At 50.5% G+C, this 40,868-nt stretch carries 37 protein-coding genes and 1 pseudogene; 11 read left to right on the top strand and 27 right to left on the bottom strand.

Translation table 11 applies throughout. The features are described from left to right. Positions 1-158 precede the first annotated feature (158 nt). A pseudogene (locus H6F76_RS05785) lies at positions 159-1,406 on the top strand (IS110 family transposase). Between the two features lie 280 nt (positions 1,407-1,686). Here H6F76_RS05785 and H6F76_RS05780 read toward each other — a convergent pair. Next, a complete protein-coding gene (locus H6F76_RS05780; protein ID WP_190506672.1) occupies positions 1,687-2,661 on the bottom strand; it encodes a quinone oxidoreductase in 975 nt (324 codons plus the stop codon). A 13-nt stretch (positions 2,662-2,674) separates the two neighbouring features. Then, positions 2,675-3,433, bottom strand: coding sequence for an SDR family oxidoreductase (locus tag H6F76_RS05775; protein ID WP_190506670.1), 759 nt, complete (start codon positions 3,431-3,433; stop codon positions 2,675-2,677). Positions 3,434-3,547: 114 nt separating this feature from the next. On the opposite strand from H6F76_RS05775, the gene H6F76_RS05770 reads away from it, so the two are divergent. Next, positions 3,548-3,934, top strand: a complete 387-nt coding sequence (locus tag H6F76_RS05770; RefSeq protein WP_190506686.1) for a winged helix-turn-helix transcriptional regulator — start codon at positions 3,548-3,550, stop codon at positions 3,932-3,934. A 626-nt stretch (positions 3,935-4,560) separates the two neighbouring features. Here H6F76_RS05770 and H6F76_RS05765 read toward each other — a convergent pair. From H6F76_RS05765 to H6F76_RS05755, 3 genes are all read right to left on the bottom strand, one after another. Beyond that, complete coding sequence (locus H6F76_RS05765) at positions 4,561-5,529, bottom strand: zinc-dependent alcohol dehydrogenase family protein (protein ID WP_190506668.1); 969 nt, start codon at positions 5,527-5,529, stop codon at positions 4,561-4,563. Positions 5,530-5,738: 209 nt separating this feature from the next. Then, positions 5,739-6,704: an MBL fold metallo-hydrolase gene (locus H6F76_RS05760; RefSeq protein ID WP_190506666.1), complete on the bottom strand. Its 966-nt coding sequence runs from the start codon at positions 6,702-6,704 to the stop codon at positions 5,739-5,741. A gap of 38 nt (positions 6,705-6,742) precedes the next feature. Next, positions 6,743-7,576: an alpha/beta hydrolase gene (locus H6F76_RS05755; RefSeq protein WP_190506664.1), complete on the bottom strand. Its 834-nt coding sequence runs from the start codon at positions 7,574-7,576 to the stop codon at positions 6,743-6,745. Between the two features lie 11 nt (positions 7,577-7,587). Here H6F76_RS05755 and H6F76_RS05750 point away from each other — a divergent pair, with 11 nt between their 5' ends. Beyond that, on the top strand, positions 7,588-7,875 hold the full coding sequence (locus H6F76_RS05750; RefSeq protein ID WP_190506662.1) for a hypothetical protein: 288 nt from the start codon (positions 7,588-7,590) through the stop codon (positions 7,873-7,875). A gap of 131 nt (positions 7,876-8,006) precedes the next feature. Here H6F76_RS05750 and H6F76_RS05745 read toward each other — a convergent pair whose 3' ends face one another. From H6F76_RS05745 to rd, 5 genes are all read right to left on the bottom strand, one after another. Further along, positions 8,007-8,465 carry a VOC family protein gene (locus H6F76_RS05745; protein WP_190506660.1) on the bottom strand — a complete coding sequence of 153 codons (459 nt, stop codon included), beginning with the start codon at positions 8,463-8,465 and terminating at the stop codon, positions 8,007-8,009. 60 nt (positions 8,466-8,525) lie between these two features. After that, positions 8,526-9,788, bottom strand: coding sequence for a condensation domain-containing protein (locus tag H6F76_RS05740; protein WP_190506658.1), 1,263 nt, complete (start codon positions 9,786-9,788; stop codon positions 8,526-8,528). A gap of 67 nt (positions 9,789-9,855) precedes the next feature. Beyond that, entirely contained in the window at positions 9,856-10,584 is a 729-nt protein-coding gene (locus H6F76_RS05735) for an alpha/beta hydrolase (protein WP_190506656.1), read from the bottom strand. A gap of 47 nt (positions 10,585-10,631) precedes the next feature. Beyond that, positions 10,632-11,360, bottom strand: coding sequence for an alpha/beta hydrolase (locus tag H6F76_RS05730; RefSeq protein ID WP_242036545.1), 729 nt, complete (start codon positions 11,358-11,360; stop codon positions 10,632-10,634). 290 nt (positions 11,361-11,650) lie between these two features. Beyond that, entirely contained in the window at positions 11,651-11,824 is a 174-nt protein-coding gene (gene rd, locus H6F76_RS05725; protein WP_190506651.1) for a rubredoxin, read from the bottom strand. A gap of 507 nt (positions 11,825-12,331) precedes the next feature. Here rd and H6F76_RS05720 point away from each other — a divergent pair. Next, positions 12,332-16,069, top strand: a complete 3,738-nt coding sequence (locus H6F76_RS05720) for an NB-ARC domain-containing protein (RefSeq protein WP_199321945.1) — start codon at positions 12,332-12,334, stop codon at positions 16,067-16,069. Between the two features lie 485 nt (positions 16,070-16,554). On the opposite strand, the gene H6F76_RS05715 is transcribed toward H6F76_RS05720, so the two are convergent. Beyond that, complete coding sequence (locus H6F76_RS05715) at positions 16,555-17,658, bottom strand: catalase family protein (protein WP_190506650.1); 1,104 nt, start codon at positions 17,656-17,658, stop codon at positions 16,555-16,557. A 129-nt stretch (positions 17,659-17,787) separates the two neighbouring features. Here H6F76_RS05715 and H6F76_RS05710 point away from each other — a divergent pair, with 129 nt between their 5' ends. Then, on the top strand, positions 17,788-17,961 hold the full coding sequence (locus tag H6F76_RS05710; protein WP_190506648.1) for a hypothetical protein: 174 nt from the start codon (positions 17,788-17,790) through the stop codon (positions 17,959-17,961). 801 nt (positions 17,962-18,762) lie between these two features. Here the strand turns inward: H6F76_RS05710 and H6F76_RS05705 are convergent. Continuing rightward, positions 18,763-19,812, bottom strand: a complete 1,050-nt coding sequence (locus H6F76_RS05705) for an alpha/beta hydrolase (protein ID WP_242036544.1) — start codon at positions 19,810-19,812, stop codon at positions 18,763-18,765. Between the two features lie 102 nt (positions 19,813-19,914). Here H6F76_RS05705 and H6F76_RS05700 point away from each other — a divergent pair, with 102 nt between their 5' ends. Beyond that, positions 19,915-20,499 carry a protein-S-isoprenylcysteine O-methyltransferase gene (locus H6F76_RS05700; RefSeq protein ID WP_190506646.1) on the top strand — a complete coding sequence of 195 codons (585 nt, stop codon included), beginning with the start codon at positions 19,915-19,917 and terminating at the stop codon, positions 20,497-20,499. A gap of 217 nt (positions 20,500-20,716) precedes the next feature. Here H6F76_RS05700 and H6F76_RS05695 read toward each other — a convergent pair whose 3' ends face one another. Further along, positions 20,717-21,304, bottom strand: a complete 588-nt coding sequence (locus tag H6F76_RS05695) for a TetR/AcrR family transcriptional regulator (protein WP_190506644.1) — start codon at positions 21,302-21,304, stop codon at positions 20,717-20,719. Positions 21,305-21,425: 121 nt separating this feature from the next. Here H6F76_RS05695 and H6F76_RS05690 point away from each other — a divergent pair, with 121 nt between their 5' ends. The 3 genes from H6F76_RS05690 to H6F76_RS05680 all read left to right on the top strand — a co-directional run bounded on the left by H6F76_RS05690 (position 21,426) and on the right by H6F76_RS05680 (position 23,642). After that, the gene (locus H6F76_RS05690) at positions 21,426-22,100 is read left to right on the top strand and encodes a GNAT family N-acetyltransferase (RefSeq protein ID WP_190506642.1); all 675 of its coding nucleotides are present in this window, start codon (positions 21,426-21,428) and stop codon (positions 22,098-22,100) included. Positions 22,101-22,114: 14 nt separating this feature from the next. Beyond that, positions 22,115-22,810, top strand: coding sequence for an SDR family NAD(P)-dependent oxidoreductase (locus tag H6F76_RS05685; protein ID WP_190506640.1), 696 nt, complete (start codon positions 22,115-22,117; stop codon positions 22,808-22,810). 286 nt (positions 22,811-23,096) lie between these two features. Continuing rightward, positions 23,097-23,642, top strand: a complete 546-nt coding sequence (locus H6F76_RS05680) for a DUF2867 domain-containing protein (protein WP_190506638.1) — start codon at positions 23,097-23,099, stop codon at positions 23,640-23,642. Between the two features lie 264 nt (positions 23,643-23,906). Here the strand turns inward: H6F76_RS05680 and H6F76_RS05675 are convergent, their stop codons facing one another. After that, a complete protein-coding gene (locus H6F76_RS05675) occupies positions 23,907-24,788 on the bottom strand; it encodes a bile acid:sodium symporter family protein (protein ID WP_190506636.1) in 882 nt (293 codons plus the stop codon). A 246-nt stretch (positions 24,789-25,034) separates the two neighbouring features. On the opposite strand from H6F76_RS05675, the gene H6F76_RS05670 reads away from it, so the two are divergent. Then, a complete protein-coding gene (locus H6F76_RS05670) occupies positions 25,035-25,532 on the top strand; it encodes a GNAT family N-acetyltransferase (RefSeq protein WP_190506634.1) in 498 nt (165 codons plus the stop codon). Positions 25,533-25,776: 244 nt separating this feature from the next. On the opposite strand, the gene H6F76_RS05665 is transcribed toward H6F76_RS05670, so the two are convergent. From H6F76_RS05665 to H6F76_RS05645, 5 genes are all read right to left on the bottom strand, one after another. Then, positions 25,777-25,953 (bottom strand): hypothetical protein, encoded by a 177-nt coding sequence (locus H6F76_RS05665; protein ID WP_190506632.1) that lies wholly within the window; start codon positions 25,951-25,953, stop codon positions 25,777-25,779. 31 nt (positions 25,954-25,984) lie between these two features. After that, positions 25,985-26,215 (bottom strand): hypothetical protein, encoded by a 231-nt coding sequence (locus H6F76_RS05660; protein ID WP_190506629.1) that lies wholly within the window; start codon positions 26,213-26,215, stop codon positions 25,985-25,987. Positions 26,216-26,243: 28 nt separating this feature from the next. Further along, entirely contained in the window at positions 26,244-26,510 is a 267-nt protein-coding gene (locus H6F76_RS05655) for a helix-turn-helix transcriptional regulator (RefSeq protein WP_190506628.1), read from the bottom strand. Positions 26,511-26,666: 156 nt separating this feature from the next. Continuing rightward, complete coding sequence (locus H6F76_RS05650) at positions 26,667-26,990, bottom strand: hypothetical protein (protein WP_190506626.1); 324 nt, start codon at positions 26,988-26,990, stop codon at positions 26,667-26,669. Between the two features lie 109 nt (positions 26,991-27,099). After that, positions 27,100-28,392, bottom strand: a complete 1,293-nt coding sequence (locus H6F76_RS05645; RefSeq protein WP_190506680.1) for an RNA-guided endonuclease TnpB family protein — start codon at positions 28,390-28,392, stop codon at positions 27,100-27,102. 27 nt (positions 28,393-28,419) lie between these two features. Here H6F76_RS05645 and tnpA point away from each other — a divergent pair, with 27 nt between their 5' ends. Further along, positions 28,420-28,836 carry an IS200/IS605 family transposase gene (tnpA, locus tag H6F76_RS05640; protein WP_190506623.1) on the top strand — a complete coding sequence of 139 codons (417 nt, stop codon included), beginning with the start codon at positions 28,420-28,422 and terminating at the stop codon, positions 28,834-28,836. A gap of 191 nt (positions 28,837-29,027) precedes the next feature. Here tnpA and H6F76_RS05635 read toward each other — a convergent pair whose 3' ends face one another. From H6F76_RS05635 to H6F76_RS05600, 8 genes are all read right to left on the bottom strand, one after another. After that, positions 29,028-30,092 carry a bifunctional DNA primase/polymerase gene (locus tag H6F76_RS05635; protein WP_190506620.1) on the bottom strand — a complete coding sequence of 355 codons (1,065 nt, stop codon included), beginning with the start codon at positions 30,090-30,092 and terminating at the stop codon, positions 29,028-29,030. Between the two features lie 87 nt (positions 30,093-30,179). After that, on the bottom strand, positions 30,180-35,138 hold the full coding sequence (locus tag H6F76_RS05630; RefSeq protein WP_190506619.1) for a DNA methylase: 4,959 nt from the start codon (positions 35,136-35,138) through the stop codon (positions 30,180-30,182). Positions 35,139-35,392: 254 nt separating this feature from the next. Then, a complete protein-coding gene (locus tag H6F76_RS05625; RefSeq protein WP_190506617.1) occupies positions 35,393-36,541 on the bottom strand; it encodes a hypothetical protein in 1,149 nt (382 codons plus the stop codon). 260 nt (positions 36,542-36,801) lie between these two features. Then, complete coding sequence (locus H6F76_RS05620; protein WP_190506615.1) at positions 36,802-37,458, bottom strand: siphovirus Gp157 family protein; 657 nt, start codon at positions 37,456-37,458, stop codon at positions 36,802-36,804. A gap of 75 nt (positions 37,459-37,533) precedes the next feature. After that, the gene (locus H6F76_RS05615) at positions 37,534-38,121 is read right to left on the bottom strand and encodes a hypothetical protein (protein WP_190506614.1); all 588 of its coding nucleotides are present in this window, start codon (positions 38,119-38,121) and stop codon (positions 37,534-37,536) included. Between the two features lie 65 nt (positions 38,122-38,186). After that, positions 38,187-38,618 (bottom strand): hypothetical protein, encoded by a 432-nt coding sequence (locus tag H6F76_RS05610; protein WP_190506613.1) that lies wholly within the window; start codon positions 38,616-38,618, stop codon positions 38,187-38,189. A 195-nt stretch (positions 38,619-38,813) separates the two neighbouring features. Continuing rightward, positions 38,814-39,086, bottom strand: a complete 273-nt coding sequence (locus H6F76_RS05605) for a hypothetical protein (protein ID WP_190506612.1) — start codon at positions 39,084-39,086, stop codon at positions 38,814-38,816. 147 nt (positions 39,087-39,233) lie between these two features. Then, positions 39,234-40,742: a putative molybdenum carrier protein gene (locus H6F76_RS05600; RefSeq protein WP_190506611.1), complete on the bottom strand. Its 1,509-nt coding sequence runs from the start codon at positions 40,740-40,742 to the stop codon at positions 39,234-39,236. Positions 40,743-40,868: the final 126 nt, after the last annotated feature.

Here is a 40,868-nt window from a genome sequence, read left to right as displayed (position 1 = left end):
GACGACATCAATTTGTCACTACCACTTAAAAGACACTAATTTGTCTCGACGACAAGAGTTAGTCACTAACGACACTAGTCTGTCACCGATGACATTTAATTAGTCACTGTACATCAGAGTGCCCACTGGCGCTTCTGTTCACATCAGTGAGGTGTTCTATGCAAGTCCTCTATCACCACTGTTGCGGCTTAGATGTTCATAAGAAAAGTGTGACCGCTTGTTTAATCACTCCTGGTGCTCAAGGGTCGCCTGATAAACAGATTCGTACTTTTGGCACGACCACGGCGCAGTTACTAGAGTTGGTGGATTGGCTCGTGCAAAGTCACTGCACCATTGCCGTGATGGAAAGTACAGGGTCTTATTGGAAACCCGTGTATAACCTTCTGGATGGCGCGCTGGAAGTGTGGGTTGTTAACGCTCAACACGTCAAAGCGTTGCCTGGACGCAAGACCGATGTCAAAGATGCGGAGTGGCTGGCTGAGTGATTGCAGTATGGATTGGTACGCCGTAGCTATATCCCGTCTGAAGCCCAACGGGAGTTGAGAGAATTAGTGCGCTACCGTAAGAGCCTAGTGCAGGAGCGCGCAGCGGAAGTCAACCGGATTGGGAAGGTGTTAGAGGGCGGTAACATCAAGTTAGCGTCGGTTGCCAGAGATATTATGGGCGTCTCAGGTCGCGCGATGTTGGATGCCATTGTGGCTGGACAAACTGACGCGCAAGCGATGGCAGCATTAGCAAAGGGGCGGTTACGAGCGAAACTCCCTCAACTCCAGCAAGCACTTAGTGGACGGATTCAGTCCCATCAGCGCTTCCTGTTAGCCCAAATGTTAGCTCATGTTGACTTTCTGGATGAAGCCTTAGAACGGTGCAGTCATGAAATCGGGCAACGCCTTGAGCCTGTGGCAGCAGAGATCGAGCGATTGTGTACCATTCCGGGAGTGAAACGCAAAACGGCAGAGCTGATCCTGGCGGAAGTTGGAACAGACATGAGTCGCTTTCCCACGCATCAGCACTTAGCTGCTTGGGCTGGCTTAGCGCCGAGTAACTATGAAAGTGCTGGAAAACGCAAAGCGGGTACAACTCGCAAGGGCAGCCCATGGCTACGCACAGGCTTGGTGGAAGCCGCACAAGCGGCAGGACGGGCACAGCAAACTTACTTGGGAGCCCAATTCAATCGCTTCAAGGTTCGCAAAGGAACGAAGCGAGCGGCCGTTGCGGTTGCCCATACGATCCTGGTGATTGCTTATCACTTGCTCAAGGAGCAAACGACTTACCGGGAACTGGGCAGCAACTACTTTGACCAACAAGACAAGGAACGTGTTTCACGCCGATTAGTGCAACGGCTCGAACGGCTAGGCTACAAAATTTCAATCGAGGCAGCCCCCTCAACTGAATCTACTGCTTAAACCCTATTTTCATAGGAGCATTCGCTGCTATACAAAGGCGATTGACCCCGTTCGAGCGGCTGAAACCCTTGCTCCACGTGGCACTTCTGCTCCCCGTCGGCAAGAGCCCAACGTAAGCCCTGCTGCGAAAGCCTTTGAAGCTCATCGTGATACCAAATTACCCGAATGGGTTTCCGACCCGTAAGTTAGGTGTTTTGAGATGCTAATACGGTAGTACCTCAGAGCTTGTAAAACGACCGCCACTATTCAGTTTGGCAAGTTGTGGTCGCCTGTCAAATCGTCAAGGGATTAGCGCAATCGAACCTGTTGTCTTACGACCTTCTAAATCGTGATGAGCTTGAATTGCTTGTTCGAGCGCATAAGCGTGGTTGACCTCAATCTTCACTATCCCCTGACTAACTACATCAAATAACGCTGCTGCTGAATTCAAAAGCGCTTGTCGTGTCGCTGTGTAATGCTGCAAGCCAGGATTTGTCACACTCAACGACTTAGCATTGAGGCTGTGAAGATCAAAAGGTGGCACTTTTCCTGAACTCCAGCCGAAAAGTACCATCTGTCCTCCCATCTGCAAGCAATCTAGAGACTTTAGAAAAGTAGCTTGACCGACACCGTCATAGACAACGGGGACTCCTGCCCCATCAGTAATTAACTTGACTCGTTCAGCAAAATCTTCTTTGGTGTAGACGATCGGATAATCACAGCCATACCCTTTCACAAAATCGGCTTTCACTTCACTGCTAACGGTTCTAATGACAGTTGCACCCAAATGTTTTGCCCATTGGGACAGGATTAGCCCCACTCCTCCCGCTACTGCATGAATCAAGATGGTATCACCAGGTTTGACAGGATACGTCTGACGCACGAGATACTCTGCCGTCATGCCCTTAAGCATCATGGCAGAGGCTTGAACCTCGTCAATCTCAGCGGGTAAAGGGACTAGCCGCTCGGCATGAATATTACGATGGTGAGTATAGCTACCGCTAACTAATTGATAAGCAACGCGATCGCCAACCTGAACGGCTGTTACGCCTTCTCCGATTGCTTCAACAACACCTACTCCTTCATGACCTGGAGTGAAGGGAAGTGGTATACCTGAGAAATCGCCTTTGCGAAAATAAACATCCAAAAAATTTACACCGATAGCGGTTTGAAGCAGGCGTACTTCACCAGAACCAGGTTCTGGAAGCTCAACTTCTTCATAGCGTAAAACTTCTGGAGCACCAAACTCATGAATTTGAACAGCGTGAGTCTTCATCTTGTTGTCTCCGTTATTGCGCTGTAAAGCCACCGTCTACCATCAAAGCCTGCCCAGTGACAAACGAAGCACCCTCCGAGCAAAGCCAGATTACCGCCTGAGCGATTTCAGCGGCTTTACCCACTCGTCCTATCGGATGCAGACCTGCCATCTGAGTTTTGGCATCTACTTGCCCACCGGTTGCCTGTTCAAACATATCGGTGTCAATAGCACCGGGAGCAACGGCATTGATACGAATTCCGGTTTTTGCATACTGAAGTGCTGCACCTCTCGTTAGTCCAAGCACTGCATGCTTACTAGCAATGTAGAGCGGTACATAGGAATTTCCAATGACTCCAAGCACCGATGAATTATTGACGATCGCCCCACTTCCCTGCTTCAGCATTTGGGCGATTTCATATTTCATCGAGAGCCAAACACTTTTCACATTTGCATTCATCACGTGCTCATACTCTTCCTGTGTTTGGTCAATCAGTGAAGGCGTTTCACCAAAGATCCCAGCATTATTAAAGGCATAATTAATCTGTCCAAACTGCAAGGTTGTCTTCTCAATCATTGCCTTAACGTCTACTTCACTCGTAACATCAGTCTGGATAAAAAAGCCTTCTCCACCTGATGCTTCAAGGAGTTCTACTGTTTTCTCTCCTTCCTCAACCCGTCGCCCTGCGACTACAACCTTTGCACCCTGTTGAGCAAAAGCGATCGCAGTAGCCCGACCAATTCCAGAGGTTCCACCCGTAACGAGAGCAACTTTCCCAGTCAAATCGAGCATTGCAAAAACTCCAAATAGCAAAGACTGTTTGCACTTTCAATTATGGGAAAGATACAATCTGATTAACAAGTACGTACAACAAAGTGCAGTACATACCTAAAGGTGCGTGTCATGATGATTCAACAACAAAGCTGCGCCTTCGATCAAACCTCCGGTGTTCGCAAAGCCCTTGACCTGGTCGCTGATAAATGGACAGCGTTAATCATCATGGCGCTAGCACAAGACACCAAACGTTATGGTGAACTCCATCGAAAAATTGATGGCATATCACAAAAAATGCTGACGCAGACTCTACGACAGCTAGAAGGTAGTGGGCTAATTCACCGCAAAGTCCATCCTGTTGTTCCGCCGATGGTAGAGTATTCCCTAACGTTGCTTGGCGAAACCCTGGTTGAACCACTAAAAGCCTTGTGTAGCTGGGCTGCGGAGCATTTTCATGAGGTGGAAGCCGCAAGAGAGCAAGCAAGTACTGAGAAGACAAATCCTAATGAGGCAGCTTAAATTCACCATTAGACCGCAAGACCTCGATTAGGACAGTGTTGCTCGTAATGCTCACACTGGAGAAGCTTATCCAAACTTCCAAAAGACGTTCATAACCCAACGGCAGACAACATTACCTGAATGGGCAGAGCGATCGCAATTTAACCACTTCTACCGATTAGCAGTTAACACGCGGTTGCCTTTAACTGAAGCAGGAAAAACAATTTGTATTGGCGACGAACTCAGGCTTCACTTCTCTTGCCGCTAAGGTTACGGTTGCTTAATCTCAAAGCATCAATAGGTAATCTCTTAACAAACCTGAGTTCGGGATAAGCCGAAGGCTAGAATCCCTACTGTGACTAGCTTGAGCCAAACAACCAGTCGATCAGCTTTTCTCAATAAGACCTGTTACTGCAAGTATTTGCAACTGTGGAGCTTATTGACAAGAAATTAATCTAGAGCGTGGTAACAAGTCACAGAAAATCAGGACTTCTGACGATTCCTTATCCCGAACTGACGTTAATTTGCAGAAATTTTTCTGAAATCCTTACAAAGCAGAGCTGTCAGAAGTTGCGTGGCACTTCGTTAAAGCTTCACTATCTCTACCCCTAAATCGATTTAGCAATTACCAACGCCGTGAAGCTGGTCTAATCTTCTGTGAATTTCAGCACGATCTTGCCCCGTGTTCCTCCCTGCTCTAGACGCTGATGTGCCTGAACAACCTGATCCCAAGACAAGACTGAATCAATCACTGGGCGAAGCTGATGACGCTCGATGAGTTTTGTCAAAGCCTCTAATTTTGCTCGGTACTGGGGGGACAAAACAAAATGAATCGTCAGATTCTTACCCCATGCTTCAAGAAGCGATTGCGGTATTGCAATGTCTACGATGCTTGTAAGCCTACCAAAGGGACGAATGATTTCTAGACTACGCTGAATGGTTTCGCCGCCGATCGTATCTAAAACTAAATCCACACCCAATCCATTTGTTGCTTGACGAATGACTTCTACGTAATCTTCATTCTTGTAATCAATCACCCGATCGGCGCCTAGTTTTGTCACAAAATCCCGGTTTCTAGCACTACACGTCGCAAAAACGTATGCCCCGATTGCTTTGGCGAGTTGAACGGCGATCGAACCCACTCCACCCGCACCCGCATGAATGAGCACTGTTTCCCCAACTTGTAGCTTGCCCCTAGTCACTAGACAATCCCAAGCCGTGCCGCCTGCAAGCGGCAAAGAAGCGGCTTCAATGTGCGATAGATTGGCAGGCTTCAAGGCAACAATCGCGGCATCAGCCACATGATACTGAGCGTAGCTACCGCATTCTCCAAAAATTTGCGGCGAGTAATACACGTTGTCTCCCACCTTGAAATCAGTCACAGCTTCTCCAACTGCCTCAATCACCCCTGAAACATCAACTCCAAGGATGGCGGGTAATCGAACCAGTTCCTTGTAATCACCACGACGAGTTTGGTAATCGACCGGATTAATCGAGGTTGCACAAACTCTGACTAACACCTGATGCGCCTTCAGTGTTGGTATGGGAACCGTTTGAATCTCAAACTTCTCAGCATCACCAAACGCAGTTAATACGGCTGCTCTCATAGATTCCATCTGTGCCAACTCTCCTTGATTTAGAATGAATGTGACGGAATTTCGATACCACTGAGCGGAGGTAACTTCCTAACTTCGCAATAGCCTGTTGCCGCTTGTGCAAAACTCACGGAACAATTTCTCTACTAACGCTTTGATATCTGCTTCACTACTGACCACTGAAGGGGCGTATAAACATTCAGCGCCCATTTCACATTGCTATGAATCCTTTAGGGTTCACGCCAGCGGTAATCCACTGGCACCCAGGCATAACCTTGATCTGCTGCCCGAAGGTGCCCAACGCCGGGAAAGGGCAAATGTGCGCCTGCTATCAAAATTCGGGATGCTTCCGCTCTCGCAAACTGTTTTTTGCGTTGTGCCGCAGCAGCATTGGCATCGACATCATAAGCAACTGTAATTTCTGGCTTGGGAAATTGCACCGAAGCAAAGTGAACAATATCGCCCCAAAACTCGATGCTCTCGCCCTTGCTTGCCACCACATAGCAGCTATGACCAGGAGTGTGTCCGGGTGTGGGATGCGCGGTGATTCCCGGTAGCAGGGCTGTCTTGCCAGAAAACGATTTCACCTTGTCTGCATCTAAATAAGGTTTGACAGTTTTCGCGGCTTCGTCAAAGTACTTTTCAGCAACGTTGAATCGTTTGGCATTCGCTCGATCAAACCAGAAATCGACATCTGGCTTGCCGACATAGAGCGTGGCGGCAGGAAACACTCGTTTCCCCTGTTCGACTAGCCCCCCACTATGATCGGTATGAATATGAGTCAGAAGAATTGCATCAATCTCGTTAGGCGTGTAGCCTGCTGCCTTTAACGATGTTTGAAGCTTGCCACCCAATTTTGAACCAAAAAAGGTTCCGGCTCCCGTGTCCACGAGTACTTGTTGCTCTCCCGTGTCGATCAGGAAAGCATTAATCGATGTCTCGACAGGATTAGTCAGAAAGTTTTTCTGAAGCAGGCGATCGGTTTCTGTTGGGTTCGTATTCGACAGCAGCGTATGTAAATCTTGGGGGAGTGTGCCGTCGCTCAGGACTGTAATTGTGAAATCACCTAACTTGAATGGATAGACACCTGGCACTTGAGCAATCGCACTTTTGCTTAGTGATACTGCTGGAAAAAGACAAGAGGTCACAATCGTTAGCACTGTGGTTGCAACCGCTATCATCAGTCTAGAAAACATATTAGAACCCTTTTAGCGATAAAGGACTCGATCGATAATTACCCCTGAAGAAAGTCCAACAACAAGGGATTGACCTGATCGGCATGTGTCCAGTTAATGGCGTGCGGTCCGCCAGGGATGACAACCAGTTGACTGTTTTTGATCAGCTTCGGGAGTCTTGCTGCGGTGGACTCAAGCGGCAAAATGCGATCGGCATCGCCATGAATGATCAGGGTTGGCACGTCAATGTGGGGCAGATCATCACGAAAATCAGTCAGCCAGGAAGGTACACAATCCAACGTTCCCTTGGCAGATGCACCTACGGCAACATTCCAACTTGCCTGAATTGCTTCATTGCTGATGCGATCTCCCAACAACACATCCACATTGAAGAATTCTCTAAAAAATGCAGAAAAGTAAGCTGGACGGTCTTCAACGATCGCTTTCATAATGCCATCGAAAACACTTTGGTCAACGCCCTCTGGATTGTCGTTCGTCTTTAACAAAAATGGTGGGACAGGAGCCATCAGCACGGCTTTCTGCACCCGCTCTGAGCCATATTTGCCGAGATAGCGGGTAACTTCGCCTGTTCCCATTGAGAAGCCAACTAACACAGCATCCTGCAAGTCAAGTTTGGTCATCAGCGCGTTCAAATCTACTGCAAAGGTATCGTAGTCATAGCCAACTGAGGGTTGGCTGGAAGCACCAAATCCTCGGCGATCGTAGGTAATAACTCGATATCCCGCATTGAGCAGCACTAAGACTTGCTTTTCCCAGGAATGACCGTTGAGGGGAAATCCATGAATGAGAACAATTGGTTGACCTGTCCCCAGATCTTCGTAGTAGAGATCAATGATTGCAGAATTTTCTTGACCAACAGTAACGTAAGGCATTGCAATCTCCTATGAATGTTGAATTTGAATGGTTAGCTGGCTGTGGACACAGTACCCATTTAAATTTGTGCCATGCCGCCATCCACATTTTGAGACTCGTATCCGTGACGAAGGCGGCTTCAGGACTGGTGAGAGAGACCATGCCAGCCACCTCGCTGTCCATAGCGACTAAGGGCAGTCATCTTGGTCATCCCTACGGCAACGTCTCTATCTGCGGGATTCATATTGGGGTCGATCGCTACTTGGTCGCAACGTTTCGCACTACCGATCAACTACTACGCTACATACCCATCCTCTAACATCAATGTTTCACCTGTATTAATGATGAACGACGATGATTTCTCGAACGTAGATGAAAAAATTCTCACCTGTCCGCCCTAATCAGTTTGTGATGCAGCGGCAACTGTTGGGATCTATTTCATTAATGAATTCATAATGGGGTGACAAACTCGATCAGATTGCCGTTATTGTCTTGAACCATACAGAGCCGAATACCCGGATCAGGATAGCTTCCGAGTTCGAGAAATGTTTTCACACCACGTCGATTTAATTCAGCAAGAACTGCATCGACATCTCGAACTCGAAAACAAAAATGTCCGATGCCTGTTGTCCTTAATCCCTCACCAAGATTAGTCGCGATCGGCATTCCTGATTGTGACTGAGTAGAGCCAATAATTTCGATGCGAAAGCCATATACCCTGAGATAAGCCAATTTCAGATCTGGGAAAACGCCTACTGTCCATTCATGTTCGAGCGTCGCATCTAGCTTTTCTTGATACCACTGAAGCGTTTCCTCATAGTTCGGTACATTCAAGCAAACATGATCGATTTGCATCGAACTCAGAGGATTTGAGTCTAGGGTTGAAGCTGTTTGAGTTGAAATTGTCATTTGAATCTCCTGTAATTGTGAATGTTCTAGATATCTCAGAGTCTTACCGTGTGATATGCGTCAAGCAGCTTCAGAGGCAACTTCCTGTACTACTGCACACTCTAAATGCTTCACTCCTGACAATAGAAAAGCAGTTGCAGATCGATCGCTCTCAGCCCGATCCACATCCATCAGGGGTGTAGATGAAATCGTGAGGGCGAGGCGATCGCTCAAGGTCGCAACTTCAACGTTCCGCCCTGCCACACCTGAAGCAACAACAGGTGCATGGAGTGCTTTAATCCGAAGATTGCCGTATTGTTGAGCCATATCGATGCGACCGAGATTTGTGACGTTCAGTTGACAGAAATATTGCGATTTCGCTGCTTCAACAAGGGCGGTGGCATCGGTGAGATTTGCCATTGTGGGTTGTCGAAGTTGGCGCTCCTCGACTATCTGCTGGGCAATGTCAATTTGTGAGAGTTGAGATTTGACCGATCGTGCCACGTCCCAAAACGCGGAATCCGCCCGAAGGGAATGAGTCGTCGTACAATTGCAAATATAAAGCCCAACTCCCTCTGGCATCGGCAAAGATAGCTGCGATCGCATGTTGACTGGGTGTAAACATCGCAACACATCGCTGGGTTTAACGTCTTGCTGAGTGAGCGCAAGCAAGAATGCTGCGCTGATTGCACCGTGTACGGTTGTGTGTTCAGATCGACTGCGTTGGATCAGTTGCTGGGTAAATTCGGGAGAGAGGAGAACAGTGTGAATGTGAGGTCGGGAACGACGAGACAGGGCTGGTGGATAGTCCGTGGGCTTAGCGGTCGCTTCTGGAGACGGTGCAATGCCAGGAAGCGCTGATTCGAGCGATAATGCCGCAGAAAGCTCCGATCGCTCAAATATTTTGCCTCCTAACCCTTGGAGAATATCTCGCATCAGATAAACGCCAGATAGCCCATCTGCGATCGCATGATGGCAAATAATCATTAGTTCGGATTCAGCCTCCGATTGCAGCAGTATAACTCGCAGTAAAGGTGCAACCTGCCAATTCAATGAGCGAGCCAGTTCGACTTCGAGTTCTGCTTGCCAGTGCCGATCGTTCGTTCTCGCGACCAGCCGCAGCGGAATCTCGTCGTCGGTTTCGACAAATTTAGGCTGTCCGATCGCGTCAGTGGCGATGCGGACTCGGAGCAGAGGATGGTGTTGCTGAACTTGCCTAAGCACCGTCGAAAGTTGCTCGGAACTAAACTGCCCCTGAAGTTTCGCAACGGTGGCAAAATCTAGCGGATAACACTGGTTGTAGAGCCAACATAAATGTTCAAATGCGCCTAAATACCGTTCCATAAGGACTCCTATTGCTATCCTCGGTTTGTTGGATCGAGAGACAGATGAGTGATAAGTAATGATGTTGCTAGTCACGTCCTGCCACAATAATCTTTTCTGCTAAACCGATCGGGTTAGAAAACATGACCTCGTGACTACCGGGCATTTGTACAAGCCGAAATAGCCCCAAGCGGTTAGACATTCTCGGATGCCAACCCCACTGTTCGCCTTGAGGGAGGACATTATCTTCTGTACAGTAGAGGTAACTTTTAGGAATGGGCAGCGAGTAAAACTGCTTCAAGTCCAACTTGTCAATCCACGGTTGATACGGTTCAGGTGATAATCGTGCGTAACTGGATCGAGCTAGTTCGAGGTCAGCATCATTGAGAAGCACTTCTCGCCAAAGCTCAAACGGCATCATCAGCGTATGATCGTCCGATTCTCTAGCTAGGGAGTCAAATAACGCTTGATAGTGCGGCGGAAGGCTATCTCTGAGGCTCTCTTCATCGTTGAGGACAAAGGCATCTAAGAAGATGAGTCGTCGAATGCGATCTGGAATCGCTTCAGCAACTTTCGCAATGATTGTTCCGGCAAAACTATGACCTAAGAGAACAATATCGGTTAAGTCTTTGCCAACAATGTAATCGACGATCGATTGTGTACATTGAGCATGGTTAACATTCTTATTCACGCTTTTACCATGTCCGGCGATCGTGGGAGCAAACGCGTGATGTCCTTTCGCTTCTAGCTGTTTGATCACTTCGTTCCAAGCAGAACCCTCGTGCCATGCGCCGTGAACCAAGACAAAAGTTGACATAGGATTGCTCCTTAAAGAGATTCAGCGTTCTAATGTTTACGCCTCGTCTATGGCGCGGTTGCAGCACGATCGATGAGATCGGCAACGGCATCTGAATGGGAAACCATCACGACATGGGACGCGCCATTCACAACAACGGTCTCCTTTGAGTTAGCGCGGTTTGCCATGAAAGACAGTGCCGCTGGAGGAATGTTCAAGTCGCGATCGCCATAAATAAACCAGGAAGGGGTAGATTTCCATGCGGACGTACCGGAGGCTTCGTTCAGCGCGGCTTCCGTAATCGGGCGCTGGGTGCTAGCCATCAGTTGCGCGTCGTTAGCGGGCACATCCGCAGCAAACTGGGCGTGGAACTTGTCCTGCTGAATGTAGAGGTCTTTACCACCATCGGGCAGTTCAACGGGTGGCGCGAGTGTTGGTCCGAGTGTGCTGCCCGGATAACGTCCTGAGAGTTCAATAGCAGTTTCGCCCAACTCAGGAGCGAAGCCAGCAACGTAGACCAGTGCTTTCACGTTCCTGTTACCATTGACGGCATTGGTAATTACTGCGCCTCCGTAAGAATGCCCAACCAGTACGATGGGTCCGTTGATGTCTTTAAGGGCGCTGGCAATATAATCTGCGTCGCTCTTAACGCCGCGCAGAGGATTAGCCACAGCAACCGTCGGATAACCTTTCGTGATTAGCTTCGTCAATACACCGTTCCAACTAGAAGACTCGGCGAATGCACCATGAACGAACACGATTGTGGGCTTGTTGACTTGTGCATTTGCAGTACTCATGATGGCTCCTAGAGAAGTGAAGGTAAGAGTTCCTAAAAAGAGAGTGATAATCAGAAGCAGGCGGATGCTGTTCCTGAAGTTGAGCATGTTCATAGTGTGATTTTCATTTGAATTTGGGTAGTGCTTTCCTTATGTTTCAACGAGCATTGACTGAAAATGTAAAATGCTTAAATCACTACATGAGAGGGCTTTGACTAGAGTGCTTCCTGGTTGTTGACTCCAGATAATCAGTGTCATCAGCAATTTATACTTCACGGTTTAGAACGCATTACCTTTTGGGATACAACTAGCTAAACTCCCCCTGGTAGTACTGGTTGAAATTTTGCCTTCTTCGCGCCACAGATTGGACATACCCAATCTTCCGGCAGATCTTCAAAAGCTGTTCCCGGAGCAATTCCAGCCTTCGGGTCACCCTCCGCCGGCTCATAAATGTGACCACAGACCTTACAGCTATATCGTTCCATCAATACCTCCTGTGTAGTATTAGAAAAGCTTGGAAGATCTGTCAGTTGTCAACTGCGTCACTACACCAACTTGATAGCGAATCCGTTGCAGCAGAAACTTAGCCTGTTGACTGTCTTTCGACCTGAGCTCAAGCCAAAGGTTCGGGGTCGTGAGACTGGATTACTGCTAGAAATCGGGGAATTGTGAAAGTTATTAAGCGGTTAGTGATTAGGAGATAGTGGTTGCTAATTCCTTTGCCTTATGCCTTTGAACCTGATGTCTTTACTGTAGGAGAGTTTTTTTGGTTTGTCGTTACAGGAGAATTAAGGACTTTAGTTCCTTAGAATTGAGTTATTACTAAGTCTAAATACTCAGTTCCACCTTAACTTTTGATCTGATTTTGGTGAGCCTGGAGAAGCTGTAGCCTTCACTAGAAGTCGATTGTGGACAATGTGATGCAGTGATCTAAAAGTTAAGGTCAGTCGCGGTAAAATCGGGTGATACTAGCTGATTAAGCTTGAGCAGTAATGGACGTTGAGCAGATACTACGGATTGCCAATTCAGCCATGTTTGCTCACAATGGCAGACGACTCAGCGAAGTAGAAGCCTCAATCCTGCTCGGCTCAATACAGCGACAGTCCTACGAGCAGATAGCTGAAACCTCTGGGTATGCTGTCAGCTATCTCAAGCATGATGTGGGTCCCAAGTTCTGGAAACTGTTAGGACAGGCCCTTGGAGAAACCGTCAGCAAGACCAACTTTCAAGCAGCTTTAGCAGCTTATTGGCACAGGTCATTGTTTGTCGCCACACAAACCCAAACATTGGCAGTGGATGGGTCAACCGATGCGATAGCGGCTGCACTAGATGAGGTATCAGTGAATCCCACCAACCTCCCCTCTGGTTTATCTGCGCCGGCATCGGTTGCCCCTCACGCAGACTGGGGAGAAGCGATGGATGTCACCCAGTTCTATGGGCGAACTGGGGAACTGCAAGCCCTGGAGCAATGGATTGTGACGGAGCGTTGTCGAGTCGTGGCACTGCTGGGAATTGGTGGCATTGGCAAAAGTGCCTTGGCCGCCAAACTGGGGCAGCAGATTCAAACTCAGTTTGAGGTGGTGGTGTGGCGATCGCTGCAAAATGCCCCGCCATTTGAAGAGTGGTTAGAGATGGTGCTGCCTATTCTACTGCGGGCGCAGGGAGAGGACATCGCTGTACCGAGCAGCCTGGATGGGAAACTATTGAAGCTAATACAGGGGTTGCGTCAAAAGCGCTGCTTACTGGTTCTGGACAATGCTGAGACGATTTTGAGTGCCGGACAAACCGGACAGTATCGAGCGGGCTACGAGGGATATGGTCAACTGTTCAAAGAGATTGGGGCGGTGTCCCATCAGAGTTGTTTGCTGCTCACCAGCCGCGAAAAGCCCAGAGAGGTTGTGCCACTGGAAGGTCAGGAACAATCAGTACGAACGCTGCTACTGCAGGGACTGCAACCCGAAGCCGGACGAGAACTCTTTCGCTCCAAAGGAATCTTTGCAGGTACAGCATCGGAATGGGAGAGATTAGTGACGCACTATCGCGGCAACCCCCTGGCGCTGAAGCTGGTGGCAGCCGCGACTCAAGAACTGTTTAATGGCAGAATTGTCGAGGTATTGAACTATGTGCAGCAGGGCTTAATCGTCTTTGATGACATTCGAGACTTGCTCCAGCGACAGTTTGACCGCCTGTCTGAGATTGAGCTGGAAATGATCGTTTGGTTAGCCATTAACCGAGAACCGATCTTGCTGGTTGAGTTGAGTCGGGATATTATCACCACGGTTTCCAGGCGCAGGCTGCCGCATGCAATTCAGTCCTTATTGCGGCGATCGCTGATTGAGAAGGAGGGAGAACGGTTCTTTCTCCAGCCAGTGGTACTGGAGTATGTGACTGACCAGTTCGTGCAGTATGTCTCTAGGGAAATTGCGACCCAAACACCAGAGCGACTCAAAACTCATGCCTTGATCAAAGCCCAGACAAAAGACTATGTCCGAGAGATGCAAAAGCGTTTGATCGTTGAGCCGATCTCTGAACAATTGCTGATTCAGTTTGGCAATTCACAAGCCCTGGAACACCACTTGAAAACCATGCTGGAGCAGCAACAGCAGCAAGCGCCACTTCAGCCAAACTATATTGCGGGTAACCTGCTCAACCTGCTGGTGCATCTGCAAAGCGATTTGCGCGGCTGCGACTTTTCGGAGCTAAGCGTATGGCAAGCCGACTTGCGGCAGTCCAACCTGTCAGGGGTCAATTTTCGCAACGCTGATTTGGCAACGTCTGTGTTTGCCGAGACCTTAAGTAGCGTTGTGTCAGTCAGCTTTAATCCAGATGGCAGCTTGCTGGCAACAGGCGATGTGGATGGTAAGATTTGCCTCTGGCGAGTGGTCGATGGTCAACAAGTTGTGACATTGAAGGGACATACCGGTTGGATCTGGACAGTTGCCTTCAGTCCCGACGGCAAAACGCTAGCCAGTTGCAGTGATGACCCATTAATTCGGTTGTGGGATGTGCAGAACCTCGATTTTGAGCAGTCCAACACTGCAAACCTGGCTGAAGTAAGTGATTCCAGCCATCTCTCAGTCACCTGTCTCAACATACTGCGGGGTCATTCCGGTCGGGTTTGGACGATCGCATTCAGCCCCGATGGTCAAATGCTGGCGAGTGGCAGTGAAGATCAAACAATTCGGCTCTGGAATGCCCGCGACGGCACCTGCCTAACGGTTTTGCAGGGTCATACCGGTGGGGTCACTTCAGTCAACTTTAGTCCCAATGGACAGATTCTGTCCAGTGCCAGCGACAACTCCTCAATCCGATTGTGGAGTGTTGCTCACTGCACCACCCTCAAAACATTGTCAGGACATACCCGTTGGGTTTGGGCAGTTGCCTTCAGCCCGGACGGTCAAACCCTCGCCAGCGCTAGTGATGATCGCACGATTCGACTATGGGACGTGCAGACCGGCATTTGCCGCAAAACACTGCAAGGGCATACTAGTTGGGTCACCTCACTCAGCTTCAGTCCCAATGGTCAAACCCTTGCCAGTGGTAGTGACGACGCCTCAGTACGGTTGTGGAGCGTGCAGGACGGAACGTGCTTTAAACGATTGCCAGGTCACAGCAGTTGTGTTTGGTCTGTCGCGTTCAGTCCCGATGGTCAAATCTTAGCGAGCAATAGCGAGAATGCCTCATTTCGGCTGTGGGATGTCCAAAATGGCACCTGCCTCAAGACGTTTCAGGGGCAAACCAGTGGGGTCACTTCAGTCAGCTTTAGTCCGGATGGCTCCACTTTAGCCAGTGGTAGTTATGATGCCCTCGTGCGGCTCTGGGATTGGCAGCAAGAAACTTGCAAGGCTTTGCCAGGACATACCAATTGGAGCTGGGCAGTGGCATTTCACCCCAATAGTCAAATGGTTGCAAGTGGCAGCATTGATCAAACCGTGCGGCTATGGGATGTGCGAGATGGCTCCTGCCTCAGAACCCTACACGGACATACGGGTTGGGTTTGCTCAGTCAGTTTCAGCCCCAATGGACAAATGTTAGCGAGTGGCAGCCATGACAATTCAGTGCGGTTATGGGATGTGCGAGATGGCTCCTGCCTCAGAACCCTACACGGACATACGGGTTGGGTTTGGGCAGTCGCCTTCAGCCTAGATGGTCACATCCTTGCGAGTGGCAGCAACGATCAAACCGTGCGGCTATGGGATGTGCGAGATGGCTCCTGCCTCAGAACCCTACACGGACATACGGGTTGGGTTATATGTGTTGCCTTCAGCCCAGATGGTCAGACTCTAGCAACTGGCAGCTCAGATTTATCAGTTCGACTTTGGAATGTGCAAGACGGAGCGTGCTTGGCAACGTTACACGACCATACTAGTGAAGTTGGCTCAGTGGCCTTCAGCCCTAATGGTCGTCTCCTAGCCAGTGGCAGTGAAGACCAAACTATCCGGCTGTGGAATGTCCAAGGTGGCACCTGTCAGAAAGTCCTGCAAGGGCACACCAGTCGGGTCAGAGTTCAGTTTAGTCCGGTGGACGTTAACCTGCCATCCGGTACAGGTCCGATTTTGGTCAGTGGGAGTCAGGATGAAACCATTAAGCTGTGGAATCCTACAACAGGTGAGTGCCTCAAAACCCTGAGAGCCGATCGCCTGTACGAAGGTATGAACATCCGGGGCGCTCAAGGATTAACAGCCGCGCAGCAAGCTACGCTAAAAGCATTAGGGGCAGTCGAAATCTAAAAAGCAGATATGGACTGTGGAGTGTCTCACAAAATTCTTGGGAAGCAACACACTTGATTTACTAACTTGAGTGTACTGAGTTCTAATTCATGGTTTCTTTCAGATTCTCTGCTACGACCCTTCCAGTAATAAGCCGCCGACTGTGGCACCCTCCTCTGCCAGCAACCGTCACCCCCAATCGCTTCATCATGGGCTTTACGAGCCTCAGCAGCGGTCAACAAACTGCACGCCCAGCACTTTTCATTAAGCGATCGCCCCATACCTTGTGCTCCTGAAAGCACCCCTATCATGCCTGAACCGCTTGTACATCTAGAAATCAGCGAAAATAATCTTAGAATAATCAGATAGAGATGATTAAACTTATCTCTATCTGAAATCCACTCAACTTTGGCGATCAACGCTGTCTGACGCCTCTACTGACTCTGTTTTGCCGATCGTGATCGCGCCCATTGAGGGCAGCACGAACTCCGGTTCAGAGCCGCTTCCTAGTCCGGCATTTCCTCGATGCTTCGCGGTTCCCTCTTGGGCTGCTGGTTCATCTGATGACGGTAACGACTGGACGCCTCATAGACTTCCTTGCGTAAACGCTGAATCGATCCCAGCGGCTGATGCTCTGCAAGACAATGCCAGGCGTTGAACGACAAAACGTCGTCCACGTACACCTGCCGGGCAGGACTGTATGCCTCCTGCATCCCAATTGTGAGTTTGGCGATCGCCTGGTAAGGACTTTCCCCTTCTGACCACTCAATCGACGCATCCTCAATCGACATGGTCTCCAGATTGGTGCAAAGCTGGACACGTAGTTCATACTCGGCAGACTGTTGTCGGAAGAACTCAACGATTAGATCTCGCAGTACAGAAGCGTTCTGTGTATCAATGCGTTTGCCAATGAGCGGCTGAAGGCTGGCAGAGACGGGAGTGACACTCAATTTAGCAATGTAGTCGCCATAGCGCAGGGCAGCAGAGGTATAGTAGGTTTCCCCCAGAATGTGAGTTTCGGGTTGGGTGAGACCTAACGCGCTTGGATAGAGGTTGATCCCGACTTTCTGAGTCATCGCATTGGTCATGCGAGCAACCGTTCCGAATAGCTGTTGTGCCTCCTCTGGAGCACGGACCACAACCTTTTCCTGAAGCAACTGTTCTGGGAGAAAGCGAGCAATCGTGCCCGATGGAAAAACCGGACTGTTGATCATCAAAAAGTCTTGAGTTACGGCATCAGGTTCCGTCTCCAGGCGCTTTGGTCCTGCCACGTCAATGACCTTGATGGCGATGCCGCGAAAGCAAGATAGACCATCCGGCATGATATCACCGGGAACGGTTGAGAAGCGAATCATCACCGGGTAAGTGCGGGGTTGGCAAAACAATCCCTGTGCAAGATGGTCAGGCAAATCGTCGTAAATTCTTAGTTCCCCCTTCAGTCCGCCATGACTCTTGGCATGAGCCCCACGCATGGCATGGCGATGCTTGTCAAACACCTTTTGCCCCTGCCGGGCAACGGAATCAACAATTTCGCGAATCAGCCGCTCCTCGTCGGGTTGCTTGAATTCTACAGTTTGGGAGTAACGGATGTATGGTTTAGGGGTAAGCATGGAGCGATTGATTCTGTGGGAACTGAACTTATACATTTGTAGTTTAAGGATTTGCTCCTGGCTCCTGCACTTCATCCTACTTAAGGAGGAAATGACTCAGAATGTTGCCGTGGGCAAGGAGGGTAGCCGATGAACCTTCCTGCCCCTCAATTTCAGGCAATCCAGGAACCAGACGCGTTTTTGCAGCTCTTTCCACAACGGTTTGATTTCATCTATGCCGAGCATCCTGACCCCGGCGAGTGCCCCGACTGGAAAACCGAAGACAGGCATCCCTTGAGTGATCGAGGGGTTAAGCCGACATAGGGGCAAAAAGGTGCAAGTAAAAATTTCACCTGCCCTTCATTTGACCACTGGACAGCTTTTGGACTAAATGCTCCCATTGGCACAGGGCTCAAAGGTCGATTCTTTTGTTGCGAGGCACCTCTAGAGCCCTCATGCTGCCGCTGCCCTGCTGCTGTACAAGCAATGTGCTGCTTTGAAGACAACAGATCATTGCTTTTTTCAAACTCAGTCCAGGTAAGGCTTCTAGGTCATCTGGCACCTTTTTGCCTCTATGTCGGCTCAACCCCCTTTTATTCGGAAACCGATCGAGTTTGCTGAGTTGCTGACGCGGGTCAAAGCCTTTTTGCAGGTTAGCCAGTAAGGGGTATGTGACACCGTTCCCAGCCATGAAGTACCACATCGTCTGAAAGCGCTTCTGAGCTTAGGTTTCGGACTTTTATCTTCCTGCTTTTGCTCAAAGTTGAGGCACCGCAGCAGTGACGCAAGCGATGAGGAGCAGAAGTGTTTCATCACTATCTGCTCCTCATCTTAGGAGGCTTGTGTCGTTGCTCAACCCGCAGCTAACCAGACCGCCAACGCACTTGCGCAGCTGCTCCGGGGTGCAACGGTGCAGACTGGCAGAGAAACAAAATGGCTGCTGTGTAATGCTTTCAAAGCTTGTGCCAGTTTAAGGCTAGTCTAGAGTGAAAAGCGCGATTGCCTGGTTAGCCGTGTTTATTCATGGGTGCTATCAGGGATGATTTAACTGTCTCAATTGACGATCAGCTCTGCCCACTACGCCACAGCGGCTAGAGGAAGGCACCAAACGCCGCCGCGCTCGCACTAATTCCCTTTCTCCACCGAGGTTGGTTGACTGCAAGCGCGCTCAATCAGTTGACGCACTGCACTCACAATCAAGTCTGGTTGCTCCAAGGGAATCAGGTGACCACTCTTCTCGGCAATGATCGCTTGGCTCTGCGATGAAAGTTTCGTTAAACCGTACTGCAGCGCCTGCCACTGCTGGAAGCGGGCCTCACTCCTGGCTGGAGCTTTGACACCTTGAATCAACATGATCAAAGGCAAGTGGTGCAATGATGTCACGGCTTGAAACTGCGCAAAGCTAGTTTCGAGGTGGGCATATTCGCTCACGACAGTGGCCCAATAGTGAGGACGATAACAGAAGGCTTTGTAAGTAGCAAACAACGCTTGGACGGCGGGCGGATAGTTTTGCACGGCTTGTTTGATCGTTTGCAGCATAGGTAACAAGTTGAGTTCCCCAAGGCAGCGCAACACACCCACTCGAGTAGCCACCCGCAGCGCTTGATAAAGCCATAACTCCCTTTTAAGGCCTTGCCAGTCTTCAGCGGTCATGGAGCCTTCATGGGCCGCATCCACTAACACCAAACCCACCACATCCGCTGGATATTGACTGGCATAGAGCCGCATATTAGCGCCACCCAAGGAGTGTCCTACCAAAAGGTAAGGCGGCTTGACCCCCGCTTTGGTGAGCAAGGTATGCAGTTCCTCAACGCTTTGCTGGCTGGTGCGCGGTTGCCTAAGATTGGGCTCGCTCCAACCCAAACCGGCTCGATCGTAAACACACACACGTGTAAATTGAGCAATGGCTGCTGGCACTAAGCCCCAGGTGATGGCTGGCGCACCTGCACCTGCATCCATGACTACGGTTGGTGTCCTCTGACCCAGACAGTGGAGATGGAGCCGAAAGCCCCCTAGGTCAACCAACTGACCGGGCGGCGGGTATTGCTGTCGATCCATAGCGGCACTGACTGTTTGATACACAAGTCCCGCAAGGAAGCCGACGGCGGTCACACCGAACCCCAGCCAAAGCCACTTTTCCGTCATGAGCATCGCGACAGGCACCCAAGTTGACATGGCGAAACTCAAGTTTAGCTTGCCGACCAGTGCGCTTAGTCCGAGCGCTGCCTTGCAGGCAAAGCCTAAATTTTTGTCTACATCAGCGGTAAGGTAGAGAGGATGGACACTCTCACTCTCAAAGTACTTTTCACCGTTGGCTTTCTCTCGGCCTGGGCCATTCGTATCCCTTATCAGAAGCAAAATAAACAGCATAAAGCTGTTGTCGCTCGCCAAGTCCGGCAAGAGCAGTGCTTGTTTGTGCTCATTTACCTTGGTATGGTGCTTCTGCCCTTCCTCTATGTGTTTTCTCCCTGGCTCAGTCCGGCTGATTATCGCCCCTCTGTCTGGGCCGGTGCTTTAGGCGTTATCCTCTTTACAATGGCACTTTGGCTACTCTGGCGTGCCCACTACGACTTAGGCAAGAATTGGTCGCCGACCCTGGAGCTGAGAGAAGGGCACACCTTGATTAGCAGCGGCATTTATCAACACATTCGTCATCCCATGTACTCGGCGTTCTGGTTGTGGAATGGGGCACAAGCATTGCTACTCCCCAATTGGATTGCCGGTCTCGACGGACTGATTGCGTTTGGCCTCACGTACCTGCTCCGCATCAGCCAGGAAGAGCAAATGCTGCTTGAACAGTTTGGAGACGGGTACAGAGCCTACATGCAGCGGACCAAGCGGCTGATCCCTTATCTCTTTTGAACAGAAGCTTACCAGCAGTCGAATCGGTGCATGGCAGCAAACTGGTTCAACGCTCTGATGTCTCATCGAGCTTTTTAGCCGCCGCTCAAGCCACCTAACGGTTCGCTTGAGCTATTGCTCAGGCTGTAAGCGCACTCCTACCCAGCCGTCTCCAGCAGCTTAGGAATGAAATGATTGTGATCGCCAAGTAGATTACCTGAAATCCAGATAAATAGCCTTAGCTGCGGTGCCGCATGAGCAATGTCTCGACCAAGGATTGAGCTTTTTTTAACCGTTCAGGCTCATCAGACTGTGCCACCCAGGCAGCTAACTCATTCAGTGAACCATTGACTAAGTGAGCAAATCCCTCGGCATCGATTGTGTTTAGCTGTCCCTCAGCAACAGCCATCTGAATAGACTCATAGAGTAAACCAAAGCCATATTGGTCAATTTTAGCCAGTTCATCTGCTGCTAAAACGGCTGGAGCTTCAACAAAAACCAAACGCCGCAGTTCGTCCTGCTGAGCAACTTCTAGAAAGGCCTGACAACCGACGACTAACTGCTGCCAATTATTGTCTAGTGGTTGAATTTTAGTTTGGATGTAGTCTGTGATCTCGCGATAAGCTTCAATGATGACAGCCTTAAACACTCCCAGTTTGTCGTTGAATTGGTGATACAAAGCGCCCCGTGTAATCCCCAATTCGCTAATAATTTCTTCGGTGCCTGTAGCTGCATACCCCTTTGTTGCAAACAAGTAACGCGCTCGCTCAAGAATGGCGCAGCGAGTCCGTCGAGTTTGCTCAGCTTTAGTCAACTTGGCAGACATGGTAAATGGCTCAGATTTAACATTCAGACAGTATGTATCTTGACAGGCAAGGAAGACACGCTCTATTTTGGGATACATACAGATTGTATCTTTTATAAGGATTTTCCTCTAAGGGGGGCTGATGTTCGCTACGTTAAACACTCGCAAAGCAACGACTGCTGATCTTCCATTCCTTGCCAAAATTGAGTATGAAGCCTCTTTGCCGCCGCTGAATCACTGTTTTTGGGAAGATCTGTTGCATGGTACCGGAACCACCGCTTTGCAGTTTATTGAGGCAGAACTGAGGGCAGATGCTTCTAATTGGGGCAACGTAGCAGATTTCTTGATTTTGGAAGACCAGGGAAAGCCAGTTGCAGCAGCAGCAGGCTATGTGCCTGATACAGAGGACTACTGCCCGTTACGTCTAGCTTGCCTAGAGGTGATTGCCCAAGAGTTGAAGTGGTCTAAAGACAACTTAACCGCCTTTTATGATCGCTACATGGCCTTTTGGGGCGGTGATTTGCGACCGTTTTTCCTCACACCCCAAGCGACCTGGATTATTGAAAATGTTGCCGTGTTGCCAGAGTCGCGGGGACGAGGCTTTGGCAAAGCTTTACTCAGAGCCTTGCTAGAGGAAGGCCGAGCGCAACAGCACGACTATGCAGGCATTATGGTCATCAATGGCAATGATGTGGCTCGACATACCTACGAATCGCTTGGGTTTAAGCCTTATCAAACCTTTCACGCGGACTACTTCTCAGAACAGTTCAATATTGAGTTTCCGGGAGTGACGAAGTTTGGTTTGCGTCTCAATTAGACAGGAGCACAGCCATGTCTTTAAAGACAATTTTGGTAGCCGGTGCAAGCCGGGGCATTGGACTTGCCGTTGCAGAACATTTCATAGACCAGTGCGATCGCTTATTAGCCGTGTCTCGTACAGCGGCTCCGGTTGGTGAATGGGTGCAGGCAGATTTGTCTAACCTGACAGGTATAGAAACGGTGCTAAAGGCAATTGGGGACGATTGCTTGGATGCCTTGTTATACATGGGGGGCACCTGGGAGACTCATGCCTTTACCAGTCAGTACCGCTTTGAAGCGTGTTCTGATGAAGACATTACCCGAGTGATTGCAGTCAATTTGTTAGCCCCGATTCGGTTGGTGAAAGCGTTACTACCGATCCTGCGAAGATCGAATAATCCGAAAATCATTTTTATGGGGGCGCTCTCAGGTCGAGATCACTTTCCAGGAAGGGAAGTTGCCAATAGTGCCTCTAAGTTTGGGCTGCGGGGTGTAGTGCATTCACTGCGTGAAGAATTGCGATCGCAGCAAATCGGTGTAACAGTAATTAATCCTGGCAATGTTGGCACACCCGAAGTTTTGGCTGATCTTGCATCAGACAATCTAACGGGTGGTGAAGCAATTCCTTTGACAGATCTTCTTTGCATTATTGATTGCATTCTCTCATTATCGCGAGCCACTTGTATCAAAGAAATTGATGTACCTGCAATGTTAGGCAAGGGAGCTTAATGAAACTTAAATTTACGGCACTGGCAATTAGTTACTGTGCTAATGGCATGAGTTGCTAGTTACCAGCCACCCAACACTGCGTCGGTGCGAACAGTACAGAGGTTATCGGTGAGAGCTCAAGCTTCTCTGCCGCCCTATAACTTCACCGTTAGGCAGAAAATTTTATTTGAAGCGTGGTTGAGAAGTTAGTTGTTGGTGTTTAGAGTGAAGTCACTTTGAGTTCATGGGTGGGGTCGTCATCTGAAGCATCTTGTTAAGGCAAGCTTCACGTTAAAGAGGCAAACAAATGAAAAAAATCATTGTTCAAGCAATTGCTATTCCCAGTACAAGCCTGGCAAGGCAATTATTACCAGGCATTGATTTTGCCGATGCCTTTAAGTGTCAGGTTCCAGAGGAGCAACTTCAAAATATCGACTCAGTGACACGAGCCATCTTTTTGACCCTACCGCAGTGGATTGCAGCCTTGTTGGCGCTACGTAATGCTATGGTTCACCCGTTTGGTTTAAAAACATCGATTGCCACAGCGCCATCTAGTAGCCGAGACGAACTTCAACCAGGAACAGCAGTTGGGGCCTTCGAGGTACTCGAGCGTCGGCTGGACGAGCTGCTGCTAGGTGAGGATGATCAGCATCTCGATTATCGGGTTTCAGTCCGCTTAGAGCGAGAGGAGGGAAGCTGCTGGGTTGTTGTTTCAACTGTAGTGAAATTCAACAACTGGTTCGGTCGAGCTTACTTTGTTCTGGTCAGATCAGTGCATCAGATCATTGTCCCAGCCATGATGAGGTCTGGCTTAGCGAGTGCAGTAAGCCATGTGTCAAGCGCAGCGGCATAACTATCCAGTTTAAAGCGCAGCATAACAGCCCTGTTGGAGCGGACTAGAGGGAGATCATAGTAGGTTCCGAAGTTTTTTGTATCCGCTCAACAAGAACGTTAGGCATTTTCCGCGGTATGGCCGCGAGTTTGAATACTTATAGCAATGGTTTGAAGCGACTCACCCTGCGCTGAGGCTAAAGCCGAGAGGCTATGTACGCGAGGGGCAACAAAATTTGTGCCGCTCAGGAAGCTTTGGAGACTGTTTTGCAACGAGGACAGCCGTTCAACACTTCAAGCTAGACGCGCTACTGATCGCTTGTCTGCCATAGAGGATAGCTCCGAAGCCAGTAACATACATCAACAAGCTATAAACGGCAGCGGGCACTGCCATGTCGGGGTTATTGAGTAGACCAGCAGTGATAGCGATCGCCAACGTTCCATTTTGAATGCCCACTTCAATAGCAATACAGAGCTGTTGAGCCAAGGGCAGCCGAAACAGCTTGCCAGCAAGAAAGCCTGCTAGCGTTGCCAGTAGGTTGAGCAGCACTACGCCGATTCCCACCTGCACCAGGAAGCCTGGGAGCTTACTACCTTCCCTGATTAGTAACAGCACAATAATCAGTGCTAATAGTCCGACGGCAAGGCGGCTCATTTGCTTTTCTAGGCGACGCGCTGTGTCAGGAAACTGGTGACGCATTGCCATCCCAATCGCTATAGGCAGCAGCGTGATCAGGAAGATTTGCAGGATGGTAGAGCCAATCGGCAGGGTGATCGCAGCGCTTTCCCTGAGGAAATACTGGAGCGCCAGATTGGTAAAAAGAGGAATCGTAAACACGGTGATAATGCTGCTGACTGCTGTGAGCGTCACTGATAGAGCAACATCACCCTTTGCCAGATAGGTAACGAGGTTCGAGGAAGGACCACCAGGGCAGACTGCCAAAACAATCAGACCCACAGCGATCTCCGGTTGCATCGGCACTACCAGTGTAATCAGTGTCCCAAGCAGCGGCAGCAGCAATACCTGGCAGACCGTGCCCACTGCAACCGCCTTGGGGTAGCGAGTGATTCGCTTAAAGTCTTCTGGCACCAAACTCAGTCCCATACCGAGCATGACAATTGCTAGAGCCAGCGGCAGTAAAACAGCGGTGAATAAGTTGCTCTGCATAAGTGCTAGAGATTGAGGACAGGAGAGGATTTAATCTGTTCAGACCAAAAACAAAATAGCCCCTATTCTACCTTAAGCTTTACAGCTATCATCAGTAAGTCTTAATCTCACCAAAGCACTGCCTAACAACGCCCATACACGCCGACCGCCGAGCATTGGTTGGCTTATGATGCAAAGGTTATCTACAGCGGGTAATGGCAGCGTTCTGCCGTTGCATACGGCTTGGCTGTTAGTCAAACTTAAATTATGCCGATTGAGCCTTTAGAGTTTAAGCCAATTGATTTGGCAAAGCACGCCGATGTCTGCGTAGCTTTCCGGGAAGATTCATATGTTTGCAGCTTTGGGTCAGCAGAACGCTTTCACGCGGTCGATGGCAAAGGAGCAGAACGCTACATCAACTGGCTGTGCGAGAAGATGAAGCGGTTTCCTGGTGGCTGCGTTCACGTTTGGTCGGGCAGCGAAATCATCGGTCAAATGGAAATGGGACGTTTCAGGTCAGAGGCCTCACTAGGCTACGTCAATTTGTATTACGTCGCTGCCCCTTGGCGCGGTACTGGCGTTGCCAGTCTGCTTGATGAGTATGCAACAGCCTTCTTCAAACGGTTTGACTTGCACTCCGCACGTTTGAGCGTCAGTCCGACAAATACAAGAGCAGTAGCGTTCTATCTTAGGCATAGATGGAAGGACTTGGGACCACAAGAGAACGCGCCTGAGGTTCACTACATGGGAAAAGATTATGGGTGACCGACAGCACAGGTGTAGGGTGAAGAAATAAGTGTCTTTGACGAAGAACTAAATGTCACGATGAGCGATTTTGACTCTTTCTAATTCTCACCAGAAAAAATGTATTGCTACATCAAGGTTTGCTCTTGCTGCTCGTCTCAGCTACAGAGTTTTTTAGAGAAGCTTCAAACCCCAAGAAGATGAATTCAGGGCATCAGATGATCTTGACAAATAGTGCTTCGTTCTTGTCACTTATTTCTTCGCTCTACATCAACATGGTTGGCGTAAGTCCCCAACTCAGTGGTTCTGGCTGATACCAGAAGTGTGGGTCTCGAATAGCTGCCGTCACTGCACGCTTGAGCCAATGTTTCTTTGGTAAGAGACCTTCATGTCCACCGTACCGAGCTTTTGGGGCTTGCTTGAACAGGTAGAGCTGACGCATGTTTAACCTTTGACTTCAGGGGCTTGCTCTGTTAGTGCTGCGGCTTCAACACTGGTTGTTCAAGGTAGGTGCTTGCCAAACCCAGGTGTTCAGTACCGCAAACGTATTGCATGAGCTTTGGGTGTTCTGGGGCTGAGTTGCTGTTGCATGAAGTCTGCACTGCCGTTGACGGTTTCAATGCGTCGGCGATCGTGTGCAGTTTTTGCGCCAACTGTGCAAGCGCCTCTTGTCGTAAAAGTAGTGCGTTTCCATTGTTGGTCATACATTCCTCGTTTTGGTGTTTAGCTTCTTTAGCCAGCGTAGTCTAGGAGGACGATCGTACTCGGCGTCCACTCTGTGGTTGGCTGACCGTACAGCCGCTTCAGTTCATGCAAGTCCAAGTCCAGGCAAACCGCTAGTTTGGCTAAAACCGCTGCTTTGGGTGCGTAGGCTAGTTTGCCTTGCTCAATTTTGGAAACGTAAGTGAAGTCAATCCCAGTTTTCCTTGCTAACTCCCGCTGACTAAGCTTCTTACGCTTTCGCGCTGCCCGAATCAGCAAACCTACTTCGTTGCTCATATGGTGCGGCTTTTTTAGTTTTGGTTTGATTGGCTTTTTTGGTTTTGGTCTCAAATGGGGAATGCCTACATTTCGATACGTTTTGCTAGCAGGCATTCCTTCTTTTGCAAAAATGTTGCCCTGGCTCTGTTTGAGACAAGGCAGCACGCTGTAACGCTAGACAAGCGTTTTCTGTGGGTGTTGTCCAGTTAGTGAGACTAGAACTGGAGCGTCGAGTGGCTTTATCGCCTGACTGAGCAACGTTGTCATGAATGCCTCACAGTCCCACCCTGGTGTCCCAATGGTAAACTCGCCTGTTCGCAACCACCCGTAGTAAGGGCACTGGGGGTTTGGACAAGGCAGTACACACCGGACATACTCATGCCCACGCACTGCGTTTGGTGAGTCGGGAAATTGACCTCCGTGGGGAAACTGTTGTGCGAGTTGTTCGTCTCTTCTCAGGTCTTGAGAGAGGTCGTAACCGTTGCCTCTTAGGTTCATAGTCGCTGCCAAGCTGAAGTACGCCCTGTCGCGACGTCAGGAGGAAGGAGTGAGGTGGAGGGGTGAGCCTGGCGGTCATGCTGTGTCCTCCGCATATCCGCTCCATGAACTACCCCGCCTCATAGGAGGACGGGGTTTCTAACCCAGAGTCCTCTAGATTGCGGAGTTTCTGACGCTTCGTTTCAGCCAGTTGCCGAAAGCCTCCAGTATGCTTGGGGCTTTTGGTAGAGCCGGACTGATCTGCGTCTTTGAGAAGGCTAGTTCCTAACCCTCTTGCCCAAAGCAGGCACACCCTAGCAGACGCGACATCTCGATTCTCTGTGCAACCACAGGGGCAGTCGTGAATACGCTCATTCAGGGTCTTTGGTTTGACTTGCCAGCATTCAGGGCAGCGCTGCGATGGCTTGAGTTTTTGAGTCGGTGCTTCCAGGTAAATTCCGTTCGCCTCCGTCTCTTTGTACGCCAACATCCCGCGCATCATGCCCCAGCCAACATCCAAGATGGAGCGGTTCAAGCTAGTCTTCTGGCGTTTCCGCTTACCCTTTTTGGCTTTGCTGGTCATGCCTTTGATATTGAGCTTTTCCGTCACGACGAGGCTGTTACTGCTCACGATCTCTGCCGTGCGTTGATGCGCCCAGTCTGTGCGCTGTCTAGCTGCCTTGCGGACAAGCTTGGAGACTCTTTGTTGGGCTTTCTTCCAGCGGCGCGAACCTTTGATCTTTAGCTTGCGATTGGGTGCCCTCTTCCTCCGTTTCTGTTTTGATGCTTGCCTGACTTTTGCTTGAGTAGCAGCAAAGTAGCGGGGATTCTCAATCTTTTGACCATCACTCACAGCGATTGCCGTCAGTGTGCCAAAATCAAGCCCCACCGCACCTTCTTCAGTCTTTCTTTGAGGTTCACATTTCACCGTGACAGAGGCATACCACTTGCCGTGTCGATAAACGATGGTGCAAGTAGTCGGAACGCCCCAGGTGCGTGCTTTGCCGCGCATCTGAATCTGCCCCAAATTAGATAATTCCAGATACCCGTTATCGCCCGTTGTGTGAGCCTTCCAGCCGCTAGTAGCTGGATAAGTCCAGCCTGAATAATGCCGAATCGACTGAAACCGAGGATAGCCACCCAAGCCCTTGAAGAAGCGCTGGAACGCAAAATCAACCCGTTTGAGCGTGGCTTGTAAAGCCTGCGAACCAAGCTCAATGAACTCAGTCCACACTGTTTTGAACGCAGGCAGTCGGTTCTGCTGATCGAAGTAACCTACAGACTTGCCAAGCTTTTGATAGCTATCCTTTCGGTCTGCCAAAGCAGAGTTGTAAAGATAACAATGCAACCGTCGCCACTCATACAGCTTGCGCTCTTGAGCGGGTTTTGGATACAGCCTGAAAGTAATTCTGCGGGTTACAATCACGAGGTTATTATAGCTTGAGTTATCATGCCCAAGACTGGCTACAGGAAAGCTTCACACTGTGTTTTCTCAATTCACTTACACGTCTTTTTTGTCCCCAAATATCGCAAGCACGTTTTCAATGCAGCAATGGTCAAACGGCTAGAGGAAATCTTTACGCGAATATTGGAAACGCGAAAATGCACCCTTGAGGAGTGTGGCGCAGAAGCTAACCACATTTATCTCTTGATTGATCTGCATCCAAACAACAACATCTCTAGCCTGATGGGTAGCCTCAAGTCAGCATCTAGCCGGATCTTGAGACAAGAGTTTGCCGAAGAACTGAGCAAGTTCTACTGGAAGAATGTACTTTGGGGTGAGCAATACTTTGTTGCGTCTACTGGCGGGGCACCGATTAAAGTGTTGAAGCAGTACATTCAGAATCAGGACTCCCCGGCGATCTAGTTGACAACTCCGCTCCGCTCCATTACTGCGCCTCTCATCCCCGGCTTAGAGAAGACCGGGGATTTCCCGTCTACCTGTTAACAGCTCCCATACTGAGGCTCCTTAAACGAAACGACTGCTCTGCCGCTTCGTCAGAAGGGGAGTAGGGGAATGGGTGGGAGAGTTGATTGTGTCTGGTTTTGACTGTTCAGCTAATGGTTGTGCCTGGCCCAACGGAGTTTGCCTAAACAGGCGCTGGCTCCTGAGACTGTGTAAAGGCTTGGCGTGGAATCACGTACCGGTCTACCGTAAGAGGTGCTGTTGAGTATGCGTTGCACACGACCAATGTCTAATTGCCAGCGATGCCTCAGTACAAAGCAAAACGTCTCTGCGTCAGGGTGAACCTGCACGCCGTATTGGCTGGCAAACCATTCCCAACCAAACGCTTCTCTAGCAACAGCGGTCAAAGCTTCGCTGCGATCGCCTTTAGTGGGCTGGTTAAGAACGAGGTTTTGGACACGTCGGCTTAACAGCCGTTCCAAGCTAACAGTGCCTGTCCCAAGGCTGTAGGATGTGTTGCTGGCGTCTGCACTCCAGTCCTTTGGTTGTGGCTTTGGCTGTCGTTTTGGGGCTATGCCCAGATCGGTAATTTGATTCACCCAGACTGGTTCAGCCCGACTTAGCGATTGGTAGCTACCGTCTACGCCTTGGGTTGGTGCCATAACACACACTTTGCCAGCGCCCAGCAGGTCACCCAGCCTTAACTGGGAGTGGCTCAAGCAACACCGAGTGAAGTCAGGCAGTTGCCGACACCGTACCCCAATGTGGTAGCCACCGCTTTGGGTTCGTTCAACGAAAGTGTGTTTTAACGACGCTTGCTGCAATAACCGTCTGACAACGGCGTTGCAGGCTTCTGTGGTGGCAAAATGCTTACGGTCAATGTCGATCCAGACTGTGTTTTGCCAACCGCCCAGAGTGGCTACACCTGTGGCTTCATGGGCAAACCAACGCTTCAGTTCGTCCTGACATGGCAGACGGTGCTGAAACTGCATATGGTTGACTAAAACTGCTCTAGCATAACGGTCTAGGTAGGAGGGATTTTTGCCGCTGTAAAGCAGTCTGCCTTTAACTATGGTTTGTTCATTTTGCGGCGCGATCGGTAGGACTGGATACCCATACTCCAACAGCCACTGAATCGCTTCATTGACCTGATCATTGGGACTATACCAAGCCTGCCCCACGCTGCGGCAGAACGCTTCGAGCCTAGGCGTGTTCATCTATGTTGTTTTGAGGAAAGAGCGTTGTGATAGGGAAAGCAGCGTGACTGCCTTCCCTTTAGACAGTAGAAGCCGTGGTAACGAGTGCTATACCGTTACCACGGCTTCTACTGCTACCGCTGTTGTTGCTACTGCCGTTGCGGTTGGTGCCGTTTTTGGCGTTGCGGCGTCCTCCGCTCCTTGCTCCACCACGCCTAACTCACGGTTTAGCTCCTCTTGTCGTTTTAGTGCCGCTTCCAGTGCGGCGGCTTGCTCAAACGGTTTGTTGACAATCGGTTGCAGTGCTACTTGTTCAGCCCGATACTGTTCAAGTTGCTCCGTGGTTTCGGTGATTTGCTTCTCAATATTGTCCAGAGCCGCTTCCAGCGCTTGCAACGTCCCTTTAGGAGTGTCACGTACGACTGAGGTGTACATCTGTTTCCCTTTCAGGTGGAGCAAGGTTTGGTTACTCACTGGCAAGTTTTGCAGCATGAGTTGAAACTCAGCGAACGTGCCAATGTCCTCGTACCCGTCACGCTTCTGTTTGTACGACGCGTCAGCAATTGCCTGTAGAGCCTCACCGGCTTCAGCACGTTTCTTGAAAACAGTACCGTTGAGTGTGATTGAGAACTGCTTGGCACTGGTCGGCTGGCGTGTAATCCGGTCGGACTCATAGCGCTCTAACCGTGCGCGGGCTTCGTCAATCATGCGGGGTAACGTGTGCAGCTTTTGCTTCACCACGGCTTGGGTTCCCTGGTAGGACAACTCTTCCAGCAGCAGACCGCTAATGGTGTTGTCCAGTGCGACCTTCTCCTTAAACCGTGGATCACCGGTTGCTGTCGCTACCAGCGTGGCAAAATCTAGCGTCGTTTCGTCAATGTCCTCCATTGTGCGCTCGTCGGACTCTTCGTAGAAGCCAGCGAGAATGAAGTTGGCTTTTCGCAAGTTCACTTCGTACAGGTACGAGTCCGGACTAAGACCCTGAATGGTTTTGTGCTTCTCGTTCTGGTACGGCTTCCCAGTCGTGACGTAGCTGTAGTTGCGTACCTTCTTGTACCGGTTCCCTGGTCTGATCTGCCGTCCGTCCCGTTGCCAGCGGTCGATTGGTCGCAGCGGACAGTCCACGTGCCGCACTTCTAGCAGTCGATCGGGAAAGTGTGTCCCAGCACCAAGTTTTCTTGTGCTACCGAACAGAATGCGGATCACGCCCTGTCGGAATTTCCGTGTCATGTCAGCTTTCTGTTGGTCAGTCGTGGCGTCGTGTGCGAACGCAATTTCAGACTCCGGTACACCCTTCTCAATGAGCTGCTGCTTCCACCAGCGGTAGCTCGAGAAGCGTCCTTCTGTGTTCGGGGTGCCCGCGTCGCAGAAGATCAGTTGAGTTGCCTGTTCCTCCTGGTGTTGCGGATGAGCCCAACTTTCATAGACGTCCTCCAGTAACAGCCGGGCTTTGGTAAACTCGTCACCCAGTCCACCAATTTCCTCGTCAGTCAGGAACTGTCTCAACGTCCCTTGTGGCAATAGTCTCAGGTCAATGACTCCCTGCTTCACGTCACTGGTGATCCAGGGAATGTTATCGTCTCCCTTCTTAATCCGTTTCCCACGGCAGCTGCGGGCACGCTCTGCTACAGAGTCGAAGAACTTCAGCTGTGAGGGACTGGCAGGGACTTCACGAATGATGTACTCGCACTCTGGTTTCTCAATGTCCAGTTCAGACTCTTTCACTAAGTCACTGACCAGGAACCAGAGCGCCTGCATTTCAGGTTTGTTTGACCAGCTTGCCAGTCGGGTCTTTAGCTCTAGAATGCCAGCAGCAGTAATTTCGACACTAGTCTTTGCCTCGGCGAACACGCTAATTGCGTCGTCAAACGCCGCAATACCACGCTGTTCCAGCACTTGTGGGCACAAGAACTTGAGGTTGACCCAGAACTGACCAAGCGTATTACGAATCGGTGTGGCGGTTAGCAAGTACATGCACTTGCCTTCCCCGTAGGTTTCTGCCAGGTAGCGGGACTTGTAATACAGGTCTTGTGCCTTCTGGGACACAGAACCCATAACACCCAGTACACCCGTCATTTGGGTGTTTGTTTGTAGCCCCAGGTACTCCTGAGACTCGTCGATGAACAGACGACCAATACCAGTGTGCTCAAAATAGATCTGGTCACGTTTGCCGCCTTCAACTGCTGCTTCAGTCTTTTGCTTTGCGCGGTCTTTCGCCTTTTCCAGGTTCTTAGTGGCACCGCGTTTGTTGTTCCGCCCTGAGTTGTAGAACCCGTCTTCGGCTGCCTCAACAGCGTCTGCCACAAACTTGTTAATGGTCTCTGGCAGTAGTGACAGCATTTTCAGTGCGGTCTGAGAGCAAACCACTAAATCCCAGGCACCTGTACCAATCCGAGCCTGAAACTCCTGCCGTTTGCGAGCACCCTCTAAGTCTTTCGTACTAATGGTCAGTACTTGTAGACCAGGGTAAATTTGGACTGCCTCTGCTGCTTGCTGTAGCACCAGGTGATCCAGGACAACCAGGCAGGGCTTATAGCACAGTTGGTACTGCCGCATAAGCTGACTCGCCACAATAGCGATTGCGGTCTTCCCTGCGCCTGTAGGATGCTGTACCAGAGTGTTGCCAGCTTTGACCATGCGCCAAATGGTGTTGTACTGGTAGAGCCGTTTTGGGTTAGACAACCGCTGTTGCCAAACCTCTGAAATCCCTTTAATCTTGCCAATCAGGTGTGAACCATTGAACTTGCGACGTCGGAAGCAGTTGAAGTCACGGTTGTAAATTTCAGCCAGTCTGGTCGCACGTTCCCAGTCTTGCCACACCCACCGTTTGAACAGGTCTTTGAGCCTGTCCTGTTTGACCATTGCCTTACGGGTCTCAGCCTGGTTCTTGGTCGTTGTATCGTGGTGTGTGTCGTAAACGACGGGCGTTTTCTGGTTCAAGGCTTGAGCAATCAGCTTGGCTGCTGACACGCGATCGGTGCCGTACTCACTGGTGTTGAGCAGGCTACTTACGTCAGCGCCTTCTACCGTCCATTTGGACGAGCGCGGGTTCTTGTAAACCGTTACTTTGTGGGTTGCTGGCAACTCCAGCACGTAACGAATGAATTCGACAATGATCTCTGGTGGTAGCCATGGGGAACCCAGTCGGGCATAAATTTTGCCCGGTTCCACTGGTTTTAGCTGCACTGCCTGGAGTGCTTTGACGTTGAACAGGTAGTTCGGGACCGTGCGGGCTGCTAGCTCTGCCTTTTCCAGCCGTTCCCGGACGTTGCCACTGAGGTACTCGTCCTCAGACACCCACTGCTGCGTTACCGGGTCATGGAAGACCAGTGGATGCTCTTCTTTCTGAAGTTCAACCAGAATTTCATCTACAGGCTTGCCGTAGATGTGGCTCATGTACTCTAGGTCAATGCGTCCCTGTTCGAGGTTACTTTGAACGAGCGCTTCTGCGGCAGACTCTACTTTGTCCACAGACTGCACGTGCTTAATCGTGCGTCTGCTGAAAATGTCTGCTTTGCGAGTTAGTTCTGGATAGTCTGGATCCCATGTCTCCAAGGCTAACAGTAATGGGTAGTCTGGGTCGTTCCCAAAGACGTTACTGTTGCCCTGACTGTGCAACCAACCCATGTTGCTCAAACCCGTAAACTCGTCATAGAGCCGCTCTAAGCGTTTCTGTGCTTTTTTTAGTTGTTCGTCGTCGTCAGACTCCCATTGCACTTGCACAACATTACGGGCGGCTTCTTTGATCATGATGAGCCACCATAAGCGCTTACGTGCTGTGCCCTTGACTTTCACCCGCTTCAGTATGCCGTCCCGGCACTGCCACGGTTCGTTTTCGTGCCATACGAAGGCAAAGGGCTTAGTCTCCTGCATGTCGAGCGGCATCGCCTTTGTGTCTGGTTCCTGGTACTGCTTCTGTGACCGGGGTGCTTCATAGATCTGCTGTGGCAGGCGTTCTAAGACACCTGCTAGTAAGGCCTCGACATCGCCTTCTGGTTCAAGCGCTAACCGTCCCGCACCGTAGAGCTTGTCGCGCCCAAGTTTGCCTAGCAGGTGCTCTGGGTGCGACTGAAACCACTGATTCATGAGAAACGGCTCTTGCGTTTCTTCATTCACGATCGGGCTTTCCACCAAGTTCACCCACTCGTCAGCATTACCCTCTTCGTCTTCCTGGAGCTTCTGGAAGATCAGCAGGTCGGAACTTGCGTCTGTGTTGGAACTCTCACTCAAGGCACCCATTGGTAGCTTGAGCGCGGCAATGAGTCTCACCCGTTGGGCTGCCCACTCACGAAAGGGTTGCGACTTCTTGGACTGAAGCGTACCAATGGACGTTAACACTGCCCCAAGGCCGCCGCGTCTGAGTGCTTCGATCTCGCGCATGAGGCAATAGTCATGCACACCACCGAGGGAACGCAACTGACTCTGTGGGTCGTAGGGCACCACTTCACTGAAAGGGACGTTCCCTACTGCCACATCGAAGTCAAAAGCTAACCGTGTCCGTTCAATCGGACGATTGACCACTACAGCTTGTGGGTAAAGCTGTGCTGCGATCGCGGCACTTATGGGTTCTGTTTCAACCCCTGTCCACTTCACTTTCCACGCTTGAGGAGCCAGTCCGAGAAACCAACCGGGTCCACAACCAAGCTCAAGGAAGTTACCGCCCCTGACGCCAAACCGTGCCAGCACCCGGTAAATGAAGTCGATGAGGTACGTGGGCGTGTAGTACGCCGTGTTAATGGTCGAGCGTACCTTGGCGTACTCTTCGTCGGTCAGTAGTGCTTGCAGCTGCTCTGCGTCTTTCACCCACGCTGGTTCTACGGGCACTTTGAACAACGGCGTCATCACTCCCATGCCCCAGTAACAGCTCAGACGTTGCGCGTCAGTGTCCGTCCGTTCCTGTTTGCCTGTTTGCAGCGCTTTGACCGTCTCAATGGCTGTGAGTGTGTCGCGCACCTTTTGCCGCACGGTCTTGGAACGTTGCAACCACTCTGGGTCAAGATGTGTGTTTGGTACGACTGGCTTAGTAGCTTGAGTCTGGGGTTTGGTCAGTTTAAATTGTTGCAGCATATGCGTTAAAGCTGAAAGTTGCCCTTGCAGTCGCCTGCGATGAGCTTGAGGGTGAGGGAAAGCGGTCGGGAGTCTGTCCCATACCCCGGACTTAGAACCACAGGTTGTAACTACTGACATGACTTTCTCGTTGGAAGACCGCCCCTCTCTCCCCCTTTTTTCATGCGGTCGTTGACATGAAAAAAGGCTCTAATCCGAGGACTAGAGCCAGTTACGTTCAGCTTGTGAGGACGGACACCTGCGGACAGAGCGGTTTAGTACTCGTCTTCCTCTTCGGTCTCTTCAGACTCTTCGGTTTCGTCCGCTTCTTCAGGTTCTTCCTCTTCGTACTCTGCTTCGACGTCTTCATCATCGGTTTCGTACTCTGCTTCGACGTCTTCTTCCTCGTACTCCACTTCTTCAGCTTCAATGTCAAGCGTAACGGCTTTTCCTTGCAAGATTTGGTGTCCTGTCAAATGTTTGCCTTCGCTGTCAATTTCGACGCTGAAGATCTGGAGCTTGTAAGTACCGAGCCCAAAGGTCGTTTTTCCCGCTTTGACTAGCGCGTCTACTGTGCTTGCAGCATTCCGTCTGACTGCAACCGTTTCATACGGCGCGCCTTTCAGATGGACAACGCGAGACGCGCTACCGCTGCCGCCCGTGTACGTTTTAATGGACACCCCAGTAATGTCAAACTCCAGGGGTAGCATGAGCTGTTCTTGAGTGTCGTCTCCTCCAGGGTAAGCCAGTTTCCACACCGGCTCTGGTAAGACAAGTTTGAGTGCCAGTAGTGGCAAAAGGTCGTCACCATCAGTCATGACCCCGCGCAGGTCTTGCACAGTTGTGGCCTCGCCGTGTTCTTCGGTGAGTAACCAGACTTTAGAGTCTGACCACTCGTAGACCTGTCCAACCGTCGTGTCTTTGACTCGCCAGTTAAACCAAGCAGCAACAGACTCGTTGTCTTTCGGGCTGTTGCAGCTCAAGGGTGAGGTCAGCTTGCCGACTTGAAACACAGCACCGGCTTCAGTGTTCTTCTGCTTGATCTCCCAGTTGTTTGCACCGAGAGTCAGCACCATTTTGTCTCCGTCTTTCGCAACTGAAAAGGAGGAGATCTTTTTCAGCGCCAGTACACCCGTCTCAGCATCGGATTCGACCGAAACACGAAGAATTTTCGTCAGGTCGAGGGGTTGCAGTGGCTTGCCTGCGAACTCAAGAAACTTGAGAAACATTGTTTGTTCGTCGGGACTGAGTTCCTCCAGACCAATGAGCGCTGAACCTGCTCGTGTATAAGGTCGGGTCAGAAGACTTAAAAGCGACAGGTTGCCACATGGAAAGGATGTCACTGGCAACTTTGCTTGTTTACCGGTTGCTGCGGTTACTGGGGTTGTTTTGCTTGCCGCAGTCTTAGAGTTTACTTTAGCCATGGGAAGAAGGTTTGAAGAATGAAGTTCCCCCTTGCTGGTCAGGAGGGGTGAGAGGGGAAGAGGGTGGTCGATAGGCAATTGGGCTTGATTGGGCTGCTTTTAGCCACGTTGGGTCTAAACTGTCCCAATCTGGTCTTTCATGGGTTGAACTAGGACAATTCGGGCTTTTTTGGGTCAAAGCTGGTGCAAAACAGGACACTTTGGGTCCTTTGTGGGCAGTTTTTGCTCAACTGCCCTTTCGACCTTTAAGGAAACCAGCTTTACGGCTTGATGACTAAGCTGCGTCCCCGTTCTTCGAGGCGAGCAAACGGGAGTTCGCCACCGTTCTCCAAGAACTCTCTGACTGCGTCTTTATCGACTTCTAACCTCAGCAAGTTGGGGTAGAATTGCGCGATGTCCTGAATCGGGTAGTCCTCGTCAACAGCCAGTGGCTGCTTGCCACCGTTGTTACGGGCACTGAGCTTGAACGTTGTGGTTTCCAGCTTTGCGATTTCGCGTCGATCAAGGAAGGCTAAAAGCTTTTGCTTCAGCCGTACTGCCAGGGACTCGTCCTGTTGGGCGATCGTCTTCAGGTCTTTAGCCTTTGACTCCCAGACTTTCGCCTGGGCTTTGCGTTCGTCACTACGAGCCAGCCGATTGAAGATCAGCCAGCAATAGCGTTCAACAGCGTCTTTGGCAGCATTTGTGGCTTCCAAAAAGGCGTTAGCAGCCGTTTCTAACTGCTCTTCTGTAACGCTAGCGTTGTCCTCTGCTGCTTGTGCTAAGGCGTCTTCCAGTAGCACCATGGCTGTTTCAGCGTCATAAAGTGACACTGGTTTAGAATCGTTGCTCACGGCTGTCAGGGCTGCTAGAGGTGCTGTCATGTCTGTGGTTGTTTCTGAGACTTTGCCTGGTTTGTCTGTTTTCTGTTTTGGCATGAGACTTTTGGGCGAGCGTTTACGTGCTGCGCCAAAGCGAGGAGGGGCGAAGGAGGAAGAAGAGAGCGTTCCTCCTCACCTTTGCGTTTGCTGCCGCTCGTGCCGGAGTCGGTGCTTGCAGAGCGGTTGTTGACCCATAGCCTTCCAGAGTGCTGGGTGGGTTGGCAGCACCGCTAATTGTGCTTGAGCGTCAGGGCATGTACAGCGGTAATGCGTCTGTCCGTCCGCTGTTGGTTCACAGACAACTAAGTGTGCCGGTCGATGCTTGTTCTCGTAAACCGCTGTAATGGTTGCTTCAGGAGCAAGCGGCAACCACCTAGCGATCGCCGTGAGTTGGTCTGCCTGCTGTGGATTAATGGAAGCTAGCTTGTAGGCACCGCTACGCAAGGCGCGTCGCAGTCGGAAGGGTTCTAAGAACGCCTCACAAGGAACAGTCTTGCAGTGACGGCTGTCGTCGTAGGCGTAGAACGCAATGTTGACGGTAGTGCCTTCCAGGTCAGGCGTCACCTCAAGAATTTGCCTCGCCGCCATACCGTTGGCTTCGAGTACGGCATTAGCAAGACCGGGTGTGTAAATGAGTTCGGCTAACGTTTTCTTAGCCGTCTCCAGTGCTTGTACCAGCCGTATGTCTGTGTTGCAGTTTCTAAGGGTGAGTGCAGGCATGGCAGTGTTTTGAGAGATTCTGCCTGCCTCATGAGCAAAGTGAGGGGAGGAGTTGAGGTTAAGGCTTAACGTGCGGAGTCTTTAGCGACCTTAGCCGACTTCGTAGGCGTAGGTACTGCTAGTGAGGGCGCACCAATATACTTCTTTGTCTCTGGGTTGTACCCAATGACCTTCACTCCCAAGCTCTCAGCATGGTGCACCATTTGTTGAGTCCCTACCCCTTTTCCGTTGCTGATCAGAATGAGTCGATTATCAGAGTTGCCTTTGAGGTTCAGCAGGTCTAACGTTGCGTCTGGGCTTTCATAAACTTCAGTTTGAAACGGGGCTTTACCCTCGATTTCACTACTCACCTGTTCTTTCCTTACTCCAGCCTCAGCCGCTGCTACTAAAGGCTGTAAACACTTCAGGTTGTCTGGGTAGTCATTCAGCGACGCGACAATAATTTCAATGCGCTCGTGTCCTCGCTTCTGCCCTTCTTTAATGGCTCTCTGGGTCAAAGTACACGTCTGTGTTTGGATGTCTGTAGAATCTGACTGTGGGCAGCATTCCGAGTCAGCGTCTATCAAGTAACGTGCTGGCTTCGGCGACTGTACTTCACTGAAAACTGCTTGCAGTTGCGCTGCTTCGGCTTTCAGTCCCTCTCAACGCAGCTCTGTCAGCACTGCAACCGTCCCTTTGTGGAAGTAAGCGCCCTAGTTGCTGACGGCAAGGTCTAGACTTTCGGGGGTAAGCGGTTCAACGTCGATTTGGAAGTTGTTTTGCTCGTTTGGAAGGACACACTTGGCTCTGAACTCGGCTTCTGTATGCAGACCAAAGCCGTCAAGGTAAGGGGTTTCGCCTTCGCTTTCAAGCTTCACAACTGCGTGGCGGAAAACTGGGAAGTCGTCTAGTTCTTCTAAATCAGTACTGATCACAAGGCAAACCATGCCAGCGTCAAGACTGTCTTGTAGGGCGCAGGCAACCATGAGACAACCGCCCTCCACAACACCGATTGCGTCTGGGGTGTCGAAGTCTTCTGGGTCGATCGCATGTCTGAAGATTTCTGTGTCACAAAAAGACTGAATGGCTTGACTGACTTAATTGAAGGGCGCCATGTTGTCTCCATTCATTGTTTAATTCATTGCAAGCTCTGACCTTACTCTTACGATTTCTGCCAGTGCAACTTTCAGCACGGTCTCCACTCTGTCTTCTAATCCAGGGCACTTGGATTCGCGATTGCCAGCGACGTTTAGCGTTTGAATGCCCTCATCTAAAACCCAGTCTTTAATCCGTTGTACGGGCTCGTTAGGGTGCTTGAACAAGTTGGCGGTACTAAGGTGCAGGCAGGGTTTCCTATGCTTGTCAGCCAGCTCTACAGTGCGAAAAGTGCCTTTGTCCTGTTTAGGGTCAATGCTGCCCAGAACTAGGGTGCCGTCTGATTGCTTTACATTGAGTTCAGTGCGGAGTATGTACGTGTGACCGGCACTATTACCGCACGGACCTTCAACCAAGCCATAATCAGCCAAACGGGGATTTGTGCCATTGGGAAATCGGGCACAGCACTCGACTAACCAGCCGTAAGGGGCAACGCCGCCTGTCTGAAGCCCTAATGCATGGGCTGCCTTCAGTCCACCTATGTCCGCTCCGGTTTGTCCACCTGAAATGACAACGAGTGTTGTTGGTTTAGGTACCACTGTCTCTACTCCTTTTGTGGTTGGTGTTTTTGGTGCGATCGCTGGCTCTAGAGCTGCTGCCTGCACGACGTTAAGAAAGGCTTGGGGCAGTTTCACATTTGTGGGCACTGCTTTCCCAACCCACAGTCCGCCTATTTCGGTCTCTGAGTAGCCTGCCAGTTCGCAGCCGAAGCGAGTGACCAGAAACTCATGCTTAGGGTGTGCGATCGCATGTTCCAGGAACACACTGATCTGTTGCTCGATCTCGTTTAAGGGGACTGAGCGTAACTGCTGCTCTTTGGGCTTCGTCAAATCTTTGGTCACAATCGCGTAAGCTTGACCCTGCCGTCCACATGGGTTGCCGTATTCTGCACCGAACTTCATGGCTTGGAGGGCAGCTCCTTTACCGTGCCGTCCCTGAGTGTTGCCGACGAACATAAACACTTGGTATGGCTCTAGAGCGGTGATACGATCAGGTGAAGCCGTTGCTTGGTCGCTGACTTCAGCTGCGTCTAACTGCTGAACGAACAGCAGTTCTGCCAGCACCTGTGCCTGTGAAATGGGTGTACGGGCAAACTTGTCAGTCAGCACTTTGCCTTCTGCTGCAGTTGTCAATGTATCCATGAGCACAGGGTTCTCGGTTGCCCACCGTTGCCAGAGACTTTTGTACTGGCTATGCAATGCTTCTATAGGCATTGGTTTCAGCAGCAGTTTGCCTTTCCCTAAGCGCCAGTCATTGCCTTGCACTCGGTACCCCTTTACGTCCAGTTGACACGCCTCTTCAATCGTCCGTCCGTCGCTCAGCTTTGCATAGAGGGCACTGAAGCGGCGATCACCTTGAGTAGAACACTCATAACCTGCTTTTCTGACTGGTGCATAGTGTGCCCACTGGGACGCGGTTGCTGCTGGTCGTTGTGTCCGCTCAGGAAATTCAGGCATGTCTTTGAAAGCGGTTTCGGGAGTTTGCATTGACGGTGTTCGCTGGTTGTCCAGGCAGGTTTTGAGTGTGTCGAGGTGGCACCGCTTTGGTTCACGATTTCAATGAGTGAATGCTGGTTGAGGCTGTTCATGGGCTGTGGTTTGGTTGTGTTTGTT

Source organism: Leptolyngbya sp. FACHB-321 (genome assembly GCF_014695975.1).
Classification (GTDB): Bacteria; Cyanobacteriota; Cyanobacteriia; order Leptolyngbyales; family Leptolyngbyaceae; genus Stenomitos.
The sequence above is the reverse complement of the archived record's forward strand: the minus strand, read 5'-3'. Positions and strand labels throughout refer to the sequence as shown.

Excerpts from the sequence above, each read along its gene's own strand:
- H6F76_RS05720 (WP_199321945.1), top strand. The coding sequence starts at position 12,332 with ATGGACGTTGAGCAGATACTACGGATTGCCAATTCAGCCATGTTTGCT.
- H6F76_RS05755 (WP_190506664.1), bottom strand. The coding sequence starts at position 7,576 with ATGCCTTACGTTACTGTTGGTCAAGAAAATTCTGCAATCATTGATCTC.
- H6F76_RS05600 (WP_190506611.1), bottom strand. The coding sequence starts at position 40,742 with ATGCAAACTCCCGAAACCGCTTTCAAAGACATGCCTGAATTTCCTGAG.
- H6F76_RS05615 (WP_190506614.1), bottom strand. The coding sequence starts at position 38,121 with ATGCCTGCACTCACCCTTAGAAACTGCAACACAGACATACGGCTGGTA.
- H6F76_RS05750 (WP_190506662.1), top strand. The coding sequence starts at position 7,588 with ATGAATGTTGAATTTGAATGGTTAGCTGGCTGTGGACACAGTACCCAT.
- H6F76_RS05690 (WP_190506642.1), top strand. The coding sequence starts at position 21,426 with ATGTTCGCTACGTTAAACACTCGCAAAGCAACGACTGCTGATCTTCCA.
- H6F76_RS05760 (WP_190506666.1), bottom strand. The coding sequence starts at position 6,704 with ATGTTTTCTAGACTGATGATAGCGGTTGCAACCACAGTGCTAACGATT.
- rd (WP_190506651.1), bottom strand. The coding sequence starts at position 11,824 with ATGGAACGATATAGCTGTAAGGTCTGTGGTCACATTTATGAGCCGGCG.
- H6F76_RS05675 (WP_190506636.1), bottom strand. The coding sequence starts at position 24,788 with ATGCAGAGCAACTTATTCACCGCTGTTTTACTGCCGCTGGCTCTAGCA.
- H6F76_RS05710 (WP_190506648.1), top strand. The coding sequence starts at position 17,788 with ATGAACCTTCCTGCCCCTCAATTTCAGGCAATCCAGGAACCAGACGCG.
- H6F76_RS05620 (WP_190506615.1), bottom strand. The coding sequence starts at position 37,458 with ATGCCAAAACAGAAAACAGACAAACCAGGCAAAGTCTCAGAAACAACC.
- H6F76_RS05650 (WP_190506626.1), bottom strand. The coding sequence starts at position 26,990 with ATGAACCTAAGAGGCAACGGTTACGACCTCTCTCAAGACCTGAGAAGA.
- H6F76_RS05740 (WP_190506658.1), bottom strand. The coding sequence starts at position 9,788 with ATGGAACGGTATTTAGGCGCATTTGAACATTTATGTTGGCTCTACAAC.
- H6F76_RS05730 (WP_242036545.1), bottom strand. The coding sequence starts at position 11,360 with ATGAGTACTGCAAATGCACAAGTCAACAAGCCCACAATCGTGTTCGTT.
- H6F76_RS05630 (WP_190506619.1), bottom strand. The coding sequence starts at position 35,138 with ATGCTGCAACAATTTAAACTGACCAAACCCCAGACTCAAGCTACTAAG.
- H6F76_RS05715 (WP_190506650.1), bottom strand. The coding sequence starts at position 17,658 with ATGCTTACCCCTAAACCATACATCCGTTACTCCCAAACTGTAGAATTC.
- H6F76_RS05665 (WP_190506632.1), bottom strand. The coding sequence starts at position 25,953 with ATGCGTCAGCTCTACCTGTTCAAGCAAGCCCCAAAAGCTCGGTACGGT.
- H6F76_RS05670 (WP_190506634.1), top strand. The coding sequence starts at position 25,035 with ATGCCGATTGAGCCTTTAGAGTTTAAGCCAATTGATTTGGCAAAGCAC.
- H6F76_RS05775 (WP_190506670.1), bottom strand. The coding sequence starts at position 3,433 with ATGCTCGATTTGACTGGGAAAGTTGCTCTCGTTACGGGTGGAACCTCT.
- H6F76_RS05705 (WP_242036544.1), bottom strand. The coding sequence starts at position 19,812 with ATGTCAACTTGGGTGCCTGTCGCGATGCTCATGACGGAAAAGTGGCTT.
- H6F76_RS05635 (WP_190506620.1), bottom strand. The coding sequence starts at position 30,092 with ATGAACACGCCTAGGCTCGAAGCGTTCTGCCGCAGCGTGGGGCAGGCT.
- H6F76_RS05745 (WP_190506660.1), bottom strand. The coding sequence starts at position 8,465 with ATGACAATTTCAACTCAAACAGCTTCAACCCTAGACTCAAATCCTCTG.
- H6F76_RS05685 (WP_190506640.1), top strand. The coding sequence starts at position 22,115 with ATGTCTTTAAAGACAATTTTGGTAGCCGGTGCAAGCCGGGGCATTGGA.
- H6F76_RS05605 (WP_190506612.1), bottom strand. The coding sequence starts at position 39,086 with ATGGTTGCCTGCGCCCTACAAGACAGTCTTGACGCTGGCATGGTTTGC.
- H6F76_RS05695 (WP_190506644.1), bottom strand. The coding sequence starts at position 21,304 with ATGTCTGCCAAGTTGACTAAAGCTGAGCAAACTCGACGGACTCGCTGC.
- H6F76_RS05655 (WP_190506628.1), bottom strand. The coding sequence starts at position 26,510 with ATGAGCAACGAAGTAGGTTTGCTGATTCGGGCAGCGCGAAAGCGTAAG.
- H6F76_RS05680 (WP_190506638.1), top strand. The coding sequence starts at position 23,097 with ATGAAAAAAATCATTGTTCAAGCAATTGCTATTCCCAGTACAAGCCTG.
- tnpA (WP_190506623.1), top strand. The coding sequence starts at position 28,420 with ATGCCCAAGACTGGCTACAGGAAAGCTTCACACTGTGTTTTCTCAATT.
- H6F76_RS05660 (WP_190506629.1), bottom strand. The coding sequence starts at position 26,215 with ATGACCAACAATGGAAACGCACTACTTTTACGACAAGAGGCGCTTGCA.
- H6F76_RS05625 (WP_190506617.1), bottom strand. The coding sequence starts at position 36,541 with ATGGCTAAAGTAAACTCTAAGACTGCGGCAAGCAAAACAACCCCAGTA.
- H6F76_RS05700 (WP_190506646.1), top strand. The coding sequence starts at position 19,915 with ATGGACACTCTCACTCTCAAAGTACTTTTCACCGTTGGCTTTCTCTCG.
- H6F76_RS05770 (WP_190506686.1), top strand. The coding sequence starts at position 3,548 with ATGATTCAACAACAAAGCTGCGCCTTCGATCAAACCTCCGGTGTTCGC.
- H6F76_RS05735 (WP_190506656.1), bottom strand. The coding sequence starts at position 10,584 with ATGTCAACTTTTGTCTTGGTTCACGGCGCATGGCACGAGGGTTCTGCT.
- H6F76_RS05780 (WP_190506672.1), bottom strand. The coding sequence starts at position 2,661 with ATGAAGACTCACGCTGTTCAAATTCATGAGTTTGGTGCTCCAGAAGTT.
- H6F76_RS05765 (WP_190506668.1), bottom strand. The coding sequence starts at position 5,529 with ATGGAATCTATGAGAGCAGCCGTATTAACTGCGTTTGGTGATGCTGAG.